This window comes from Bradyrhizobium manausense (assembly GCF_018130615.1).
Taxonomy (GTDB): domain Bacteria; phylum Pseudomonadota; class Alphaproteobacteria; order Rhizobiales; family Xanthobacteraceae; genus Bradyrhizobium; species Bradyrhizobium manausense_A.
The window spans coordinates 1-54,547 of record NZ_JAFCKB010000002.1; the positions used below are offsets into that span (position 1 = coordinate 1).

Here is a 54,547-nt window from a genome sequence, read left to right on the forward strand (position 1 = left end):
AACAAAGCGCGGTAGCGCATCGTGACAACCCCACTGTCACTGAAATTATCGTGTCTCACTTCAGGGGTGCAGTCCAGTGCACTAATTATCCATCTCGTCCACCGACGGCTTGGGCCCGCGCTTGGCTGGCTTGAAGACACGACCGGTCTGGCGTTCGATGCGGGCGAGAAAGCGGTTGTCGCCAAGCGGCCGGCCGATGCTCTCTGCGGAGCGCAGTGCGTCGAACAGATCGGCTTCGGGTTCGGTTGCCAGCAGGTCGGAAAACTCGGGGAAACGATCGCGGATCGGCGCCAGCGCCGTCACGCCGTCATCCTTGCCGCGCAAATGCGCGCGCGTGCTCGACCAGCGCCAATCCTGTGCCCGCTGCACCAGGCGCGCCCGCACCGGGTTGAGCGACACGTAGCGCAGCGCCGCCGCCAGATGCCGTTCATCCATCACGACGGCACCGAAGCGGCCCTGCCAGAAATGTCCGGTACGCTTGCGTCGCGCCTGGATGGTGCCGGCATAGCTGCGATGAACGCGCGCAAGCGCGTGACGCAGCCCGTCGGGGTCGGACGGCACCAGAATGAGGTGCACGTGGTTGGGCATCAGGCACCAGGCCCACACCTCGACGCCGGCGGCTTTGCAATTTGCCGCGAGCATGTCGCGATACAGCGCGTAGTCGCCGTCCTCGAAGAACGTGCGGGCGCGACCGTTGCCGCGCTGGGTGACATGGTGGGGGTGGCCGGGAATGACGACACGAGCAAGACGAGCCATGCCGCATCATGACCGTGAAAGCGGCGAGTGTCAATTTAGTGCACTGTCACCGTAATTTGAGCGATCCTCATTTGATGCTGAACCAGATACTTCGTGATTGCAGGCCAATTGAAGCGATAGTCCGGTACCGTCACCGCAATTGTCGTGTCTCACTTCAGGGGTGCAGTCCAGCACTGTCACCGTAATACCGTCAATCTGGCGGGGAGCGGTGATCGCGAAGAGATGGGTTTCGCAAGGGCTCAGGTTATCCTACCGGCTATTCAGCGTCACCGAATGCAGCTAGTAATGCCACTCCAGCTTCTGCAACCGTCGGAATACTCGATCGCTCCCTTTCCGGGAGAGCAACGAAGCCATTCCTTGGACCAAGATTCCGGGTTGGAATGTAAACAATTCCGTTCGTCTCAAATCTCACATTTACATTTTTTGCAGATCTAACAAATGTATTCCACGATCGGACGCCCGCCGCCTTGAGGACAGGCTCCAATAGTCTGCTCCATTCCGTGGGCGCAGGATGCGGAATCCCCTTTCTCGATAGTCGCAAAGCTTCCAAGACAGCTTCTCCAAGCGCAAAAACATTGTTCGCATCAAGACCGAAGATGGGCTCACAAATTACCCCTACTCCGTCCGTGGTATCCGAAACCGGAGATATGATAACTCTGTTTCGCCTCAGATAGGCAGCGGCCTTTTTCAAGCTGACCTCACGGAAAGATAACTGGCTTCACTGTTACTCCGCTCACAGCTGCGGATTGTATCACTTGGCTTATGGCATTTTGCTGTGCTGGTGTCCCCGCAGATGGAATTGCTACGGTAAGGATTCTTGAGCGCGTAGGATGGGTTGAGCTCTTGCGAAACCCATCGCACTTGTTTTCGTGATAACGTCGCGCCATGACCGCGTACCGTCGCAACGTCGTTCCGGGTGGATGCTTCTTCTTCACCGTCAATCTGGCGGAGAGCGCTGATCGGGAAGAGATGGGTTTCGCAAGGGCTCAACCCATCCTACTCAGCTATGGGTGCTTCGTCTCTGATATTTCCCGCAGAATGGCCATCGCTTCATCGGCTCGATCTACGGGCACAAAGAGATGGTCGTGATGGAAGGCCGAAACCGCGTTCACGCTGATGCCGGCTTTGGCCAGGCGCGCGGTGATCGCCGCCAGAAATCCCACGGCATCGAGCGCGGAGTGGACGGTCAGGGTGATCAGGCGGGAGGGGAATTCGTAAGACAATCCTGCCGCTTCGGCGTCGTCACGCTGGATCACCAGCGTCATCCCTTCCTGCTCGCGGAACGTCAGCAGCGGATTGAGTGCTGCGGAAATGGGGGCGTTCGGCGGGATCGTGCAGAATACGAAAGTGCCGGGCTGGAGTTCCGGCTTCATGTTGCTCAGCAGCGCGTCGAGATCGCGTTCGCCTGTCACGGTGCCAGCCTCCAGATCGGTAAGATCGCTTGAGCCTCTGCGAAGCTGTCGACGCCAGCGGCCGTTGAAGCCGGAAGCAACATACCTTTGTATATCCCCGCTAATCCTTTTCATGCGCTGAATCTTACGCCAGTACAATTGAGCGGCGGCGGGAGATTCTGACAAGTTGAGTCCACTCGGGTCACTGCGAGGAAGCTCACATGAACGTCGTCATTCGAAAGCTCAACGGCTTGTGGCACCTCGTCGTCGGGTCTTGTCAGATCCGGACTCCGTTTCTGGAGACACAGGATCGGCAGTTGGTCGTTCAGTATGCCAGGCGCGCCTACCCGGGAGCGCGGATCTTCGAACGCGACTGACTTGGGCAGGCCGCCATCACTCCTGCGCCTTCTCCGGCCCGTCATACGCGATGCCGCGGATCACCGCGGCATTGCCGAATTTCTTGCGCAGGCTGTCGACCGCGCGCTCGGCATGCGCGGCGCGGCGGTCGAGCATGTCGGTGTCGTCGGCGGGGGAGCCGTCGCGCAGCGCGCTGACGCCGGCGCCCATCAGGCGGAAGGCGGTGCCGTCGATCTCCCTGGCCAGCATCTCGCGGCAGATCGAGAAGATCTTGGCGGCAAGCTGGGTCGGGGCTGCGATCGACTGCGAGCGGGTGCGCTGGCGGAAATCGGCGGTCTTCAGCTTCAGCGTGACGGTCGAGCCCGCGAGTTCGCTGCTCTTGAGCCGCGACGAGGTCTTCTCGCACAGCCGCCAAAGGATCTTTTCCAGCGATGCGAAATCGCGAATGTCGGTCTCGAAGGTGGTTTCGCTCGAAATCGTCTTGGCGCCGCGGTCGGCTTCGACGCGGCGGTCGTCGATGCCGCGCGCCAGCCGCCACAGCCGGCGGCCGTCGCTCGGAAACTGCCGCATCAACTCGATCTCGTCGGCCTTTTGCAGGTCGGCGATGATGCGGAAGCCGCGCTGCACCAGCCGTTCCTGTGTCGCTGGCCCCACGCCGAAGATGAAGCCGACCGGCTTTTCCGCCAGCATGGTGCGCGCTTCCTCCTGGTCGAGCGCCGCAAAGCCGCGCGGCTTGTCGAGATCGGAGGCGATCTTCGCCAAAAACTTGTTGCAGGACAGGCCGACCGACACGGTGATGCCGATGTCGCGCTCGATATTGCGGGCAAAGCGCGCCAGCACCTTTGCCGGGATCATGCCGTGCACACGCTCGGTGCCGGAGAGGTCGAGGAAAGCCTCGTCGATCGAGAGCGGCTCGACCAGCGGCGTCAGCGCCTGCATGGCCTGCCGCACCTCGCGCCCGACTCGGACATACTTCGCCATGTCGGGCCGGATCACGGTCGCGTGCGGGCAGGCTTCGAGCGCCCTATACATCGGCATCGCCGAGCGGACACCATAGGTGCGGGCGATGTAGCAGGCGGCCGAGACCACGCCACGCTTGCCGCCGCCGATGATGACGGGCTTGTCGGCGATCCCAGGATTGTCGCGCTTCTCGACCGTCGCATAGAAAGCGTCGCAGTCGATATGGGCGATGGTGAGCCCAGCGAGCGCACGGTGGCGGACAAGGCGGGGGGAGCCGCAGGCGGAACAGCGCCGCCCGCCCAAATCTTGTACGCTGACGTCCAGATCGGCCAGACAATCCCGGCAGAAGCAGCGGAGCCCGGCCGGATCGGGGGTGGTCACGGCACGTCGCGCTCCCAGGTCCGGTCGCCAAGCGCGTCGCCCAGCACCTGCCGCGCCGCGGCAACGTTGGTCGGATGCAGCTCCGAAGCCTTGGCGAAGGCCTTCACGGTGTCGTCATCGCGCAGCACGAAATCGAGCACGCTAAGCAGGAAATTGGGGTCCGAGGCGGCGTTCCGGAGCGTCTCCGGGCCGACCCCTGTCTCAGCCAGGAACAGGCCCAGCCGCTCGGGCTCGCCGGCCACGAAGGAGAGCGCCTGAATCGCAACGATTTCAGCGACTTCGCGGGGGTTGTGAACAGGCTTTTTCACGGGCCCGGTTTGCCTTTCCGTTAACTTTCGGTGTCTACTTTGGACTATGCCCGAGTCTTGCACGTGAGTCTTGGGACTGAGTCTCGGCGTTGAGTCTTGCGGCCCCAGGCAAGCAACCGGAAACCACGTCGCGGAAAGTGGCCCCTCGGGCTTAACGAAACTCAAGCGAATCTGAGGCTAGTTTAAATCCAGTTTTCGAAGCGCCGGAAAGCGGCGCCTGAGGCGTCACATGCACCGGTCTTCAGGACCAAACAGGAGGGCGGGATGGCTAAGACCGTCCTGATCGTGGAAGACAACGAGCTCAACATGAAGCTCTTCCGCGACCTGTTGGAGGCGCACGGTTACCAGACCTCCGGCACCAGCAACGGCTACGAGGCGCTCGACCTCGTGCGCAAGATGCGGCCCGACCTGGTGCTGATGGATATCCAATTGCCGCAGGTCTCCGGCCTCGAGGTGACGCGCTGGATCAAGGACGATCCGGAACTGCGCGCCATTCCCGTCGTCGCGGTCACGGCGTTCGCGATGAAGGGCGACGAAGAGCGCATCCGCGAGGGCGGCTGCGAGGCCTATTTGTCCAAGCCGATTTCGGTCGGCAAATTCATTGAGACGGTCCGGCGTTTTATCGGATAGGAAGTGAGTGCAAAGTGTCCGCGCGTATCCTGGTGGTCGATGACGTTCCTGCCAACGTCAAGCTGTTAGAGGCCCGCCTTTCCGCCGAATATTTCGACGTGATGACTGCCTCGAACGGCACCGAGGCGCTGGTGCTGGCCCGCCGCGCCGAATGCGACATCATCCTGCTCGACGTGATGATGCCCGACATGGACGGTTTCGAAGTCTGCCGCCGGCTGAAGACCGACCCGGCGACGCACCACATTCCCGTCGTGATGGTCACCGCGCTCGACAGTCCCTCCGACCGCAACCGTGGCCTGGAGGCCGGTGCCGACGATTTCCTGACAAAGCCGGTCTCCGACGTCGTGCTGATCGCACGCGTGCGCTCGCTGACGCGGCTGAAGATGATGACCGATGAGCTGCGCATGCGCGCCATCACCTCGCTCGAGATCGGCATGCAGGCACCGGAGCGGACCGCGGTGGCCGATACCGGCAAGGGCGGCCGCATCCTCCTGGTCGACGACCGCGAGTCCTCCTATGAGCGGCTGGCGACGATCCTCGCCGCCGAGCACACGGTCGACGTCGAGCCCAACCCGACCGAAGCGCTGTTTCACGCCGCCGAGGGCAATTACGATCTCCTGATCGTCTCGCTCGACCTGAACAATTTCGACGGCTTGCGGCTCTGCAGCCAGGCGCGCTCGCTGGAGCGCACCCGGCACGTGCCGATCCTGGCGATTGCGGAGGCCGAAAATTCCACGCGGCTGCTGCGCGGCCTCGAGATCGGCGTCAACGACTATCTGCTGCGCCCGATCGACAAGACCGAGCTGCTGGCGCGCGCCCGCACGCAAATTCGCCGCCGCCGCTACACCGACCATCTGCGCGACAATGTGCAGAACTCGATCGAGATGGCGATCACCGACGCGCTCACCGGCCTGCACAATCGCCGCTACATGGAGAGCCATCTGGCAACGCTCGCCGAGCAGGCCTCGACCCGCGGCAAGCCGCTCGCGCTGATGATCCTCGACATCGACTATTTCAAGTCGATCAACGACAATTACGGCCACGACGCCGGCGACGACGTCTTGCGCGAGTTCGCCGTGCGCGTGCGCAAGTCGATCCGCGGCATCGATCTGGCCTGCCGTTACGGCGGCGAGGAGTTCGTGATCGTGATGCCGGAGACCGATCTGCATGTCGCAGGCATGGTCGCCGAACGCCTGCGCCGCTCGATCGCAGGCGAACCGTTCGCCGTCCACAAGGGCACCAAGCGCATCGAGGTTACGATCTCGATCGGGCTGACCACCCTGGAGCAGAAGGGCGAGGCAGTGGCCGACGTCCTCAAGCGCGCCGACACGGCGCTGTACCGCGCCAAGCACGACGGGCGAAATCGGGTGGTGTCGCAGGCGGCGTGAGGCCCGGCTACAGGCCGCCAACTCAGCTGTCGTCCTGGCGAAGGCCGGGACCCATAACCCCAGGGAGGGGTTTTGGAGCGAGCTGATCACTCCGAGCCTTTGCCAAACAACTTCCTGTGGCTATGGATCCCGGATCTGCGCTCCGCTTCGCTGCGCTTGTCCGGGATGACAGTTATGATTGCGGTGAGCGCTTGTCCTTCACCGGCTTCGCTGCAACACCACCCACATCCACGCCCGCATTCCGCAACAGCACCTTCGCCGCTTCCTTCGCCGCGCGGGCCATCGCGGGATCATCACGCACGAGGTCCTGCGCGATCGAGCCGTCGACCAGGAGCACGAGCTGCGTTGCCAGCGCGTCGGCATCGGCAACGCCGAGCTCGGTCAGCCGCTCACGAAACCAGACGCGGCGGCTTTCCTTGAAGGCGATGGCGATCTTCTTCACCGCGCGGTCGGTCGGCCCCAGCTCGGCCACCGCATTCACGAACGGGCAGCCGCGAAAATCCTTGGCCGCAAAGCGCCGCTCCAGCGAATCGAAGGTGCCGAGAATCTGCTCGGCCGGCGGCTTGTCGGAGGGGCGGGCGTGGACGAAACGGCGCTCCAGATACGCCGCGATCAGCGCATCCTTCGAAGGGAAGTGGTTGTAGAGCGTGCGCTTGGAGATGCCGATCTCGGCCGCGATGGTGTCAACGCCGATGGCGCGAATGCCTTGCAGATAAAACAGCTTGTCGGCGGTCTCGAGGATCCGCTCTTTCATCGTCTGTGGGGCGGGCGGGGGAGCCATGCGGCGACAAACATCCTCTTCGCTTGACAGCGCCCGCTACCTATAGCCTAAGTACACAGGTCTGTGTAACCAAAATCAACCGATATTGCAGATGCCGGCGCGCGCCGAGCGCCCATGAGGGAGAACAAAAATGCCCCTGTTGCAGGTCCTGCGCCCGACCTTGCCGATCCTGATCGGCGCCTCGATCATGCTGACGCTGAGCATGGGGCTGCGGCAGAGCCTCGGCATTTTCATGCAGCCACTGACGCATGACATTCATCTCTCAATCTCGGATTTCACGCTGGCGCTGGCCGTGCAAAACCTCGCCTGGGGCTTCCTGCAGCCGCTCGCCGGCGCAATGACAGTGCGCTACGGCTTCCGCCCGATCATGATTGTCGGCGCGCTGATGTATATCGTCGGCCTCATTCTGATGGCGACGGCGGGCGGCCTCGTCAGCATCATGATCGGCGCGGGCGTGCTGATCGGCGCCTCGCTCGCCTGCACCGCGGCGGCGATCGCGATGTCGGTGGCGGCGCGCGCGGTCCCGGCGACAGTGCGCTCCACCGTGCTCGGCATCGTCTCCGGCGCAGGCTCGCTCGGTGCGTTGTTGTCCGCACCGATCGGGCAGATGCTGAACGAGGGCTTTGGCTGGCGCATCGGGCTTGCCGGCTTCGTCGTGATGTCGGTGCTGATGATCCCCGCTGCCTGGTATGCCGGCCGCGTCGACGCCATCCCGCTGCCGAAGCCGGCCGCGGATGACATCGGCGATGCCACGGCGGCGTCCGTGACGAAGGCGGCGTTCGGCAACGCTTCCTTTGTGGTGATGACCTGCGCCTATCTCGTCTGCGGCATGCAGCTCGTGTTCCTCACCACGCATCTGCCATCCTATCTCGCCATCTGCGGCCTCGATCCGATGCTGAGCGCGCAGACGCTCGGCATGATCGGCGGCTTCAACGTGCTGGGCTCGCTGTTCTTCGGCTGGGCCGGCCAGCGCTGGAACAAGCTGGCGCTGCTCGGCACGATCTACATCCTGCGCTCGCTCGCGCTCGCCTGGTATTTCACGCTGCCGGCAACGCCGTTCTCGACGCTCTTGTTCGGCGCCATCATGGGCTTTCTCTGGATGGGCGTCGGCCCGCTGGTCGCGGGCGCCGTCGCCGAGATGTTCGGCCTGCGCTGGCAGGCCATGATCCAGGGCCTCGCCTTCATGAGCCACCAGATCGGCAGCTTCCTCGGCGCCTACGGTGGAGGGGTGATCTATGACGCGCTCGGCTCCTACACCATGGCCTGGCGCATCGGCGTCGCGCTGGGTCTCGCCGGCGGCATCATCCAGGTCGCGTTTGCCTTGATCCGGCCGGCACAGCCGCCGGCGCCGGTGCTGCGGACGGCGTAGCCGGGACGGGATCATGCAGGTGTGAGGATGACCGGTCGCTGACGATTCAAAGTCGAAGCGATCGGCAATCGCGATGGCGACGATGTCCCTGCAAGCTGTATTCGGGTGCGACTTCGCATGAAGCGAAGGTCATGATTGCATGACATGTAAGAGGTGCTGACACACAAAACACCCGACGCGACGTGAACCTGCGCTCTCGCTTCGAGACGAAAATTGATGGGGGCTCCCACCATGCAATTTCAAATCACGTCTCATTAGCAGAGGAGTAGGCAATGTTTATTCAGCGACACCTGCTTTCGTGTTCCGTGACTGTCTTCGCTGCACTGCTTGCCGGTCCCGCCATGGCGGACTGTGGATCTCTACCCAATCTATCGCAGCTTCGAACTGCTCTGGTCGGTTCTATTACACCGGCAAATGGTCTGAACGGCGGGCTTGGCTTTCACATGTGGGGCACCATCGTCGACCGCGATGGTACGGTTTGTGCGGTTGCATTCTCCGGCAGCCAATTCACCGCTCAATGGCTTGGGAGCCGCGTGATTTCCGCGCAGAAGGCAAATACTGCGAATGATTTCAGCCTCGGCCATAACGCCACGCCCGGCGGCAGCCTGTTCCCAGCCGGCCTTGCATTGTCGACGGCCAATCTGTTCTCGGCCGTTCAACCTGGCGGCAGCCTCTACGGACTGCAGCACAGCAACCCGGTGGACACTGGCGTTGCCTATGGCAATCAATCGTTCTTCGGGGGCGTCACGCCAGCAAGCTTCGGTCCGGCACCGGTCAACAGCCTGGCGTTCGGTACCAACCTTGATCCGATGGTCGGCAAGCGAATTGGTGGTGTGAACGTATTCGGCGGCGGCCTGGCACTCTACAAGGCCGGACAGAGGGTGGGTGGCCTGGGTGTCAGCGGCGACACCTCGTGCACCGATCATATGGTGGCGTGGCGGACTCGCAATGCGCTCGGGTTCGACGAGTTTCAGGGAGTTCAGGGAGTCGCCGATGCGGGCCACCCTGACAATATCATCTTCGACATCACGGCGAATGCCGACGGCACCGGCGGGACCGGACAGGCTCCGAATGGTCAAGGCGGCGTCGGCCAAAGCGCTGGCGGCTTCGGCCATCCCAAATGCCTCAACAATCCGACCCCTTCAGCCGTGGCAGGTCTCCCGGCTGTGAAATGACGCCGATGCGCTCGGAGAAAGGTGCGTTATTTCTCCGAGCGCATTGCTGCTCAAGCCTCGTCAATTGTCTGTTTGCAGAGATCAAACAGCCAGATCCTCTGTTCAAGGAAGCAGGCATGGGTCAGCAGGAATGCGGCGCACGGGCAGGAACGCAGCCTGATCCTGCCTCGTCCGCCACGCGGCGAGCTGCTGCTCAAGCTCGGCGCGAACGTCGACCACCACGCTGGCCCAGTCGCCTCGCTTGGGTTGCCTGAACAGCCGCATGGATCGATACCACGGACTGTCGCCGCGATTGAGCAGCCAGCGCCAGTCCGGGTTGAAGGGCACCATCGTCCAGACCGGAGCGCCGAGCGCGCCGGCGAGGTGGGCGGCGCTGGTGTCGACCGAGATCACGAGATCGAGACAGCAGATCAGCGCAGCCGTCTCGCTGAAATCCGTCAGATGTTGTGTGAGGTCGACGATGTCACGGCGTTCGCCGAGGAAGGCGCGGTCCTGATCGCGGGCGCCTTTCTGCAAGGAGACGAACTGGACATCGAGGTCCAGCAGAGGCGCAAGCGTGCTCAGCCCCATCGAGCGGTTGTGGTCGTTCTTGTGATCGGGATTGCCGGCCCAGACCAGGCCGACACGGAAGCGATCGTGAGGACCAAGCCGGTCGTCCCACGCCGTCACGCGCCCCGCTGGCGGCGCGGGGAGGTAGCCTTGCGCGAGCGGGACAGTATCGAGCTGTGTCCTGAACGCTAACGGCAGGGTGCCGAGAGGGCAGTGCAGGTCGAACGCCGGCGTGGACGATCGGCCGACGCACTCCGCGACGCCGGTGATGCCGCCCAAAAGCTGCTGGATCGGAGGCTCGACCTCCAGGATGACCTTGGCTCCGAGCGCGGCCACCATGGGCGCATAGCGGGCGAACTGGATCGCATCGCCCAGTCCCTCATCGGAGTGCAGCAGGATGGTTTTGCCGCTAAGCGGCTGATCGCCACGCCAAAGGGCTTGCGAAAAGTTGCGATCGACCAGACCGACGGATGGTAGTCGCCAACGCGCCTCGCGCGCCAGCCAACCGCGCTCGAAGTCGCCGGTCAGGAGCTGAAGCGTCGCCAGATAGAACAGCGTCTGCGCATCGTTGGGAACGGCCGCGAGCGACCTGTGAAGCGTGGCGAATGCTTCATCCAGCAATTGCAGATGCAACTGGACCACGGCCTTGTTGTTGAGCACGGCATGAAAATCCGGGCGCAGCGCCAGGGCCCGATCGAAGCAGGCAAAGGCCTGCTCCAGCCGGCCAAACCGCCAATGCAGCAGGCCGAGATTGTTGTGCGTCTCCGCAAGGCTCGGATCCAGCGCGATGGATTTTTCGTAGTCGGCCTGCGCGTCCTCGAAGCGGTTCGCGGCCGAGAGGCAAACGGCGCGCATCTGATACAGGGCAGCCGAAGGATTCAGCGTCTCGGCGATATCGAAGCAATTTATGGCGTCCGCATGCCGGCCGAGCTCGAGCAGCAGCATGCCGCAATTTTGCGCGGCCTCCCAATAGTGCGGATTGAGTGTCAGGGCTTGCTGCAAGTGCAGCGCAGCCTCGTTCCTGTGCCCGAGCTGCCAGAGCAGATTGCCGAGGTGATTCCAGAGGCCGGCATCTTCAGGCCTGAGGCTCAAGGCGTGGCTGTAGTGTTGTCGTGCGTCCCCAAGTCGACCCTGCCGTTCCAGCACCGTGGCGAGGCTGAGGAGATACTCGGCCTTCGGTGCCAGCCGGACGGCGCGGCCGATCCATTCCACGGCGGCGTCGGGCTGCTGCGCGTGAAAGCAAAGCACGCCCAACAGGTGAAGAGCATCCGGGTGCTGTTCATCCAGCGTCAGTGCCTGCCGGCAATACAGCTCGGCCTCGGCAATTCGTCCCGATTGAAAATGCGCAAAGCCCGCCTGGCAGAGCGCAGCCGGCGAGGTCTTTCCGGATTGTTTGGCCGCCGCGGCCCGGCGCTCTCTGCGATTCATGGATGGTTAGAGCGGTGAAAGTCGTATCCACCCCGCAATTGCAGGCTGCGAGGTCATTCAGTCTAACCACGCCAGGATTTCGCGAGGCTGATGGCTCCGTATCGCCCAGGCTGCCGCGCGTATCGGACCGGGAGAGGGGCAGTGCTCTCTACCCACACTCCGTCATTGCGAGCGCAGCGAAGCGATCCAGACTGTTGCCGCGGTGGGATTCTGAATTGTTTCGCTGCGCTCGCAATGACGGTGTGGAGAGAGAATGGCGCCTCAACTCAAACGAAAACGGGGCCCGAAAGGGCCCCGCAAAACTCTTCAACGCTTCGCCGATCTTACTTGATCTTGGCTTCCTTGAATTCGACGTGCTTGCGCGCGACCGGATCGTACTTCTTCTTGACCAGCTTGTCGGTCATGGTGCGCGAATTCTTCTTGGCGACGTAGTAGAAGCCGGTGTCGGCCGAGGACACGAGCTTGACCTTGATGGTGACCGCTTTGGCCATGTTCAGAACCTCAGGAATGAAGGGAATCTGGAGCCGGCCAAACGGCCCGCGTTGGCCGGCAACCTAGCCAGAAACCGCCTGATGTCAAGGTTTCGAAGCGTTTTCGAGCGAAGTGGGCACCGGTTCGCGTCAAGAAAACGCGTCAAAAACAATAACCTAGAGCCCCGATCGGGGCTCTAGGGCGGAAAACCACTCAAATCGGGCCCATTAGGCCTCGAAGAAGCGGTTTTTCGGTCGGGGAAGGCCCAGATTCTCCCTCAAAGTGGCCCCTTCATACTCTTTCCGGAAAATCCCCCGCCGCTGCAGCTCCGGGACGACCTTGTCGACGAAATCGTCGAGGCCTGCGGGCAGGAACGGGAACATGATGTTGAAGCCGTCCGAGCCGCGCCCGACCAGCCATTCCTCCATCTGGTCGGCGATGGTTTTGGCGGTGCCGACGAAGGACAGCCCGCCGTAACCGCCGACGCGCTGGGCGAGCTGGCGCACGGTGAGCTTGTCGCGCCTGGCAAGATCGACCATGCGCTGCCGGCCGCTCTTGCTGGCGTTGGTCTCCGGAATCTCCGGCAGCTGGCCATCCGGATCGAAGCCGGAGGCGTCGGTGCCGAGGATGACCGAGAGCGAGGCGATGGCGCTGTCGTAATGCACGCGGCTGTCGAGCAGGGCGCGCTTCTCCTTGGCCTCGTCGACGCTGTCGCCGACCACGACGAAGGCACCGGGGAGGATCTTGAGGTGTTCGGGATCGCGGCCGATCTTCTCCATGCGGCCCTTGATGTCGGCGTAGAGCTTTTGCCCATCGGCGAGGCTGCCGCCGCCGGTGAAGACGGCTTCCGCGGTCTCGGCCGCGAGCTGCTTGCCGTCTTCGGACGCGCCGGCCTGCACGATCACCGGCCAGCCCTGCACGGGACGGGCGATGTTGAGGGGGCCGCGCACCCTCAGATACTTGCCGTTGTGGTCGAGCACATGCATCTTCGACGGCTCGAAGAACAAGCCGCTCTCGACGTCGCGCACGAAGGCGTCGTCGGCAAAGGAATCCCACAGGCCGGTGACGACGTCGTAGAATTCGCGGGCGCGCTTGTAGCGCTCGGCGTGCTCCATGTGGTCGTCGAGACCGAAATTCAGCGCCGCATCCGGGTTCGAGGTGGTGACGATGTTCCAGCCCGCACGGCCGCCGCTGAGATGGTCGAGCGAGGCGAAGCGGCGGGCGACGTGATAGGGCTCGTCGAACGTCGTCGAGCCGGTTGCGATCAGGCCGATGCGCTCGGTGACCGCGGAGAGGGCAGACAGCAGCGTGAACGGCTCGAACGAGGTCACGGTGTGGCTGCGCTTGAGCGCATTGGCCGGCATGTTCAGCACAGCGAGGTGATCCGCCATGAAGAAGGCATCGAACTTGCCGGCCTCGAGCTTCTGGATCAGCTGCTTGATGTGGCCAAAGTTGAAATTGGCGTCGGGCCATGCCCCGGGATAGCGCCAGGCGCCGGTGTGGATGCTGATCGGGCGCATGAATGCGCCAAGCTTGAGTTGCCGTTGTGCCATCGCGCCCTGGTCCGTTCTTGATGTCGTTCGGAAAGACATAGGGACGCGGGGGAGCTCTGCCATTGGTGGAGGCGGGAAGAATCTTTTGTTTTTTGATGCGTCCTCAGCACGTTCTCGTCATTGCGGGGGGCCGAGGAGCGGCGAGCCCGCAATCCATAACCACGATCGTGAGTATGGATTCGGGGCTCGCGCTAAGAGGCGCGCCCCGGGATGACGGTGGAGGGAGCGGGCCCCCATCGAACCAATCCACCGGTAGGCCCGACCAAGCCATGACCTCCTGAGGAGACTTCAATGGCAGGCGCAATGACCGTAGACGGCGGCATCGTCCGGATCGATCGACCGATGCCGTGGGTCGGCCGGCTGCTGTCGCTGCCGCTGCTGGCGGCGAGCGGCTATCTGTTGTGGAATGTCGCGCTCGGCCTGCGCCAGGATTTTTCCGGTTTCGGCAGGCTGGCCGACGATCTCGTGCCGGTGCTGGTATTCACGGGCCTCGGGCTGCTCATCGGCATTCCCGGCGTGATCCTGCTCACCTTCCGCTATTTCGTCGTGCTCAACGAGACGCTGCGCCAGATCGTCATCACCAGGCAGTTCGGGCCGCTGAACATTCGCAAGCAGCGCGATCTTGCCGACTATCACTTCATCAGCATCACCGACGATTACGATCCCGAGCTGACGACCTACGACGTCAATCTCTGCGGCAGCAAGGGCACCGAGCCGATCACACTTCAGAGCTTTACCAAGCGGGAGGAGGCGGACAAGCTCGCCTGCGAGATCGGACGCGTCTTGAAACTGCCGGCGCGTGACTATATCGGCACCGAGCCCAACGCGGATTGAGATTTTTTTGACGCGTTGTCTTAACGCGAACCGGTACCACCATTCGCGGAAGGGGGCGCGAGTTACCTCGCGCCCCCGCCCTTGTGGAAGGTGTCTCCCTTTGATTTAGTTCAATTTCTCGAGCATCCTGCGATACAACTGCATCGCCGAGACCTGGTGCATGTTTTCTTCAGTTCTCATTCTGTCGGCAACAGTGGACTTGTCGCCGCCACCGGACTTGTCGCCGCCAGACGCCGCATCGAGCTCCTCGGCAGACAATTCGTGCAGCTCCAGAGCTTCGCACTTTGCATTGATTGAATTCTTGGTCATCACATCTCTCCTTTGATTTATTCGGCACGCTCATCCGATGCCGGATGCACATTTGGCATCACCGCTCTCGTCGGTATGTGACGGCCCTCACGAGATGTCTGATTTGGCTGGGGCGCTCGCTGGGGATCACGCCCCCAGCACGTCCTTCTGCATCTTGCCGCCGTAGAAATGGAAGAACGGCACCGGCGCGTCGTGGCGAAGCGGGCCGGTGGCAAGGCGCATGTCGAGCTCGTTGAGCACGTTGCGCGTCATCGGATGCAGGTCGGCGAGCGGCTTTGAGCCGAGCTCGACCCAGACCAGCTCGACCAGCTCCGCATCGGCATGGATCACGCCCTCGACATGATGGGTGATCGCTGACGCATCTGCCGTGAAGAAGCGCGTGTCGAAGCGCTTGACGCGGCCGGGCGGGGTGATCGCGCGCGCAATCAGGAACAGGCTGGAGGGATCGGGCAGGAGGCCTGCATCCGCGAACGGCTTCCAGGGGCCTTCGAGCTTCGCCTTGCCCTCACTCTTGCGTCCGAGGCAGAGGCCGGTTTCCTCGCAGGCCTCGCGGATCGCGGCAATCGCCAGCGATTTGGCACGCGAGGCCGGCGTCTTCGGGCTGCCCTTGGCGAGATTGGCCTCTAGCTCCGCGGTGATGGGGGCCGCGACCGGCACGCGATAATCGTCCTTGTCGACGCGTCCGCCGGGGAAGACGAACTTGCCGGGCATGAACACCACCTTGTCGTGGCGCTTGCCGACCAGCACTTTTGGAACGGCGCTGCTGCGATCGACCAGGATCAGTGTCGCCGCATCCCGCGGACGAAAATACGGATGGTGATCGGCTTCCTTTTCCTCGTGGACTTTTGCCTTTTCGGCTGTGTGCGCCGTATCGCTCATATCCTCACCAAGACTGTTCTTGCTTATTGTGCTTACACAGGCGGAATACCATCCGGCGGGTTCTCGTCAAACCCGTGCATGCGCAGAGCCCATTGCAAGCCGACCACAGCTCCTTTTACCGGCTGCAATAGTCCGAGGGACGCGAAGAAGGTGAAGGGCAGGTAGGCGGCGAAGCTGAGCCAGATCGGCGTGGTGTAGTTGGTCTCGATCCAGAGGATCGAGGGGACCACGATGTGGCCGACGATGACGATCACGAGATAGGCGGGCAGATCGTCGGCGCGATGCGGCGTGAAGTCGAGGTCGCAGACCGCGCAATTGTCCGCCGTCTTCAGGAAGGCGCGAAACAGCTTGCCCTGGCCGCAGCGCGGGCAGCGGCCGCGAAAACCGCGCTTCATCGCGGCCCAGACGTCGCGCTTCTCGACGAGGCCTGTCTCGCGCGTCCAGATCTTTGGGGCCGTGCTCATCGTCACCATGCCTTGCCCTTCTTGCCTTTGCCCTTGTTTTTTCCTTTGCCCTTCTTCGCTTTGCCAGGCTTTTGCTTTGGCGGTTTGCGTTTTCTCTCCGGGCTGCGTCCGGGATGGGCCTTGAGCGAAGGGCGGCGCTGCGGACCGGGTTGCCTGCGGTCGCGCGGCGCGGTCTCGCTGGATGACGACAGCAGCTCGAAACGCAACGCGCCTGCGATCGGAGCCGCTTCGATCAGACGGACGTCAACGACGTCGCCGAGCTGGTACATGGTGCGGCTGCGGGTGCCGACGAGAGCGTGGCGGCTCTCGTCATAGTTGAAATATTCCGTTCCGAGGGATCGGATCGGGATCAATCCATCGGCGCCGGTCTCGCTGAGCTTGACGAACAGGCCCGCGCGGGTGACGCCGGAGACGCGGCCCTGAAAGCTCGCGCCGATGCGGTCGGCGAGGTGATGAGCGATCAGGCGGTCGACGGTCTCGCGCTCGGCCTTCATCGCGCGCCGCTCGGTCAGCGAAATATGGGCGGCGACTTCGCCAAGGGTCTCCGGCGTTTCGCTGTCGGGCAGGGCGCCTTCGCCGAGCCCGAGTGCGCGGACCAGTGCACGGTGCACGACGAGGTCGGCATAACGGCGGATCGGCGAGGTGAAATGCGCGTAGCGGCGCAGGTTCAGGCCGAAATGACCGTAATTCTCCGAGGAATATTCGGCCTGTGCCTGGGCGCGCAGCACCACCTCGCTCACCAGCGGGTAATAGTCGTGGCCTTCGAGCTGGGCCAGCACGCGGTTGAACAAGGTGGGGCGCAGCGCGCCAGACTTGGTGAAGGGAACGTCGAGCGTCTCCAGGAATTCCGAGAGCGCGTGGACTTTCTCCAGCGTCGGCTCGTCATGCACGCGGTAGATCAGCGGCAGCGATTTCTTCTCCAGCATCTCGGCGGCCGCGACGTTGGCGAGGATCATGAACTCCTCGATCAGCTTGTGCGCATCGAGCCTTTCAGGGACGACGACGCGATCGACCGTGCCGTCGCTCTTCAAGAGGATCTTGCGCTCGGGCAGATCGAGATTGAGCGGATCGCGCTCGTCGCGCGCGCGCTTGGCGCAGGCATAGGCGGCGTAGAGCGGCTTCAGGATCGGATCGAGCAGGGGACCGGTGGTGTCGTCAGGCCGTCCGTCGATCGCGGCCTGCGCCTGCGCGTAGCTGAGCTTGGCCGCCGAGCGCATCAGGATGCGATGGAACGTATGCGAGTGCTTGCGGCCGTCGGGGCCGAGCACCATCCGCACTACGAGTGCGCCGCGCGGTTCGCCCGGCACCAGCGAGCAGAGATTGTTGGAGATGCGCTCGGGCAGCATCGGCACGACGCGGTCGGGGAAATAGACCGAGTTGCCGCGGTCGAGCGCGGCGCGGTCGAGCGCGGTGCCCGGCCGGACGTAAAAACTCACATCCGCAATGGCGACATCGACGATGAAGCCGCCTCTGTTGTTCGGATCGGGATCGGCTTGCGCATGCACCGCGTCGTCGTGATCCTTGGCGTCAGGCGGATCGATGGTGACGAGCGGCACGTCGCGCCAGTCTTCACGTCCCTTCAGATTCGCCGGCTCCGCCGCTTCCGCCTCGCGCTCTGCGGCAGAGGAGAATTGCAGGGGGATGTCGTGCGCGTAGATCGCGATCAGGCTGATCGCCTTCTCCGACTTGACCGAGCCGAGCTTCTCCTTGACCCGGCCGGACGCCAGCCCAAAGCTGCGGGTGCGAACGATGTCGACGCTGACGAGATCGCCGTCCTGCGCGCCCTTCGTGTCGGCCGCGGCGATGTTCAGCTCGCGGTCGGCGGATTTCTTGTCGACCGGGACCAGCCGTCCGCCGCCTTCGGGAAGGCTGCGGAAGACGCCGAGGATGCGACTCTTGGTCTTGTCGAAGACCTTGATGATGTGGCCGCGATAGGCCGGGCCTTCGTTCTCCTCCGAGCGCTCGACCCGCAGCAGCGCGCGGTCGCCGACGCCGGCGGCGGTGCCGGGCCTCGGCCGGCGCGGGATCTCGATGAGGATCTTTGGCGGCTCGCCGCTCTCGACCTCGTCCCATTCGCTGGGGGAGGCGATCAGCTCGCCATCAGCGTCGCGGCCAGTAATGTCGGCGACCAGCGTCGGCGGCAGGCTGTCCGGCTCCGAGACCGTGTGGCGTTTCTTCTTGATGGTGCCGTCGTCTGCGAGCTCGCGCAGGAGGCGCTTGAGCTCGATGCGGTCGGCGTTCTTCAGGCCGAACTCGCGCGCGATGTCGCGGGTTCCGACCTTTCCTGGATGTGCCTTGATGAAGGCGACGATGGCTTGCCTGTCGGGAAAGCCACGGTCATTCTTGCGTTTCACTTAACCTCTAATTGGTGCCGGCACTCTTCTTGGCCGGAGCTTTGGCTGCGCCACCTGACTTGGTCGCCGACGTCTTGACTGCTGAAGTCTTGGCCGTCGACGCCACGCCCGCGCGCGCCTTGCTGGTGGATTCTGATTTGGTCTTGGCCGCTTTCTTCGCGGCCGGCTTCTTCTTCGGCGCGGCGTCGTCGCCATCCGCGGCCTTTGCAGTTTTCTTGGCCTTGGCCGGCTTCGCCGCCTTCTTCGGCTTCTTGCCGCCGCCCTTGGCCGCGCGCTCATCGATCAGCGCGATTGCCTGTGCAATCGTGACCGAGTCCTTCTCGAACTCGGCCGGGATGGTGGCATTGACGCCGCCTGCGGTGACATAGGCACCATAACGGCCGCTCTTCACGGTGACGGTGCCGAGCGTCGGATGATCGCCGAGCGCCTTGCCGGGATCGGCACCGAAGCGGCGGCTCGGGCCCTTCGCAACCTTCTCGGCAATCAGCGTCACGGCGCGGTTGAGGCCGATGTCGAAGACCTCGTCGCCGGCTTCCAGGCTGGCATAGGTCTTCTCGTGCTTCACGAACGGCCCGAAGCGGCCGAGGCCGGCGGTGATCGGCTGGCCGGTCTCCGGATGCTTGCCGATCTCGCGCGGCAGCGACAGCAGCTTGAGCGCAAGCTCGAGCTCGATATCGCCGGGTGAGGTGCCCTTCGGGATGCCCGCGCGCTTCGGCTTCTCGCCTTCCTCATAGTCTTTCTGCTCGCCGAGCTGGATATAGGGGCCGAAGCGGCCGGCCTTGACCCAGACATCGCGACCGGTCTCGGGATCCTGGCCGAGCGAACGGTCGGCGGTGGTCTCGCTGTCGGCGGCGAGCTGACGGGTGTAGCGGCACTCCGGATAGTTCGAGCAGCCGACGAAGGCGCCGAACTTGCCGGCCTTGAGATTCAGCCGGCCGTTGCCGCAGCTCGGGCACTGCCTGATGTCGCCGCCATCCGCGCGCGGCGGATAGATGTGCTGCCCCAGCATCTCGTCGAGCACGTCCAGGACCTGCGCGACGCGCAGATCCTTGATCTCGTCGACGGCGCCGATGAAGCCGGTCCAGAAATCCTTCAGCACCTGCTGCCAGGAAATCTCGTTGTTGGAGATGCGGTCGAGCTGCTCCTCCAGATTGGCCGTGAAATCGTATTCGACGTAGCGATTGAAGAAGCTTTCGAGGAACGCGACCACGACGCGGCCCTTGTCCTCGCCGTGAAGGCGCTTCTTCTCCAGCTTGACGTAGCCGCGGTCCTTCAGCACCTGGAGGATCGAGGCATAGGTCGAGGGCCGGCCGATGCCGAGCTCTTCCATGCGCTTGACGAGCGAGGCTTCCGAGAAGCGCGGCGGCGGCTCGGTGAAATGCTGGGTGACGGAGAGCGAGTCGCGCTTGATCGCCTCGCCCTGGCTCATCGCGGGCAGGCGGCGGGAATCCTCGTCTTCCTCGTCGTCGCGACCTTCCTGGTAGAGGGTCAGGAAACCGTCGAACTTGACGACCTGGCCGGTCGCGCGCAGCTCCAGCGTGCGGCCGCCGGCCTTCGCCGTAATGTCGACGGTGGTGCGCTCGAGCTCGGCCGATTCCATCTGGCTCGCGATGGTACGCTTCCAGATCAGCTCATAGAGCCGCGCCTGGTCGGCATCGAGCTTGCGGCTCATGCTGTCAGGGCGGCGTGACATGTCGGTCGGGCGGATGGCTTCGTGCGCTTCCTGGGCGTTCTTGGCCTTGGCCTGGTACTGGCGCGGGGCATCCGGCACGTAGGCGTTGCCGTAATCCTCGCCGATCACCTTGCGCGCCTGGGTGATCGCCTCGGGGGCGATCTGCACACCGTCGGTACGCATATAAGTAATGAGTCCGGTGGTCTCGCCGCCGATGTCGATGCCTTCATAGAGGCGCTGCGCGATCCGCATCGTGTGCGCCGGCGCAAAGCCGTATTTGCGGCTGGCTTCCTGCTGCAAGGTCGATGTCGTGAAGGGCGCCTGCGGATTGCGGCGCGCCGGCTTGGCATCGACCGCCGTGACCGCGTAGGTCGCAAGCTCCAGGGCCTTCTTGAAGTCTTCGGCCTCAGCGCCGGTTCCGATGTCGAGCCGCTGGATCTTCTTGCCGTCGGCACCGACGAGGCGCGCCTCGAAGGCATCGCCGCGCGGCGTCAGCAGCGTCGCGACCAGCGACCAATATTCGCGCGGCACAAACTTCTCGATCTCGAGCTCGCGGTCGCAGACCAGACGCAGCGCCACTGACTGCACGCGGCCGGCCGAGCGCGCGCCCGGCAGCTTGCGCCACAGCACGGGGGAGAGGGTGAAGCCGACCAGATAGTCCAGTGCACGGCGCGCCATATAGGCGTCGACCAGCGCACCGTCGATCTCGCGCGGATGCTTCATCGCGTCCGTGACGGCCTGCTTGGTGATGGCGTTGAACACCACGCGCTCGATCTTCTGATCCTTCAGCGCGCGCTTCTCCTTCATCACCTCCAGCACGTGCCAGGAGATGGCCTCGCCCTCGCGATCAGGGTCGGTCGCCAGAATCAGGCGGTCGGCGCCCTTCAAGGATTTGGCGATATCGTTGAGCCGACCGGCCGCCTTGGGGTCGACCTCCCAGATCATCTTGAAATTGGCCTCGGGATCGACGGAACCGTTCTTTGCCGGCAAGTCGCGGACATGGCCGAACGAGGCCAGAACCTCATAGGACGAGCCCAAATACTTGTTGATCGTCTTGGCTTTCGCCGGCGACTCCACAATGACGATATTCATGTAGTTCCAGTAACTTACGGGAAAATCTTGGGCCGATTTCTTCTAGATTCGGGTCGGCCGTTTCGTCCCGAACATGGGTGGTGAGGCGGGTCCTGTCAAATCGAAGGGTGTTGAAAGCCCGCGGAATGGGAAAAGTTTCATATCGAGAAAGTTGCGAAATACCACCTTGGAGTTGTGGCCGGTGTGGGCGTAATGTTTCCGCGGGGCATGGATTCGGGTGGGGCTGGTGGCAAAGCCAGGGAAGAAACGGGCGCGCGCCGCAATAGGCGTGCGGGGAGGCTCGCGTAACGAGGAACCGGGGGAGGGCGGGGTCGATGAAGCCGTGGCCTTCATCGCCGAGCAGGCGGGCGCATTGCGCAAGCTTGCCGAGCGGCACAAGCTCGATGTGCTGCATTATCTCTTAGGAATGACCAAGCTCGAAGCCGACGAACACCTGCGGCTGCGCAGCAAGCGCAAGCTGTCGTGAGGGGTGGGCGAGAATAGGGCCGCCGTAATGACAGGCGCGCTAGCCGTTGCGTCCAGCCAACTTCGCCAATCGCTGGCCGAGATATTCTGCGGTGCTGACGTCGCTCTGAGGCAAGTCGCTGTCGACCAAATGTGTCGCCAAGCCAAGCTGGCTGCCCAGGCGATTGCGGCCACTTGGATCCTCTCCACCCGGAATATCCAACCCGCACCAGAGCATCCCGTGCTGAGCAGCCAGGATCGTAAGGTAGCTCAAAGTGTGGAGCTGATCGCCAGCTGCGCAGGCGCCCGTCGTAAATCCGGCTGCGATCTTGTTGACCCATCGCTGCTGGCTCCATCGATCACTTGAAGCGTCTGCGAAGGCTTTGAACTGAGCAGATGGTCCGCCCATGTAAGTCGGGGTCCCAAATGCAACAGCGCCGGCGCGGTCAATCGTCTCCAATAACCTCTCGTTCTGGAATCGGCCTGACACGATGTCGTCGCCTAAAATGCGACAGAGCGCGACCTCCACCATGCGATCCGCTCCGCGCGCGACCGCATGGGCCAGCTTCTCGGTGGTGCCGGAGATCGAAAAATAGACGATGGCGAGCAACGGCATGGCGGCAACACTTTGGTTGTTGAGCCATCTTTGACGCCGTCTGTACTTTCTACAAGTCCCTCACATGTCACGCCGACCGCCGCCGCGACGCTGGCCGCGGCTTCAGCATTGTGTCGGCGGGGCTAAGCAGGCGACCGTCTTCCGCACGCATTTCGAGCTTCTTGACCGGACGGCCTTTCGCGCGATCCACCAGGATGGTCGCGATCTGCTCGGGGTGCTCATCGAACTCCTCGCTCCATTGCCGGAGCGCCACCAGGATCGGGTAGACGCCGCGGCCCTTCGGCGTCAGCACATATTCCTGGTAGGCGCTGCCGTCGGAGGCGGGGGCCAGCGCCAGGATGCCGTGGTCGACCATCGAGCGCAGCCGCACGGACAGGATGTTCTTGGCCATGCCGAGCTTGCTCTGAAACTCGCCGAAGCGGCGCAGGCCGAACAGCGCCTCGCGGATGATCAGGAGCGACCACCAGTCGCCGATCGCCTCCAGCGATCGCGCGATTGGGCAGCCGTCGCCCTCAAAGCTCGTTCGTTTCACCATCGTCCTGGTCCTGTCGCGTTCGCCCGGTTTCGGCGCCGATCACGCGCTTGTGTGGTTGCATCATAAAACCATGTGCCCTAGATGGCAACATAGTTTCATAATGCAACCACTGGAGACGAGCATGAGGCTTCGAGGCAAGACGGCGCTGATTACCGGCGGCAACAGCGGCATTGGACTGGCGACCGCAAGGCTGTTCGTGGCCGAGGGGGCGAAGGTGATCATCACAGGGCGCAACAAGGAGACGCTGGAGGCCGCCGCGAAGGAGCTTGGTCCGAATGCGATCGCATTCGCCGCGGACGCGACTGACATTGCCGCGACGGAAGCTGCGATCAAGAAGGGCACCGAGAAGTTCGGCAAGCTCGACATCGTTTTTGCCAATGCCGGCATCCCCGGCAGCACACCGCTCGGCTCGGCAACGCTTGAGACCTTCGAGAAGGTGATCAGCACCAATCTCACCGGCGTGTTCTTCACCGTGCAGTCCGCGCTGCCTTATCTCAACGACAATTCCTCGATCATCCTCAACGGCTCGGTGATCTCCGTGCTCGGCATTCCCGGTTACTCGGCTTATGGCGCGGCGAAGGCCGGCGTGCGGGCGATGGCGCGGATCATGGCGTCGGAACTGTCGCCGCGCGGCATCCGCGTCAACGTGGTCGCGCCCGGCGCGATCCGCACGCCGATCTGGGGCGCTGCGATCGCGACGCCCGAAGCGGAGAAGGCGTTCGAGAAGCGCATCGGACTGTCGACGCCGCTCGGCCGGATTGGTGAACCCGATCACATTTCGAAGACGGTGTTGTTCCTCGCCTCCGACGATGCCGGGCACATCCAGGGACAGGAGATCTTCGTCGACGGCGGCGCGGTGGCCTCGCCGAGTGGCGCGCCGATCTATCGCGGTTGATCAAGTGATCTGAAAATTGAATCGGCCGGCGCTGAAGGAAGCAGTTGCGCCGGCCGGTTCCCGCATCCTGCGAGCTGTATTTTTCGAACCTTGCGTGGCGCGTTGAACCTTCGCGCGCGTTGCAAAGACACTTCTACGGGCAGGGGGTCAAAAGACTCGTTTTCAAAAAGGAGTCCGTTATGCCGAAAGCAGCCCGCATTGTTTCACCGATTTCAGCACCGCGTATTTACACCGAACGCTCCGCAGTTCCCGCCAAGCACTCCGACATATCCGAGTTCATCGGGGTCGCCATCTTCTCCGGCATCGGCCTGCTCATGTCGCTCGTTGCCGTGATCCTGGGCATCCAGGGCTCCTGGTTTTAGCTTTGTCGGTCTTTCAGCCGCCGCCGGAATCCGGCAGCGGCTGTCGTCGAGCCTTAAGCTGCGCGCAGGCTGATGGCGGCCTGAAGTGCGCCCGCGAGCGCCTTCTCGCGATGCTCCGGGCCGACCTGAATGCCGTCGGCGACGATGAATTCCGGATTCGTGATGCCCATGAAGGCGAACACGCCGCGCAAATAGGTTTCGAGGTGTTCGAGCGAGGCGGCCGGCGTGCCCGGGCCGTAATAGCCGCCGCGCGAAATCGCGAAGATCACGCGCTTGCCGCCAACAAGGCCCTCCGGGCCGTTCGCGCCATATTTGAATGTCTTCCCCGCCGCCATCACGCGATCAATCCAGGCCTTGAGCTGGCTCGGGATCGTGAAATTGTACATGGGCGCGCCAATCACGACGGTGTCGGCTTCGAGGAACTCGTTCAGCACGGCTGCGCTCGCCGCGAGATCGGATGCGAGTTCCGCAGGCGCCGGCGCACCCTGGGCGGCCGCAAGGTGCGAGCCGGACAGATGGGCGAGCGGCGTCTGGGTCAGGTCGCGATAGACGAGCTCGAGCGACGGGGTAGCCTGGCGCAGGCGCGCGACGATGGCAGCGGAAACCTGCCTGGAGACGGAGTGGGGGCCGAGCACGCTGGAGTCGATATGGAGGAGTTTCATTGGGGTCACCTATGGTATAGATTTGTAACCCGCACTACATGAGTGACTGTCGAAAGCCCCGCAAGAACGCACTTTTTTGAGCCATGAGCACATTTTTGAAACCTGCGCACACCGATTTGCCTGCCGCGCCAAGGCAAAATCAAAGGCAGAATCAAAGGCCAAACCAAGGGCCAGATCCGATGCCGGATCCCAATCATGCGGACTGCCGCGGGGTGGCATCCGTGCTGTCCCGCGTCGGCGACAAATGGAGCGTGTTCGTCATCATGATGCTCAGCGACGGGCCAAAGCGCTTCAATGAGCTGAAGCGCATGATCAACGGCATCTCGCAGCGGATGCTGACCCTGACGCTACGCGGCCTCGAGCGCGATGGTCTCGTCACGCGCACGATCTTTCCGACCATTCCGCCGCGCGTGGACTATGAGCTGACCGATCTCGGGCGCGGGTTGTCGCAGCCGGTCGAGGCGCTCGGCAAATGGGCGAAGGAGCATCTGGTGCAGATCGAGGCGGCGCGCACCCACTTCGATCAGCGTAATGCGTAGCGCTTTCGAGCGAAGTGGAGACCGGTTCGCGCCAAGAAAACGCGTCAAAACGGTTAGATCAGCGACACCAATCCGCCGCCGTGACGCTCGAGCTTTCCGGCAAGCTCGAGCTCCAGCAGCACCGTGCGCACGATCGCAGGCGAGGCGCCGGACATTCGCAGGAGATCGTCGATCGAGATGGGAGCAGGGCCGAGCAGGCCCGTGATCTGGTCGCGATCATGCCCTTGCGGATCGTTCTCGAACGGCTCGCTGTCGGGCTCGCTCATCGGATGCATCAGCGGCCGCTCCATGATCGGCGCGACGGCATTGATGATGTCGGACGCTTCGGTGACGAGCGTTGCGCCCTGCTTGATCAGGTCGTTGGTGCCGGCCGCGCGCGGATCGAGCGGCGAGCCGGGGACCGCGAACACCTCGCGGCCCTGTTCGGCCGCCATGCGTGCGGTGATCAGCGATCCCGAGCGGTGCGCGGCCTCCACCACGACCACGCCGAGCGCGGCGCCGGAGATCAGCCGGTTGCGGCGAGGGAAGTCGCGGGCGCGCGGCTCGTGGCCGAGCGGCATCTCCGAGATCGCCGCGCCCGCGTGATTGAGGATCGCGGCGAGCAAATCGCCGTGTTCGGGCGGATAGATGCAGTCGTGACCGCCGGCGAGCACCGCGACCGTGCCGCTTTCGACGCTGGTGCGATGCGCCGCCTGGTCGACGCCACGGGCGAGCCCCGAGATGATGATGAAGCCGGCTTCGCCGAGTTCGCGTGCGAGCAGGCCGGCGAACTTCAAGCCGGCGCCGGAGGCATTGCGCGAGCCGACGATGGCGATCATCGGACGCATCAGCGTTGCGTTGTCACCGCGCACGGCGAGCAGCGGCGGGGCATCGTCGATCATCGCCAGCCGTGCCGGATAGCCGTCCTCGCCGGGCGCAAGCCAGGCAATGCCGAACCTGCGGCTCGCGGCGAGCTCGGCCTTCGCCTCGTCCGCGCTGCAGATGCGGCCGGATCGCGCCGCACCACCACGGCGTGCCAGATCAGGCAGCCGCTCCAGCGCGGCGCGTGCCGTGCCGAAATGATCGACCAGCGAGCGGAAAGTGCGCGGCCCGACATTGTCGGAGCGGATCAGCCGCAGGCGGTCGATCCGCTCTGGCTCGGTCAGCTCCACACTGGGATTGATGGCGTCCACGGCGTCTCCTTGCGGGGACAGCATGGAACAACCTGAGGGCGTGGGCAACAGCGGCGTGCGCTTGCGCGGCCTCGTCCCGATGCTAAAAGCGATGCCAATAAGCAGGATTTTGTCATGATCTCACTCGCCAACCTCCAGCGCCGCATCGAGAGCGGGGAGCTTTCGCCTGATGCCGCCATCGCTCAGTCGCTTGCGGCGATCGAGACGAAGGACAAGGACGTTCGTGCCTTCGTCCGCTACGATAAGTCCGCGAAGGCGCAAGCTTCTGGGCCGCTGCGCGGCATCGCGGTCGGCATCAAGGACATCATCGATACCGCCGATTTTCCGACCGAGATGGGGTCGGAGATCTATCGCGGCTGGCAGCCGCGCTCGGACGCGCCTGTCGTGATGATGCTGAGGCGGGCCGGCGCTACTATCATCGGCAAGACCACGACCACCGCGTTCGCCTCGCGCGATCCGACGGCGACGCTCAATCCGCATAATCCCGGTCATACGCCAGGCGGCTCGTCCTCGGGCTCGGCCGCAGCCGTCGGTGCCGGCATGATCCCGCTGGCGCTGGGCACCCAGACCGGCGGCTCGGTGATCCGGCCGGCCGCTTATTGCGGCGCTGCCGCGATCAAACCGTCGTTCCGCATGCTGCCGACGGTCGGCGTGAAGTGCTATTCGTGGGCGCTCGACACGGTCGGCCTGTTCGGATCGCGTGCGGAGGATCTTGCGCGCGTGCTGTTGGGAATGACCGGCCGCACCGAATTCTCCGGCATCGCTCCGGCGAAGTCGCCGCGCATCGGCGTGGTCAGGCAGGAATTTGCCGAGGCCGCAGAGCCGGCGGCTGAGGAGGGCTTGCAAGCCGCGATCAAGGCGGCCGAGAAGGCCGGTGCCAGCGTGCAGACCATCGATCTGTCCGAGGCGGTAAAGGAAGCGTGGCGTATCCATCCGATCATCCAGGACTTTGAGGCGCATCGTGCGCTCGCCTGGGAGTTTGATCAGCATCACGACGAGATCGCGCCGATGCTGCGCGCCAGCCTCGATGAGACCGTCGGACTGACGCCGAAGGAATACGACGATGCACGCCGGATCGCCCGCCGCGGCCGTCGCGAACTCGGCGAATTGTTCGAGGGCATCGACGTGCTGCTGACCTATTCGGCGCCGGGCACCGCGCCGGCCAAGGAGCTCGCCTCGACCGGTTCGCCCCGCTACAACCGGCTGTGGACGCTGATGGGCAATCCTTGCGTCAACGTGCCCGTGATGAAGGTCGGTGGCCTGCCGATCGGCGTGCAGGTGATCGCGCGCTTCGGCAACGATCCGGGCGCGCTCGCCGCCGCATGGTTCCTGGAGAATGCGCTGGCGAAATCAGGCTAGCGTGGGCTCGGTCGAGAGCGTGCGCACCGGCTGCGAGGCGCCGGCGCTCGCGCCTTGCCCGAGCCAACGTGCGGCGGCCTCGCGGCCGCTCCGGTGCAGTGTGCGAATGAAGCCGCGGCCGAGATCGGTCGATGAGCGCTGCGCAAGTCCGTCAACGGAGTCCTCGGCCGCGATCCGGGAGAGCCGCAGCGAAGGTGCCGCGGAGGCCTGCGCCCACGCGATCGCTGCGATCTCGGCGTTGAGCGCGGCATTGGCGGCGATCTGATCGAGCCGGCGATCGATTGCGGCAAGCGTGATCGGCACGTAATTGTCGCGCGTGGGCGTGACCTGGACCAGCAGCAGATCGGCGGTTGTCGATTGCTGCGCCAGCTTGATCAGCGGCGGATTGCCGCCAAAGCCGCCATCCCAATAGGCCTCGCCGTCGATCTCGACGGCGCAGTGAACCAGCGGCGGGCAGGTCGAGGCCAGCGCGACGTCGGCGGTGAGAGCCTCATTGCCAAAAATCTGCTGCTGGCCGTCGCGGATCCGCGTCGCCGCGATCAGCAGCTTCGGGCATTTCGCGTCGTGCAGCGCCGCAAAATTGATGTCGCGCAATAGCGCCTGGCGCAGCGGATCGAGATCGAATGGATCGAATTGGCCGGAGCGCAGCGTCGGCCCGAACGCGACCGAGCTTCCCGCCGGCGAGAAACCGCCGATCAGCATCAGCGAGCGGAACGAGGCCTCGTGCATCAGCCGGAGCCAGAACCGGTTCAGCCGGCTGCGTGCGCCTTCGCGGCCGCCTTCGGCCAAGCCGCCGGCCAAGAGCAGCGCGTTGATGGCGCCGGCGCTGGCGCCGCTGATGGTGTCGAATTCAATGGATGGCTCTTCGAGCAGCCGTTCCAGCACGCCCCAGGTGAAGGCGGCGAAGCTGCCGCCGCCCTGGAGCGCCAGCGAGAGCTTCCGCGGCGGCCATTCGGCACGCGACGGCGCGGGCGCAACAATGTTTACACACTCGACCGCTGCGGGAGCTTGCAATACGGGAGCAGGTGGGGGAGCGGGGACAGGCTTCGGCGCGGGAGGCGGCGAGGGTGAATCGGACCAGATGTTGGTCGAAGAGAGCAACCGACTTGCCGCAGTGCTCTGCGAGCCGTCGTCGTCATGCGTGCCGTCAATCTTCCCGCTCATTCTGAGCTACCGCGTAACGCCATGTCCGCTGTCAGGATGACAGGCATGGAACCCGTTCGCTACTACTGGCCGCGAAGGGCTTCCGAGTTGCGAACAGGAATTGGCATATAATGCGGAAACCCTGCGGCGATATCCGTACTTTTTCCGGACTTACGCCTTCTCGCCGATGCGGCCTTCTTTCCCCGATTGCAGCCGCTTGATGTTCTCGCGATGCATGTAGAACAGTAGCAGGGTCAGCACCGCAAACAGCGACGTCAGTTTGGGCTCGCTGAACCACCACAAGAACAGCGGCGTAACGAAAGCCGCCACCAGTGCCGAGAGCGAGGAATAGCGGGTGGTGAAAGCGGTCGCGAGCCAGACCAGACAAAATACGAGCGCACCCGCTGGAATCAGGCCGAGCAGGATGCCGATATAGACCGCGACGCCCTTGCCGCCCCGAAATTTGAGCCAGACGGGGAAGAGATGGCCGAGAAAGGCGCCGAGCCCGGCCAGGAGCGCCGCATCGAGACCGGCGAGGCGAAACGCGATCACCACGGCCGCGGTGCCCTTGAGTGCGTCGAGCAGCAGGGTCGCCGCAGCGAGGCCCTTGCGCCCGGTACGCAGCACGTTGGTGGCGCCGATATTGCCGGAGCCGATCGAGCGCAGATCCTGCGTGCCGGCGAGCCTGGTCAGCACCAGCCCGAATGGAATCGAGCCGAGCAGATAGCCGATGACGAAGGCCACCGGCAGGAATGCATCAAGCCCCATGCTGAGAACTCCGCATGTCAGACATGCTCGAACACCGTTCGTCCGCCGACGATGGTCCTGATAGCGCGACCTGTAAAGCGGGCCTCGTCAAACGGGGTGTTCTTGCAGGGCGATTTGAGATCGGCGGGATCGACCACCCAGGGCACATCGGGGTCGATGACGATGACGTCGGCCGGTGCTCCGTTGCGCAGGGTTCCGCCGGGCAGACCCAGAATCTCCGCCGGGCGGGTCGACATCGCCCGGATCAGCGTCTTGAGGTCCATCTCGTCATTATGGACCAGCCGCAGGCCCGCCGGCAGCATGGTCTCGAGGCCGATCGCGCCGGGAGCGGCCTCCGCGAACGGCAGGCGCTTGACCTCGACGTCTTGGGGGTTGTGGTCGGACATGATGACGTCGACGAGGCCGGAGGCGACGGCCGCGACCATCGCGCGGCGATCGTCCTCGGTGCGGAGCGGTGGCGACAGCTTCAGGAACGAGCGGTAGGGCCCGATATCGTTCTCGTTCAGCGCCAGATGGTTGATCGAGACCGAGGCGCTGATGGCGAGGCCCGCGTCGCGGGCACGCTTCAAGATTTCGAGCGACTCGATACACGACAGCGCGGCGGCGTGATAACGGCCGCCGGTCAGCGCGACGAGGCGCATGTCGCGTTCGAGGATCACAGCCTCGGCGGCCTTCGGGATGCCCATCAGGCCGAGCCGAGAGGCGAACTCGCCCTCGTTCATCACGCCTTCGCCCACGAGATCGGGATCCTCGGTGTGGTGCACGATCAGCGCGTCGAAATCGCGGGCGTAGGTCAGCGCGCGGCGCATCACCTGCGAATTGGTCACGCTGCGGTCGCCGTCGCTGAACGCAATCGCGCCTGCGGCCTTGAGCAGGCCGAACTCGGTCATCTCCTCGCCGTGCATGCCCTTGGTGAGCGCCGCCATCGGCTGGATGTTGACAATGGCGGTGTCGCGGGCGCGGCGCATCACGAAGTCGACGGTCGCGGAATTGTCGATCACCGGCAAGGTGTCGGGCTGGCAAATGATGGTGGTGATGCCGCCGGTCGCAGCCGCCTGGCTTGCCGAAGCAAAGGTCTCGCGATGGCTGAAGCCGGGCTCGCCGACAAAGGCGCGCATGTCGATCAGGCCGGGCGCCACGATCTTGCCGGAGCAGTTGACGACGTCGGTGCCTTCGGGGACGCCGGCCGCACCGATGCCGCGACGGGTCTCGCGGATGACGCCATCGGCAATCAGGACGTCGCCGGGGCCGTCGAAATCCCTGGAGGGATCGACGACGCGGGCGTTGGCGAGCAGGATCGGGCGGCGGTCGGTCAGCATGGGCATCACGCGTTCGGCAGGTTACGGGCGAGCGCTTCGAGCACCGCCATGCGCACGGCCACGCCCATCTCCACCTGTTCGCGGATCAGGGACTGCGCGCCGTCGGCGACCGCGGTGTCGATCTCGACGCCGCGGTTCATGGGGCCTGGATGCATCACCAGCGCGTCGGGCTTGGCGTAGCCTAGCTTCTTCTGGTCGAGCCCGAAATAGTGGAAATATTCGGAGGTCGACGGCACGAAGGAGCCGTTCATGCGCTCGCGCTGCAGCCGCAGCATCATGACGATGTCAGCGCCGTTGAGCCCCTCGCGCATGTCGCGCGCGACCTCGACGCCCATCCGTTCGATGCCCGGCGGCAGCAGCGTGGAGGGGCCGACGACGCGGACGCGGGCGCCCATGGTGTTGAGCAGGATGATGTTGGAGCGGGCGACACGCGAATGCAGCACGTCGCCGCAGATCGCGACCACCAGCCCCTCGATCCGACCCTTGTTGCGGCGGATGGTGAGCGCGTCGAGCAGCGCCTGCGTCGGATGCTCATGTGCGCCGTCGCCGGCATTGATCACGGAACCGTCGACCTTGCGGGCCAGCAGTTCCACGGCGCCGGAGGCGTGATGGCGCATCACCAGGATGTCCGGATGCATCGCGTTCAGCGTCATCGCGGTGTCGATCAGCGTCTCGCCCTTCTTGATGGACGAGGAGGCGACCGACATGTTCATGACGTCGGCGCCAAGGCGCTTTCCGGCGAGCTCGAACGAGGACTGGGTCCGGGTCGAGGCTTCGAAGAAGAGGTTTACTTGCGTCCGTCCGCGCAGGACGGTGCGCTTCTTGTCAACCTGGCGGTTGAGCTCGACATATTCTTCGGACAGGTCGAGGAGGCCGGTGATGTCGGCCGCGGAAAGGCCCTCGATGCCCAGCAAATGCCGGTGGCCGAGGACGAAGGTCGATTTGGATGTCATTAAAAGCAGAGCTATAGGCGGGGATGGCGGGGTGGGCAAGGGCCAATCGGCGGGAGGCGAGTTATCCCCTGATCTGTCTCCCGCACAGTCATTCCGGGATGGCGCGCAAGCGCCAGACCCGGAATCTCGAGATTCCGGGTTCGACGCTTCGCATCGCCCCGGAATGACAGGGGAGAACGAATGCACTTAGTCCGGACATTTTTGATTTCATTTCTCGCGATCGCCTCAATCTCATCCGCCCGCGCGCAGTCGCTCCCCGGCGATTTCGTCTATCTGCGTGATATCGATCCAACCATCATCCAGGACATCCGCTACGCCACGGCGAACAATTTCGTTGGCCGTCCGCTCGCCGGTTACAACGCAGGCGAATGCGTGGTGAAGCGCGATGTGGGGATGCGGCTGAAGGCGGTCCAGCAGGAGCTGACGGCGCAGAACCTGTCGCTCAAAATGTTCGACTGCTACCGGCCGGCGCGCGCCTCGCTCGACATGGTGAAGTGGTCACAGAACGGCCGCGAGACACCAGCCGATCGGCGCTACAATCCGAGGATCCCGAAGACCGAGCTGTTTCGCCTCGGCTACATAGCAAGCCGCTCGCAGCATTCCACGGGGGCTGCGCTCGACCTCACGCTGGTCGATCTCAAGGCCGACAATTCGGCCAGAATCGACCCCTCAAAAAACTATGCCGACTGCACGGCACCGGTCGGGGCGCGGCTGCCCGAGGGTAGCGTCGACATGGGGACCGGCTATGATTGCACGGATGTGAAAGGGCATACCGCAGCACCGTCGATCAATGGGGATCAGCGCGCCTGGCGCAAGCGGCTGGTGGCTACGATGGCGAAGCAAGGCTTTGTGAACTATTCGAAGGAGTGGTGGCATTTTTCCCTGCCGGGGGTGGGCGGAGCGGCCTATGATTTCCCGATCCAGCCGCGGCGGAACTGATTCCGCGCCGAGGAACAGATGACCCAGCCGAGCTTCGCGACCCACGAGGTCTTCAACCAGTCGCCACCGTTCGAAGACGTCGACCTGTTCGCCATGGATCGGCCGCTGGTCGACGCTGTGAAGGCCAATGGCGGCGCCGCGGCGGAGCGGGGGCTGTCCGAGTTCGGCAAGCATTGGGGCTCGGCCGCGATGGCCGATCGCGGGCGCGTGGCGAACGAGAACTCGCCGAAGCTCCGCACCTTCGATGCCAAGGGCAATCGCCGCGACCAAGTCGAGTTTCATCCTGCCTATCACGAGCTGATGGCGCACAGCGCGCATGCCGGCGTGCACAATTCGACGTGGACCGCGGACGGAAGGCCTGCGGGCGATGCTGCCGAAGTCATTCGTGCGGCAAAGTTCTACATGGCCTCGCAGGTCGAGACCGGCCATCTCTGCCCCATCACAATGACGCGCGCCTCCGTCGCGGCGCTAGCGACGCAGCCGGATCTGCTCGGCAAAGTGATGCCGGTGCTGTCGACCAGAAGCTATGATCCCAGCTTCACGCCGTGGTGGGACAAGCGCGGCATGACGCTCGGCATGGGCATGACCGAGAAGCAGGGCGGCACCGACGTGCGCGCCAACATGACGCGCGCGGTGCGCGACGGAGATGCCTATCGCATCACCGGCCACAAATGGTTCATGTCGGCGCCGATGTGCGATGCGTTCCTCGTCCTGGCGCAGGCAGATAGCGGGCTGACCTGCTTCTTCATGCCGCGCTTTGCGCCTGACGGATCGGTCAATGCGATCCAGTTCCAGCGGCTGAAGGACAAGCTCGGCAACCGCTCCAATGCCTCCTCGGAAGTCGAGTTCGTCGGCGCTTATGCGGAAGCCGTCGGCGAAGAGGGGAAGGGCATCCGCACCATCATCCAGATGGTGCAGTTGACGCGGCAGGATTGCGCGATTGCGTCGGTCGGCCTGATGCGCTCGGGCCTTGCGCATGCGCTGCATCATGCCCGTCACCGCAGCGTATTCCAGAAGCATCTCGCCGATCAGCCCTTGATGCAGGCCGTGCTGTCGGACATGGCGCTGCATGTCGAGGCGAGCACGGCACTGGTGATGCGGCTCTGCCGCGCCTTCGACCACACGCCGCACGACGCGACGGAGGCCGCCTACATGCGGCTGCTGACGCCGGCGATCAAATACTGGACCTGCAAGAGCGCGCCGCCGTTTCTCTATGAAGCAATGGAGTGCCTCGGCGGCAATGGCTATGTCGAGGACGGCATCCTGGCGCGCCATTACCGGGAGGCGCCGGTCAATGCGATCTGGGAAGGCTCGGGTAACGTGATGTGCCTCGACGTGCTCCGCGCGCTCTCGCGCGAGCCGGAGGCCGCGATGACGGTGCTGCAATCGCTTGCGGCCGAGTCGAAGGGTCTGTCGGGGGCCGGCGAGGCGGTCGCCTTCATCGGCAAGACGTTTCGTCGCCCTGATGGCGAGCGCGTCGCGCGGCTCGCGGTCGAGAAGCTGGCGCTGTTAGCCGCTGCCGCCGCACTCAATGGCGTCTCGCCTCACAACGCTGAACTGTTCGCAGCGACGCGCCTCGCCGCCAATCATGCCAGCATGTACGGTGCGGTCGAGCTCGAGAGCGGCGACGTGCGCGCGCTGCTCGAGCGGGTGCTGGCGTGAGTTTTTACTCCGTCATTCCGGGGCGCTCGAAGGGCGGGCTACGGTGCGCTCTCGCGCACCTGGGAATCTCGAGATTCCGGCTTCGGTCCTTCGGCCGCCCCGGAATGACGGTGTTTTCCTAACCAAGGCCTTCTGATGGATTCCCTCAATCCCGACCATCCGCCGCTGATCGTGACACCTGCGCCGTCGCGCGTCTGGAAGTTCTGGGGCACGGCGCTGTGGGGCCTGCTCGTCTTCGTCGCGATGTTCGTCGGGCAGGTCGGGGCGATCCTGCTGCTCATTGTCCTGCGCGGGGTGCCGCTCGACATGGCTTCGATCCAGTCGGTCGGCCGCGAGCCGCAGGCGCTGGCACTGTCGGTCATCATGGGCCTGCCGGCGACGCTCGTGGCTGTGTGGCTCGCCATCCGCATCAAGAAGGCCTCTTTTGTCGACTATCTTGCGCTGCGCTGGCCGTCCTGGCGGCAGTTCTTGCTGGGCGCTGTCGGGCTCATCCTGGTCGTGATGGCCTGGGAGGTGGCGTCGCGATCCCTCGGCCGCGAGGCGACGCCGGGCTTCATGACCGACCTCTTGAAGTCGGGCCGCGACAAGGGCGCGGCGCTGATGCTGTTGTTCGCGTTCAGCGTGGCCGCGCCGATGTCGGAAGAGGTGCTCGCGCGCGGATTCCTGTTCCGCGGTTGGTCGGCAAGCTTCCTGCGCGTGCCCGGCGCGATCATCCTGTCGTCACTGGTTTGGACGGCGGTGCATCTGCAATACGATTTTTACTTTCTCGCCGAGGTCTTCTCGATCGGTCTGTGGTTCGGCTACATGCGTCACCGCGCCAACTCACTGTGGCTCACCATCATGTTGCATGCACTGAACAACATGACCGCGGTGGTGCTGACGATGTGGTTGGGGGGCTGACGCAGGGGCGGTTACCCCGCGTTCCGTCATTGGGAGCGCCGCGAAGCAATCCAGAATCCCTGCGTCGAGGCAGTCTGGATTGCTTCGTCACAAGAGCTCCTCACAATGACGTTGGTTGGCGGTGCGCCTCATACTTCGGGCCACGATGATTGCCGAGAAAATCATTCTTTCGTATGTTCGGTAGAGATTTAGCCCGCATTCGCCGCGAAGTTGTCGCGAGGAGCCTATATGTCGGACCTCCAAAGTGCAGATCCCTCGGCGGCGGGCGCGCGGCTCAGAACCTGGGATTTTTGGGAGACGACACTGGTCGCCCTGCTTGCGTACGGTGCATTTGTCCTGACAGGCTGGATGGCGTTTCATTTCATTCTGGCTGCGAGCCTGGGACCGAAGGCTTTTACTCCAGCAGAATTCCAGACGTTAGCGTCACAGGGACGTTGGTATGGGGTCTTCCTTGTTTCGGGAACGCCCGCGGCGATTGGAGTGCTTTGGATTGCGATCCGGATGACGGGGAGAGAGTTCGGTGAATATCTCGCTCTGAATTGGCCAGCCGGAGGCGAAATCGTCCGAGCTCTCGCCATCACGACGATCTTCATGTCGATAGAAGGATTCGTGCTATCGAAGATGGGCGCGGGCGGATATCGATCCGACCCCACGCTCATCGTAGGAGGCGTCGGCGGATTGCTCGTGTGGCTCATTGGTGCCTGTATTGCCGGACCTCTTATGGAAGAGCTTGTGGTTCGCGGCTTCCTGTTTCGCGGCTGGTCGGAGTCTTTTCTCGGACCGGTCGGCGCCATCGTCCTTACGTCGGCTGTGTGGTCATTAAATCATACGCAGTACGATTGGTTTGGACGCGCGATTATTTTCGCCTTCGGACTTGTGCTGGGTCATCTTCGATGGACGAGCAAGTCCACATGGACAACGATTGTGGCTCATTCGGCCTGCAATACCTTCCTCTCCTTTACGTTGGGGCGCTACGTCTAGCGCTCACGCCACCAGCGCGATGGCGACCGGCATCGTGATCGCCGCCAAAATCGTTTGCAGCGTGATGATCTGTGCCAGTAGTGGCGCGTCACCCCCCATCTGTCGCGCGAGCACATAGGCGCTCGGCGAGGTCGGCACCGCCGCGCAGATCGCGACGATCGCGAGGTTGGTGCCGGATAGCCCGAACCAGGTGGCGAGCGCCAGCGCGAGCACCGGCATCAGTGCCAGCTTGAACGCCACGCCGATCGTCGCGCCCACGCTCGGACGGAGCAGGCCCTTGAGCTGGAGGCCGGCGCCGGTGACGAGCAGGCCGATGGCGAGCGAGGAGCGGCCGAGCGCGTCGGCGACCTCGTGCCAGATCTTTGGCAGCGGCAGGTGAATGACGTTGATGACGAGACCAATGACGCAGGCCCAGATCAGGGGATTGCGGATCACGGTCATGGCGATCGCGCGTGCGGACTGCTTCTCCGGGGAAGCGTAATGCGCGAGCACGGCGACGCTGAATACGTTGACCAGCGGAATGATCGCGACCATCGCGACCGAGGCCAGCGCCAGCCCGACATCGCCGTACAGATTGGCGGAGACGGAGAGCGCGACATAAGTCTGCCAGCGCGTCGCGCCCTGGAAGATCGAGGTGAAGGCGGGGCCGTCGATGTCGAGCCGCGCCAGCGCCGGACGGAGCGCAAGGCAGAGCAGCGACATCGCCAGCGCCGACAGCAGCAGCGCGCCGCCGACGCCGGCGACGGGCACTTTTGAGAGGTCCGCCTTCACCAGCGTCTGGATCAGCAGCATCGGAAACAGCACGAAATAGGTCAGCCGCTCCAGCCCGTGCCATTGCGTGTCGAGCCGCATCAGGCTGTGCCGGAGCACCACGCCGAGCACGATGAGGATGAAGACCGGCAGCAGCGCCGCGATCACCACGGCCATGGATCAGCCGTTCCCCGATGTCGCGCGAAGATTTGCGAGGCGGTCGAGCGCTCCTTGCAGGATGAAGATCGCAGCGTGCTCGTCGATAACCTCGGCGCGCTTGGCACGGCTGACATCCATGCCGATCAGCTCGCGTTCGACCGCTGCGGTCGAGAGCCGCTCGTCCCAGAGGCCAATGGGGAGCGTCGTCAGGTTGGCGAGATTGCGGGCGAAGGCCCGGGTGGATTGCGCGCGCGGGCCCTCGCTGCCGTCCATGTTGATGGGAAGACCGAGCACGAAGCCGACCACCTTGCGCTCGGTGGCGATGGCGAGCAGGCGGGCTGCGTCCTGCTTGAACTGCTTGCGCTGGATGGTCTCGACACCGGTCGCTAACCGGCGGTCCGGATTGGACACGGCAACGCCGATGGTCTTGGTGCCGAGATCAAGGCCGATCAACCCGCCGCGTTCGGGCCAGTGGGTTGCAGCATCGACGAGGGGCAGGATAAGAGCCGGCATGGACTAGCGCATATCATGCGCCGCGCCGCGGAGTGAACCCTCAACGATGGATGCACTGACACTATTCGGCCTGTTTGCCGTGACGGCGATGCTGGTCTGCTATGCCCTTGAGGATCGCAGCCACTGGTTCGTACTGCTGTTCGCCGCCTCCTGCGGGCTCGGCTCGGCCTACGGCTTCCTGCAGGGGGCCTGGCCGTTCGGTCTTGTCGAGGCGATCTGGGCCGTCGTTGCGCTGCGGCGGTGGTGGATCAGGCCGCGATGATTTCGTCATCCCTGGTCAGGCAGGACAGGAAGCCTTGAAGTGCGCTGGATTGATGGCCGGCGCGGCGCTGGATGAACAGCGTCTCGACGCGGGCATGTGAGGGGCTCAGCGCGTGCACCGTCACACTGCCGGTCATCGCGCTGCGCTCGACCACGGTGCGCGGCAACAGCGTCACGCCCATGTCGGCGGCGACGCAGCCGATCATGCCGTCGAGCGTGCCGAGCTCGAAGCGCGTGGCCGAGGGCCAGCCGAACTCGACCAAAATCTGCTCGAGCCGCTGGCGATAGGTGCAGCCGGTGCGGAAGACGAGCGCGGTCGGGCCTGACTCCGGTGTGCCGGCGCGCAGCTCGGCGAGCGAGGCCCAGCGCCGCGCGCTGACCAGCACCAGCTCTTCGCGGAATGCGCTGGTCGCGGTCAGATCGGCATGCGCGATCGGGCCGGCGACGAAGGCGCCATCGAGCGTGCCTTCGAGCACGCCGGCGACGAGATCGGCGGTCGGCGACGTGCGCAGGCTGAGGCGCACGGCCGGGAAGCGGCGGTGGAAATCGGCGAGCAGCGGCGGCAACCGCACCGCAGCCGTGGTCTCCATCGAGCCGATCGAAAGCGGACCCTTCGGCTCGCCATCGTCGCGCGCGGCGAGCACGGCTTCGCGCGACAGCGCGGCCATCCGCTGTGCGTAGGGCAGGAGGCGCTTGCCGGCGCCGGTCAGCGCCATGCCGCGGCTGTGACGCTCGAACAGGGGTGTGCCGATCTCGGCCTCCAGGGCCTTGATGCGCTGGGTGACGTTGGATTGCACCGTGTTGAGCTCTTCGGCAGCGCGGGTGATGCCGCCGGTGCGGGCGACCGCGGCAAAGGTCTGGATATCGCTCAGTTCCATGGCGTCGTTTCGCTTTTGTGATGGCAGCGTTCGCAACAATTCATTTTTCCAGAATGCTAGTTGCGCCTAATGTTCCTGTCCAGAGCGGGAGACCCCATGCCGATCACCACGCCGCTGACGGAGCTTCTCCGGATCAGGCATCCGATCCTGTCAGCACCCATGGACACGATCGCCGGCAGCCGGCTGACCCGCGCCGTCAGCGAGGCCGGCGGATTTGGCATCTTGGGCGGTGGCTATGGCGACCGTGCCCGTCTGCAGGCTGAGGCTGCGGAGCTGAGTGGCTTTGCGCCTTTCGGGATCGGCTTCATCACCTGGAGCCTGGCAAAACAGCCCGAGCTTCTCGACATCGCGCTCGATGCGCGGCCGCAGGCGGTCATGCTGTCGTTCGGCGATCCCGCGCCGTTCGCGCCGCGCATCAAAGCGAGCGGCGCGCGGCTGATCTGCCAAGTGCAGAGCGAGGACATGGCGAAACAGGCGCTCGATGCCGGCGCGGAGATCTTGATCGCGCAGGGGACTGAGGCGGGCGGTCACGGCGCGTCGCGCACCACGGTCGATATCGTGCCAGCCATTGTTGATCTTTCCGCCGGGCGGGTGCCTGTTGTCGCGGCCGGCGGCATCGCCGACGGCCGGGGTCTCGCGGCCATGATGATGCTCGGCGCATCCGGCGTGCTGATCGGCACGCGGTTCTATGCGAGCGTCGAGGCCAATGGCGCCGCCGCGGCCAAGGAGCGCATTCGCACGGCCGATGGCAATGGCACTGTGCGCGGCGTCGTTCCCGACTGGTCGCGAAAACTGTTCTGGCCGGCTCCGTTCACTGCACGAACGCTGGTCAACGACCATATCAAGAGCTGGACCGGCCGCGAGATCGAGCTGATGCAACGCGCAGACGACGTCGCCAAGGCCTATGCCGCGGCAAAAATGGCGGGTGATTTCGAAATCGCGGCCGTCTTTGCCGGAGAAGCCGTCGGCCTGATCCATGATATTCCACCGGCGGCCGAGATCGTCGAACGGATTGCGTCCGAGGCCGGGCAGCTTCTGGCCGGCCGGCGCAACTCCAGTGTTTCTTTCTCTTCTCCCCTTGTGGGAGAAGGTGGCGCGTAGCGCCGGATGAGGGGTTCTATCCGCGGAGAGAAAAGTCAAATTTGAGAGGTCTGCGTCCGCGGAAGCAAACCCCTCACCCGTCTCGCCGCTATCGCGGCGATCCACCCTCTCCCACAAGGGGAGAGGGCAAGAACGAGAGACACACCATGTGGCCTGACCGTCGACTGATCGATCTCTTCAAGACCGAATTCCCGATCGTGCTGGCACCGATGGCCGGCGTGATGGACGCGGAGCTGGTGATCGCGGCCGCGCAAGGCGGTGCGCTCGGCTCGCTGCCTTGTGCCATGCTGTCCGGCGACAAGATCCGCGAGCAGGTCAAGATGATCCGCCAGCGCGTGGCGGCGCCGGTCAATCTGAACTTCTTCTGCCACACGCCGGTCGAGCTCACGGCTGCCGCCGAAGCGCGCTGGAAGCAGCGCCTTGCAGGCTATTACGGGGAGCATGACCTCGATCCGGCGGCGCCGATCAACGCCGCCAACCGGGCGCCGTTCGATGCAGCGACCTGCGCCGTCGTCGAGGAACTGAAGCCGGAGGTCGTCAGCTTCCATTTCGGTCTGCCCGAGAAGGGTCTGCTCGACCGCATCAGGGCGGCCGGGTGTCTGGTGATCGCCTCGGCGACGACGGTGAAAGAGGCGGTCTGGCTCGACCAGCGCGGCGTCGACGCCGTCATCGCGCAAGGCGCCGAGGCGGGAGGTCATCGCGGCATGTTCCTGACCGACAAGATCGCCGAGCAGCCCGGCACGTTTGCGCTGGTGCCGCAGATCGTCGACGCAGTGAAGGTGCCGGTCATTGCCGCCGGCGGCATTGGCGACGGACGCGGCATTGCGGCGGCCTTCACGCTCGGCGCATCCGGCGTGCAGATCGGCAGTGCCTATCTGCGCTGCCCCGAATCCACGCACACGGCGGCTGGACGGGCGGCGCTTGCGGAGGGGCGGGACGACTCCACCGTGATCACCAATGTCATGACCGGGCGGCCCGCGCGGGGTATCCAGAACCGCGTCATCCGCGAAGCGGGCCCGATCTCTCCTGATGCTCCGCCATTTCCCCATGCCGCAACGGCCCTGGCGCCGCTGAAGGCGGCCGCGGAGAAGCAGGGCAAAGTGGACTTCACCAATCTCTGGGCCGGGCAGGCCATTGGCTTGGGCCGGGAGCTTCCTGCCGCCGAATTGACCCGGGATCTCGCCAAATCAGCCCTGGCACGCCTCCGCCAGATGGCTGGCTAGTTCCCGGCGCCGGTTGCGGCGCAAAACCGGCCTCTGCTATACGGCACATAGGTTTTGCCGTGAGAGGCCTTATATAATGTCCGTCGACGCCGCTACCGTCCGCCGCATCGCGCATCTGGCGCGCATTGCGGTTTCCGAGGACGAGGTTCCGCATCTGCAGGGCGAGCTCAACGCCATGCTCGCCTTTGTCGAGCAGCTCTCGGAAGTGAATGTCGAGGGCGTGGAGCCCATGACCTCGGTCACTCCGATGCAGATGAAGAAGCGGCAAGACGTGGTCACTGACGGCGAGATCGCCGACGATATCGTTGCCAACGCGCCTGCGACCGAAGGTCACTTCTTCCTGGTGCCCAAGGTCGTCGAATAATTGCATAGCGTTTTCGAGCGAAGTGGAAGCCGGTGAAGAAAACGCGTCAAACTAAGAGTCTCTGGACCAAGTCCGATGTGCATGCTTTGCGACGATGAGAAGGCCTATCAGGCCTACATGAATTACCTCGACAAGATGGAACGGCAGGGCAAGGCTGCTGATCCCAATGTCGCCGTCAATGCCGTGCTCGATGAGCTCGAGGCCGCCGCGAATGCGGCCGCCAAGAAAGACGACCCGGCCAACGACAAGACCCTGTCTCCGTTCTTCTGCAGCCCGATCAATAAATGACCGATTTGACATCGCTGACGCTCGCCGAGGCCCGCAAGGGTCTCGCCGACAAGACTTTCACGTCACTCGAGCTGACCGACGCGCATCTTTCCGCGATCGAGAAGGCGCGCGTGCTCAACGCCTTTATCCTTGAGACGCCTGACCAGGCGCGTGACATGGCGAAGGCCGTGGACGAGAAGATCGCTCGCGGCGACGCCGGCCCGCTCGCGGGCATCCCGCTCGGCATCAAGGATCTGTTCGCGACCAAGGGCGTGCGCACCACGGCGTGCTCAAAAATCCTCGGCAATTTCGTGCCGACCTACGAGTCCACCATCACGTCGCAGCTCTGGCGCGACGGCGCCGTGATGCTCGGCAAGCTCAACAATGACGAGTTCGCGATGGGCTCGGCGAACGAGACCTCGTGCTTCGGCCCCGTCGGCAATCCCTGGCGGCGCGAAGGAAGCAACACCACGCTGGTGCCGGGCGGTTCGTCCGGCGGTTCGGCGTCGGCGGTGGCGGCGCTGCTCTGCATGGGCGCGACGGCGACCGACACCGGCGGCTCGATCCGCCAGCCGGCGGCATTCACCGCGACCGTCGGCATCAAGCCGACCTATGGCCGCTGCTCGCGCTGGGGCATCGTCGCCTTTGCCTCCTCGCTCGATCAAGCCGGTCCGATCGCGCGCAGCGTGCGCGACAGCGCCATGCTGCTGCGCTCGATGGCCGGCCACGATCCGAAGGACACGACCTCGGTCGACATTGCCGTGCCGGATTACGAGGCTGCGATCGGCAAGTCCGTGAAGGGCATGAAGATCGGTATCCCCAAGGAGTATCGTCTCGACGGCATGCCGGCCGAGATCGAGAAGCTCTGGAGCGAGGGCGCCGCCTGGCTGAAAGCGGCCGGCGCCGAACTGGTCGAGGTGTCGCTGCCGCACACCAAATACGCGCTGCCGGCCTATTACATCGTGGCACCGGCGGAAGCGTCCTCCAACCTCGCGCGCTATGACGGCGTTCGCTACGGCCTGCGCGAGCAAGGCAAGAACATCGTCGAGCAGTACGAAAACACCCGCGCCGAAGGCTTTGGCGCCGAGGTGCGCCGCCGCGTCATGATCGGCACCTATGTGCTCTCGGCCGGCTATTACGACGCCTACTATCTGCGCGCTCAGAAGGTGCGCACGCTGATCAAGAAGGACTTTGAGGATTGCTTCGCCAAGGGCGTCAACGCGATCCTGACGCCGGCAACGCCGTCGGCGGCCTTTGGCATCGGCGAGAAGGGCGGCGCGGACCCCGTCGAGATGTATCTCAACGATATCTTCACGGTGACCGTGAACATGGCGGGCCTGCCGGGCATCGCGGTGCCCGCCGGCAAGGACGCGCAGGGCCTGCCGCTCGGCCTGCAACTGATCGGCCGTCCGTTCGAGGAGGAGACGCTGTTCTCGCTCGGCGAGGTGATCGAGCAGGCCGCCGGCCGCTTCACCCCCGCGAGGTGGTGGTGAATGTCGCTGATTTCATCGCGAGCCTCGACGGCGCGGCGCCTGCGCCGAGCCTGAACGCGCCGCTCGCCGGTCTCTGGTGGGCTGCGAAGGGTGATTGGGACCAGGCCCACAAGATCGTTCAGGACGACCAGGGGCGCGACGCCGCCTGGGTGCACGCTTATCTGCACCGCGTCGAAGGCGACCTCGGCAATGCCGGCTATTGGTACCGCCAGGCCGGCCAGGTGGCGGCAAAGGATTCATTGGAAGCGGAGTGGGAGCGGATCGCTGCCACGCTGCTCGCCCGGTGAGACCGCGCCAGCGGCGAAGACGTCTCGCCGGACGCTATTATCGCAGCGTTCCCTTCGGCAGCAGGTATTCGTGAACATGCGGGCAGACATTGCCGAGGTTACACCGTTCTGCCTTGATGAGCGGCTCGAGCTGGGCGATCAGCGCCTTGGCGTCGAACACTTTGGGCGGTGCCGCCACGACGGGCGCGGGGAGGAAGTGCACGTCGGCCTCGAGCCCGGGCTTTGGCGAGGCCGCTCCGCCGCCGGTGTAGATGAAGACACCGCCGCCGCGCGCAAGCCTGACCGGCTCATCCGGCCGCATGGCGAGATCGTCGTCCCGGATCCTGAAATCGGCGGCTTCCTGTGGCGAGACGGGAATATGGGTGCGCAGCGACGGCACGGCAACAGCGAGGCGAGGGCGACGATCGTCCGCCGGCGGCCGCCGCATCACGAATTGAATGTCCGACAGGATTTCAAATCCGGCAAAACCCTTTTCGACCGCCAGCTGGGCCGAGCGATAGAGCCAATAGACCTGAACGCTCTCGCGGGTGGTGTAACCATTGCCCTGGAAGGTCACGCGGTAGACGTCCGGCCTCAGCTCCTTGACGTCGGACCCTCCGGTGAAGCCTGATTGCTGATAAGGCGTCGAGCATGACACAAGAATGGCAGCTGCAGCCGCCAGCATCGAAACGCGAAAAAACATGCATTGCCCCCTGCGCAACCTTTATGGTGCATCAGGGGTTTGCGTCAATGCCTGAGTGCGCGGCGCCGGCGGCATTGCGCAGGCGAGATGGCGGAGGTGCAGGCTGTGCTGCCGTCCGCACGCCGCCTTCTCTGGCTTGACTGGCGCAACCCGTTGCGCGAAGCCCAGCCATCCCCGATATGATCTGATCTGGACCCCGAGACCGATGAACGCACCAGCCGCATCCCACAAGCTTCTCAAAGGCGCCACCGGTGACTGGGAGATGGTCATCGGCATGGAGATCCATGCCCAGGTGACGTCGAAGTCGAAATTGTTCTCCGGCGCTTCCACGGAGTTCGGCGGCGAGCCGAACAGCCACGTGTCGCTGGTGGACGCCGCGATGCCGGGCATGTTGCCCGTGATCAACGAGGAATGCGTCAGGCAGGCTGTCCGGACCGGGCTTGGCCTCAACGCAAAGATCAACCTGCGCTCGGTGTTCGACCGGAAAAACTATTTCTATCCAGACCTGCCGCAGGGCTACCAGATCAGCCAGTACAAATCGCCCGTGGTGGGCGAAGGCGAAGTGGTGGTCGAGCTCGACGGCGGTCGCAGCGTCTCCATCGGCATCGAGCGGCTGCATCTCGAGCAGGACGCCGGCAAGTTGCTGCACGATCGATCTCCGACCATGTCCAATGTGGATCTCAACCGCTCCGGCGTGGCGCTGATGGAGATCGTCTCCAAGCCCGACATCCGCGATGCCGAGCAGGCCAAGGCCTACGTGACCAAGCTTCGTTCGATCCTGCGCTATCTCGGCACCTGCGACGGCGACATGGAGAAGGGGAGCTTGCGCGCCGACGTCAACGTCTCCGTGCGCAAGCCGGGTGCGCCGCTCGGCACGCGCTGCGAGATCAAGAACATGAACTCGATCAACTTCATCGGCCAGGCGATCGAGTACGAAGCGCGACGCCAGATCGAAATCCTCGAGGAGGGCGGCCAGATCGACCAGGAGACGCGGCTCTACGATCCCAACAAGGGCGAGACGCGCTCGATGCGCTCGAAGGAAGAGGCACATGACTACCGCTACTTCCCCGATCCGGATTTGCTGCCGCTGGAGTTCAGCCAGACCTTCGTCGACGAGCTGAAGGCGAAGCTGCCGGAGCTGCCGGATCAGAAGAAGACACGCTTTGTCGCAGATTTCGGCCTGTCGGCTTACGATGCGAGCGTGCTGGTCGCCGAGCGCGAGAGTGCGGTGTTCTACGAGACGGTGCTCGACAAGCTCGCCAACCGCGCCCGCGACGGCAAGATGGCGGCGAACTGGGTGATCAACGAGCTGTTCGGCCGTCTCAACAAGGAAGGCCGGGATATTACGGGCTCTCCGGTCTCATCCGAGCAGCTCGCTGCGATCATCGACCTGATCGGCGAGGGCACGATCTCCGGCAAGATCGCCAAAGATCTGTTCGAGATCGTCTGGCAGGAGGGCGGCGACCCTCGTGCGCTGGTCGAAAGCCGCGGCATGAAGCAGGTCACGGATCTCTCGGCGATCGAAAAGGTTGTCGACGACATCATCGCGGCCAATCCGGACAAGGCTGCGCAGGTGAAGGACAAGCCGCAGTCGCTCGGCTGGTTCGTTGGCCAGGTGATGAAGTCATCCGGCGGCAAGGCGAACCCGCAGGCCGTCAATGATCTACTCAAGTCCAAGCTCGGCATCTGACGTTATACGTTTGAAGGAGGTGACGGACACGCTTCGTCACCTCGCGCGACGTCGAGACGAGACGCGCGCACGCATCGCCGACATCCAACTTCATCCCGTTGAGGCCACGGTGCAGATGCGAATCGCGGTCGCGCGATTCGCGCAAAACGGCGACTTGCACACGCTCTGACGAGCGCCTCCGCCGTTAAGCATGAAAATAATTTCGTTGCCAAAATTCGCGACTCAGAGTCCGCGACTCTGCCCGGCGACACCATCGCGCGCGTTGCAGCGCGCATCATCGCGCCGATCAGGCGTGATGCACGCGCGCAGAATAATACTTGCTGCATAGCGTTTTCCTGCAATCGCTACGCTTGCCGACGTCGATGCTGCGAGATGCATTTGCAATCGCCGACGCGTGTCTCTCGGTGTCGGCAAATCAAGCGCGGCTGGCGCACGCGCGCTGCGTCGTCAACACTTCCTTAAGTGAGAAGATGTTTTTTTCGTCGTGTTGGTGTATTCGGAATGAGTGTGCACTCGATCCCCGAATGCATGCAGCGATTAAAGCCATCTCACACATCGGAGGGCAACATGGCCAAGAAAGCGAAGAAGGCGAAGAAGGTAAAGAAGGCGAAGAGCGCAGTGAAGAAGACTGCGAAGAAGACCCGCAAGGTCGCGAAGAAGAAGTAACTTCGCTTCTGAAGTTGCCGGCTCCTTGTAGCTGGCACGTCATCAGCGCCTCCTAGAGGTTCTGGTCGACGATAGAGGGTGTCGGCGAGACATCAGGTCAACGGTCGGATCGTCAACTTCGCGAGCTTGCTCGTCAAAGTCCGGTCCGGCAGAAGAAACAAAGTTTTCTTCGATCGGTGCGGGTCTCCTTCAAAAGAGCTCCGCAATTCCACAGCGGCCTTCGGGCCATTTGGAATCTGGTCCTGACGTGTTCGCCGACGCCCTCGTTCCCTGAGGCCGGGGTATTGCCGGCATTCCTTTCCCGACATTGTTGATCTGACCGCGGCATAGCCGCTTTGCCGTGCTTGGCTGCGAGGCCTTGGAGCAGGCGAGGGCTACGGCGTGATCGCGCGCCATCAGCGCGGCGCTTCTCCGCGCGCGGTGTCAGCGATTGGCGCCTCTGGAATATTGAGCACCCGCTGCAGCGCGCAACTCGCGCACAGACGGGCGACGACAGCCGGAGGAGGCGCCGCAGGACACGCGCCACCGCGCGCGATGGTTATCGATGTCCCAAAATCCCAGAGTAAACCAAATCTGACGAATTGCAGAAGTCCCTGCAAATCGGGGACTTCTTGAATTTCCGGCGCGAGTGGCGCAGCCCCGCGTTTACGTCTGCTTCATCGCGATACTTAAACTGCCATTCAAATTTGCCCGCCATCATCGCCTCCAACAAGCCGGCAAACGGCATTCGGGCAAGAAGAGTCGAAAGAAGACTCGGGGATGAGTTGAGCAACGCGTGACCCGGAAGGATCACGCAAATCAGAGTTGGACGGGAGCCGCGCTCGGGGGAACGAGGCGGCACAAAGAAAAAGGGGATGCGTTATGTTTCAGGGGACTTTCGATCTCGATACGGCAACGCCGATCGATTCGAGCACGCTGTCGGACGTTCTGTTCGAGCGCGGGATCTATTGGGCGAGCGGCCGCTCGGGCCTGGTCGACCTCGTCGCCGCGCACAAATGGTTCAACCTCGCCGCCCTGAAGGGCCGCAAGGACGCCGTCGCGCTGCGCCAGGAAGTGGCCGGCCAGATGTCGGAGTCCGAGATCTCGGTCGCGCAGCGTGAGGCGAGGGCGTGGGTGTCCGCTCATTGATCTGGGAACCGCAGCCGTCCCGTGCTTTCGCGGGACTATTGGGTTGCGCTGAATCAAGTTCCCGCGTCGTGCCGCCGATTAGACCCGCACGGCATGAGCGATCCCGACAAGACTGACGCTGGACCGGGCCGATGGCTACCGATTCAGATCGCGCCCGATGATTGCGATCTGGAACTCGGCCGGCCGCACAAGACCGGTATTCTGCCGCTGACCTTTCCATGCCGCCGCAAGGCCGGCGTCTGGTTCAATGTCTGGGCGGACGAGGCCGTGCTGATATCGCCCTCGCACTGGCGGATCTGGCGGTCGCGCATCTAGGTGCACGCACACTTATATAAGAGGAGACGCGAATCGGGCTGAGCTCAGCCGCGCGGATCCTTGCGCCAGGCTTTTGCAGCCGCGCCACAATCGTCTTCAGAGGAAGGAACGCGCAGACCTTGATTCTGCCGCTGGGTGGCGGAGAGAGAGGGATTCGAACCCTCGATACAGCTTGAGACCGTATGACGCTTTAGCAAAGCGTTGCCTTCAGCCACTCGGCCACCTCTCCGGTGCGAGCCTTATGCATCTAATTGCTTGGGTGGGTCAATTTGGAAGCGTGTGTTTTCGTTCAAATATTCCCAACGATTTCTAGCGGCCGGGATGCCCGTCCTGATTCCCCGATCTCTCGAGCCGCTTCGGCCTCATAGAGTGTCTATTCCACGCGCGAGGCGGAGCCGGATTGCGCGGGTCCCTCCCGGGATCACCGAACGTTACCGAGCATTACACATCCCGCTGAGTCTTCGTGCCGATTCCTCGATTCGAGCGTTCCAGAACCGTGCGGGTGCGTAAGTCGGCTCGCCAGTCGTGCAGGCCGGGAACTTTGGACGAAATGGAACCCGTAAAAAAAGATAAATAATAACAATTGGTTACGGGAGCCATCCGATCACATCCGCGTGTTATTTGTGCAACACCCTTCGGAAAACAGACTTCATGGGCCCGTTTCGGAGCGTTCTCTTGTTGTGTGTGCAAGGACGTTCGGTAATTGTGAACGGGCGACGGAGGGGGGCATCCCAAGGTCGTCCCGTTTAGGTCTTTCGCTTAAGTCCCTCGCGTTCATGCGGGTGTGTCCGAAGACGCGAAGGTGGCCAAGGCGGTGATTTAGAGGGGGTTGGGGAATTGGCCGTTCGGGTCAGTGACCTTCCCTGAAGAGCAACTTGGAGGTTTAACATGAAGTTGGTTAAGAGCCTTTTGCTCGGCTCAGCGGCGGGTCTGATCGCCGTGGGCGGAGCACAAGCAGCCGATCTCCCCGTGAAGGCCAAGGCGGTCGAATACGTGAAGATCTGCTCCCTGTACGGTGCGGGTTTCTACTACATCCCGGGCACCGACACCTGCATCAAGCTGAGCGGTTATGCCCGCGCTGACGCAGTTCTCGGCGGCGCGAATGACTATGGCTTCAACAACAGCCAGGCCACCGCGAACGGCGGGTCGAACAACCGTTTGACCAACTACTACTACACCCGCGCTCGTATGGACCTCAACGTCGATACCCGCACGGCGACCGAATACGGTGTTGTCCGCACCTATGCTGACATGATCTTCAGCTACGACACCGGCAACATCACCGGCAGCAGCCCGGCGACGTTCGCTGCTGGCGGCGCCACCCTCGGCCTGTACCATGCGTTCATCCAGTTCGCTGGCTTCACCATGGGCCGCACGGTCTCGATCTTCGACGCTCCGTGGCAGTCCTACAACGCAGGCGGTCCCGATACCGTTCCGGGCGGCTCCAACCACGTGACCGGTGTCAACCAGTTCGCCTATACCGCTGACTTCGGTCAGGGCATCACCGGCTCGCTGGCCTTGGAAAGCCCGGACACCCAGTCCAACGGTCAGGGCAACCTCTGGAACGTGAACGGCTTCGCGGCGTCCGGCTCGGTTAGCGCCACTACGGGCCTTCCGACCATCACCTCCGCCACCACGGCTGCCGCTGCTGCCCTCATCCAGGGCCAGTACGGTGTCAACGCTTGGGGTGGAACGCGCTCCCCCGACATCGTCGGCGCTCTCCGTGTCGACCAGGCCTGGGGTCTCGGCCAGATCTCGGTTGCCGCGCATGACCTGCATCCCGGCTACTACGGCACGACTGAACCCACCGGTCATCCTTCCGACAAGTGGGGTTGGGCTGTGCAGGGCGCCTTGTCGATCAAGAACATCCCGACTGGTGCGGGTGACTCGATCAACTTGAACGCCGTCTACACCGATGGCATGTCCCGTGAGAACTTCCAGGTCCTGTTCCCGCAGCAGTTCGCGATGTTCAGCGGCTCGGGCGTCGGCGCTTACCAGAGCATTGGTTTCGCTGGCATTGCTGACGGCGTCTTCGGCGCTGGCGGCAGCATCGAGACCGTCAAGACCTGGGGCGTCCGCGGTGGCTACACCCACAACTGGAACCCCTACTGGTCGAGCGGCCTCTACGGTGGCTATGCTCAGCTGAGCTACACCAGCAACGCCAAGGCTCTGATCTGCGGTAACTTCACTGCCGCTTTCGGTACCGCCACCGCGACCTGTAACCCGGACTTCGCTTTCGGTGTTATCGGCGTGAACACCAACTGGACCCCGGTCAAGAACCTGGCGTTCACGGCGGACCTGAGCTGGACGCGCCTGGATCAGAAGTACTCCGGCACGATCACTGCTCCGGCCACCGCGATCTGGGCCAAGCCGGGCGCTGTGTATGAGCTGAAGGATCAGAACTCGCTGACCCTGCTGCTCCGCGCTAACCGCACGTTCTAAGATCGATCTGTCGACAGAGCCCCCGGCGGGAAACCGCCGGGGGCTTTTGTTTTTTGGGTTGGCATTTGGGGCGGTATACCGGCGGCCTCCTCAGACGACCGTTATCGGATGTGCTCGCGTAAGCACCACCGACCAGAACCTTGATGTTCAAGAGAACGCATTGCGCGCGGCAGGCTGCGACCTGATCCGCTCTGAGAAGCGCTTTTCCTTCAGAGAGCCCTTGGCCGCCCGATTACCGCAACGACACTTGGTGGCACGCGCGGCACGCGTTAGCGCTTCACGCAACTCGCCACGTACTGGCTCAATCCGCCGGTAACGCCGCGGAAAAGCCCCATCTTCCGGCCTTCGTCTGCGCAGCGTTCGCGTTTAGCCGACATGTCGACCTTTTTTTGCGCTGTTTGTGCCAATGCCGCTGAACTGACGGGAGCCAGGAGCAAAACCGTTAGTGCAATCGTTTTAAACATAGGTGCCTCCGATGGAAAAAAGGGTCGTGATGGAAAAAACTGTTCGCATCCAGCCCTAACGACAAGACAAAAGCAATGTCAGGCTTGCCGGTCTGCGGAAGGATCCGGCTGGCGGGCGTCAACGTATTCGGCTGGGCGTTTTCGCTGAGTTCGGAGGCGAGTTTCTTCCGTCCGAGAGAGCGTGGCTCTATTCGACGCTGCCGGCGCCGCGGCGCAAATCGGCCTCGATCTGCAGCCGCGTGCCGCCGCCGAAGCGGGCGCGGTAGACCTGAAGATTCTCCATGATCCGCTGCACGTAATTGCGCGTCTCGGAGAAGGGAATCAGCTCCACCCAGTCGACCGCGTCGACCTTGGCGTCGCGCGGGTCGCCGTAGCGGTCGATCCACTTCTTCACACTGCCGCGCCCCGCATTGTAGGCGGCGAAGGTCATGATGTAGGAGCCGCGATAGTCCTCGAGCAGACCGCCGAGCTCGGCCGCGCCGAGCGTGGCGTTGTAGGACGAATCGTTCTTGAGCCGCGACAGGTCGTAGGTCGCGCCATGCCGTTTGCAGACGTAGCGCGCGGCGTCCGGCGTCACCTGCATCAACCCATAGGCCTGCGCCGGCGAGACCACGGAGGGGTTGAATGCGCTTTCCTGTCGCGCGATCGCGTAGACGATGCTGCGTTCGACCTCGGGGCCGATCTGCGTGAATTGCGGAATGCCGTTGACGGGATAGGCGTAGAAATCGAACGGCAGCCCGCGATTGAGAGCGGCCTTGCCGACCAGCAGCATGCCGCGGGCGTCGCTGTAGCGCTGGGTCAGCTCGCCGAGGCCGGTCAGCGCCTCGGGATCGCCGTTCTCGCCCATGTCGGCAAGCATCGGCACCGCCATCTCGCGTTCGTCGAGCTCATAGAGCAATTGCGCTGCGCGCACGATCTCCAGCCGTTCGGCGCCGCGGCCGCGCGGCTGGCTGCTCAGCTCGATCTGCGGCAAGCCCAGTTTTGCGCGCGCGAGCTGGCCATAATAGCTGGTGGATTGCTCGGCCGCGCGGGCATAGGCGTTGCGCGCCTCCTGCTGGCGACCGGCGGCTTCGGCCGCACGCCCTTGCCAGTAACCGGCACGCGCCAGCGTGGTCGGATTGACGCTGCCGACGCCGATGCGGGCAAAGTGCTGGGCGGCCGCCGCGGGATCGTTGAGGAAGCGCAGCGCGATCCAGCCCGCCGTGAACTCCTGCTCGGTCTTGTAGATGTCGCGCGTGGGGAGGGCTGCGTCGCGCGCGATCAGATAGGCGCTGCGGAAGTCCTCGGTGTCGATCATCTTGCGCGCGAGCAGGCGCCGCTCGATCCACCATTCGTCGAGATTGTAGAGCCGGTTCGGGTCCTTCGGTGCGGACAGCATAAGCTGGGCCGCTTCGGCAAACTTCTCCTCGCGACGCAGCAGCTGGATCTTGCTGAAGATGAAGCCGGGATCGCTGTGCAGCTCGCGCGGCACTTCTTCCAGCAACGCGCGTGTGTTGGGCGCCTTCTTGAAGGAGGCGATGCGGGCCTTGGCGAGTGCGACGTAGCCGGCGCCGAGTCTTTTCGCCGCACGCAGCGCCGCCTCGTGCTCGCTGCCATAGAGTAGCGTGTCCATTCGCGCCTTCTGGTCGCCCGGCGTCAGCAGGGCGCCGAACTGATCGAGCGCGTTGTTCTCGGTGTCCTCCGACATCGGATCGCTGCGCCAGGCCTCGCGCACCAGCCGTTCGGCATTGGCGCGGTCGCCGCGCGCCAGCATCGCCTTGGCGAGCACGAAGCGGCCCTTGGCCGAAACGGGGGATTCGTTCTCGAACCACGACCAGCCGACGGAATCGTCGCGCCGGTCGTCCCACATCGCAGCCTCGAGGCGCCGGCGCAGGAAGGTCTGCGACGGCCAGCTTGGATTGACGGAGAGGAAGGCGCGGTAGCGCTCGACGCTCGCGCCGTTGTCCTCGCTGCGCAGGATGATCCATTCGGCGAGCTTTCGCGCGACCGGATCGGAAATCGAATCGGCGTAACTGGTGGCGTCGCCTGGCTTGCGCTTGCGCACGAGCTCGATGACGTTCTCGAGCGTGTCCTTGTCGGCCTGCGACGTCGAGGAGGTCGCCGCGACCGCGGCTGGCGTGACCGGCTTGCGCGGTGCGGCGTGCTGGCGAGTTGCGGGCGCCAGCACGGGGGCTGCGACGGGGCGTGCAGAGGCGGGGGCGGGCGCCGGGGCCGTGGGCCTGACGGTGGCCGTGACCGCTGGCGCGGTGTGTACGGCCGGGGCATTGGCTGCCGGTCGCGCTTTTGGCGTGGAAGCGGCTGCCGCGGGCTTGGGCTTGTCCTTCGCTGCGTCCTTGCCGGCAGGTTTCTTCGCAGTGTCCTTGTTCGCAGCGTCCTTGGCCGGGGCGGCAGCTGCTCCCTTGCTCGCGCCCTTGGCGGTTTCCTTGCCAGGGCTCTTCGCCGTGTCCTTGGCCGTGTCCTTGGCGGATCCCTTGGTGCCGTCCTTCGCAGGCGGTTTGGGTGACGGCTTCGCGGTTCCCTTGGTCGCCTGCTTGGCCGGTTCCTTCGCGGCGTCGTCGGTTGTCTCATTGGATTTGGCCAAGGCGACGCAGCCGATCGACAGGCCGGCCATCAGGCATAGGGCCAGACCGGCGGATCGCCATGCAGTACCAGGAAAGGAGGTCACGGAGGTTCGTCGCCCCGAATCAGTCAATTGGCCCAAGACCTATCTGTACAAGATCTGGCTGTATTTGATTGAATATGCGGACAAAATACCAACAGCCGCTTACCGCCGCCGGGTTTGCACCACCACAGCGGCAAAATCGCGGCCTAAACGGTGCGTCAGTCGGCAGCAGGTCTTTTACCGGCCGGACAGACCCGATAAGAATGGGGCTTGCTTTAAATTCGCGCCGCGTACGGAGGAAGTCCATGGCAGCCAAGACGAAATTCCGGGGGTCGTTCACCGCCTTGGTCACGCCGTTCAAGAACGGCGCGCTGGACGAGGCGGCGTTCCGGTCGCTGGTCAACTGGCAGATCTCCGAGGGCACCAACGGCCTGGTCCCGGTCGGCACCACCGGCGAGAGCCCGACGCTCAGCCATGACGAGCACAAGAAGGTCGTCGAATGGTGCATCGAGGAGGCCAAGGGCCGCGTGCCCGTGATCGCCGGCGCCGGCTCCAATTCGACCAAGGAGGCGGTCGAGCTCGCCCAGCACGCCGAGAAGGCGGGCGCTAATGCCGTGCTGGTGGTCACGCCCTACTACAACAAGCCGACCCAGGAAGGCATGTACCAGCACTTCAAGGCGATCAACGATGCGATCGGCATTCCGATCATCATCTACAACATTCCGCCGCGCTCGGTGATCGACATGTCGGTCGACACCATGAAGCGGCTGTGGGAGCTGAAGAACATCGCCGGCGTCAAGGACGCCACCGCCAGCATGGTGCGCGTCTCGCAGCAGCGCGCCGCGATGGGCGAGGACTTCAACCAGCTTTCTGGTGAGGACGCCACCATCATCGGCTACATGGCGCATGGTG

55 protein-coding genes, 1 tRNA gene and 1 pseudogene (1 of these 57 cut by a window edge) are annotated in these 54,547 nt (G+C 63.9%); 28 read left to right on the plus strand and 29 right to left on the minus strand.

Features of this window, described 5'->3' with window-relative positions:
* Nucleotides 1–81: 81 nt before the first annotated feature.
* The 3 genes from JQ587_RS03645 to JQ587_RS03650 all read right to left on the minus strand — a co-directional run bounded on the left by JQ587_RS03645 (nt 82) and on the right by JQ587_RS03650 (nt 2,168).
* The gene (locus JQ587_RS03645; protein WP_212424435.1) at nt 82–756 is read right to left on the minus strand and encodes a transposase; all 675 of its coding nucleotides are present in this window, start codon (nt 754–756) and stop codon (nt 82–84) included.
* Between the two features lie 698 nt (nt 757–1,454).
* Nucleotides 1,455–1,691, minus strand: coding sequence for an endonuclease toxin domain-containing protein (locus JQ587_RS37245; RefSeq protein WP_491524937.1), 237 nt, complete (start codon nt 1,689–1,691; stop codon nt 1,455–1,457).
* Nucleotides 1,692–1,760: 69 nt separating this feature from the next.
* Nucleotides 1,761–2,168, minus strand: coding sequence for an ACT domain-containing protein (locus JQ587_RS03650; protein ID WP_212424436.1), 408 nt, complete (start codon nt 2,166–2,168; stop codon nt 1,761–1,763).
* Nucleotides 2,169–2,368: 200 nt separating this feature from the next.
* On the opposite strand from JQ587_RS03650, the gene JQ587_RS03655 reads away from it, so the two are divergent.
* Complete coding sequence (locus JQ587_RS03655) at nt 2,369–2,524, plus strand: hypothetical protein (protein WP_212424437.1); 156 nt, start codon at nt 2,369–2,371, stop codon at nt 2,522–2,524.
* A 16-nt stretch (nt 2,525–2,540) separates the two neighbouring features.
* Here the strand turns inward: JQ587_RS03655 and JQ587_RS03660 are convergent, their stop codons facing one another.
* Entirely contained in the window at nt 2,541–3,845 is a 1,305-nt protein-coding gene (locus JQ587_RS03660; RefSeq protein ID WP_212424438.1) for a DNA polymerase IV, read from the minus strand.
* Nucleotides 3,842–4,153 (minus strand): DUF3572 domain-containing protein, encoded by a 312-nt coding sequence (locus JQ587_RS03665; protein WP_128951365.1) that lies wholly within the window; start codon nt 4,151–4,153, stop codon nt 3,842–3,844. The genes JQ587_RS03660 and JQ587_RS03665 overlap by 4 nt, the downstream gene beginning before the upstream one ends.
* 264 nt (nt 4,154–4,417) lie before the next feature.
* Between JQ587_RS03665 and JQ587_RS03670 the strand changes: the two genes are divergently transcribed.
* Both JQ587_RS03670 and JQ587_RS03675 read left to right on the plus strand, forming a co-directional pair.
* Nucleotides 4,418–4,783: a response regulator gene (locus JQ587_RS03670; RefSeq protein WP_008566616.1), complete on the plus strand. Its 366-nt coding sequence runs from the start codon at nt 4,418–4,420 to the stop codon at nt 4,781–4,783.
* A gap of 14 nt (nt 4,784–4,797) precedes the next feature.
* Complete coding sequence (locus tag JQ587_RS03675; RefSeq protein WP_212424439.1) at nt 4,798–6,171, plus strand: PleD family two-component system response regulator; 1,374 nt, start codon at nt 4,798–4,800, stop codon at nt 6,169–6,171.
* A gap of 172 nt (nt 6,172–6,343) precedes the next feature.
* Here JQ587_RS03675 and JQ587_RS03680 read toward each other — a convergent pair whose 3' ends face one another.
* Nucleotides 6,344–6,952 carry a TetR/AcrR family transcriptional regulator gene (locus tag JQ587_RS03680; protein ID WP_212424440.1) on the minus strand — a complete coding sequence of 203 codons (609 nt, stop codon included), beginning with the start codon at nt 6,950–6,952 and terminating at the stop codon, nt 6,344–6,346.
* 130 nt (nt 6,953–7,082) lie between these two features.
* Between JQ587_RS03680 and JQ587_RS03685 the strand changes: the two genes are divergently transcribed.
* Together JQ587_RS03685 and JQ587_RS03690 are read left to right on the plus strand one after the other, a co-directional pair.
* Nucleotides 7,083–8,321 (plus strand): MFS transporter, encoded by a 1,239-nt coding sequence (locus tag JQ587_RS03685; RefSeq protein ID WP_212424441.1) that lies wholly within the window; start codon nt 7,083–7,085, stop codon nt 8,319–8,321.
* Between the two features lie 272 nt (nt 8,322–8,593).
* Complete coding sequence (locus JQ587_RS03690) at nt 8,594–9,496, plus strand: GlcG/HbpS family heme-binding protein (RefSeq protein WP_249149014.1); 903 nt, start codon at nt 8,594–8,596, stop codon at nt 9,494–9,496.
* Nucleotides 9,497–9,598: 102 nt separating this feature from the next.
* Here JQ587_RS03690 and JQ587_RS03695 read toward each other — a convergent pair whose 3' ends face one another.
* The 3 genes from JQ587_RS03695 to JQ587_RS03705 form a co-directional block, all read right to left on the minus strand.
* Complete coding sequence (locus JQ587_RS03695; RefSeq protein ID WP_212424442.1) at nt 9,599–11,473, minus strand: tetratricopeptide repeat protein; 1,875 nt, start codon at nt 11,471–11,473, stop codon at nt 9,599–9,601.
* A gap of 323 nt (nt 11,474–11,796) precedes the next feature.
* The gene (rpmG, locus tag JQ587_RS03700; RefSeq protein WP_057756569.1) at nt 11,797–11,964 is read right to left on the minus strand and encodes a 50S ribosomal protein L33; all 168 of its coding nucleotides are present in this window, start codon (nt 11,962–11,964) and stop codon (nt 11,797–11,799) included.
* 207 nt (nt 11,965–12,171) lie between these two features.
* Complete coding sequence (locus JQ587_RS03705; RefSeq protein ID WP_212424443.1) at nt 12,172–13,497, minus strand: LLM class flavin-dependent oxidoreductase; 1,326 nt, start codon at nt 13,495–13,497, stop codon at nt 12,172–12,174.
* A 291-nt stretch (nt 13,498–13,788) separates the two neighbouring features.
* Here JQ587_RS03705 and JQ587_RS03710 point away from each other — a divergent pair, with 291 nt between their 5' ends.
* On the plus strand, nt 13,789–14,331 hold the full coding sequence (locus tag JQ587_RS03710) for a hypothetical protein (protein ID WP_212301095.1): 543 nt from the start codon (nt 13,789–13,791) through the stop codon (nt 14,329–14,331).
* A gap of 105 nt (nt 14,332–14,436) precedes the next feature.
* Here the strand turns inward: JQ587_RS03710 and JQ587_RS03715 are convergent, their stop codons facing one another.
* The 5 genes from JQ587_RS03715 to topA form a co-directional block, all read right to left on the minus strand.
* Nucleotides 14,437–14,640: a hypothetical protein gene (locus JQ587_RS03715; protein ID WP_212424444.1), complete on the minus strand. Its 204-nt coding sequence runs from the start codon at nt 14,638–14,640 to the stop codon at nt 14,437–14,439.
* 126 nt (nt 14,641–14,766) lie between these two features.
* Entirely contained in the window at nt 14,767–15,519 is a 753-nt protein-coding gene (locus JQ587_RS03720; protein ID WP_212424445.1) for an NUDIX hydrolase, read from the minus strand.
* A 32-nt stretch (nt 15,520–15,551) separates the two neighbouring features.
* Nucleotides 15,552–15,992, minus strand: coding sequence for a DUF983 domain-containing protein (locus JQ587_RS03725; RefSeq protein ID WP_212301092.1), 441 nt, complete (start codon nt 15,990–15,992; stop codon nt 15,552–15,554).
* Nucleotides 15,986–18,337 (minus strand): ribonuclease R, encoded by a 2,352-nt coding sequence (gene rnr, locus JQ587_RS03730; protein WP_212424446.1) that lies wholly within the window; start codon nt 18,335–18,337, stop codon nt 15,986–15,988. Before rnr ends, JQ587_RS03725 begins: the two co-directional genes overlap by 7 nt.
* Nucleotides 18,338–18,344: 7 nt before the next feature.
* Nucleotides 18,345–21,101, minus strand: coding sequence for a type I DNA topoisomerase (gene topA / locus JQ587_RS03735; protein WP_212424447.1), 2,757 nt, complete (start codon nt 21,099–21,101; stop codon nt 18,345–18,347).
* A 322-nt stretch (nt 21,102–21,423) separates the two neighbouring features.
* On the opposite strand from topA, the gene JQ587_RS36605 reads away from it, so the two are divergent.
* Nucleotides 21,424–21,567, plus strand: coding sequence for a hypothetical protein (locus JQ587_RS36605; RefSeq protein WP_249154206.1), 144 nt, complete (start codon nt 21,424–21,426; stop codon nt 21,565–21,567).
* A gap of 39 nt (nt 21,568–21,606) precedes the next feature.
* On the opposite strand, the gene JQ587_RS03745 is transcribed toward JQ587_RS36605, so the two are convergent.
* Both JQ587_RS03745 and JQ587_RS03750 read right to left on the minus strand, forming a co-directional pair.
* Nucleotides 21,607–22,161 (minus strand): flavodoxin family protein, encoded by a 555-nt coding sequence (locus JQ587_RS03745; RefSeq protein WP_212424448.1) that lies wholly within the window; start codon nt 22,159–22,161, stop codon nt 21,607–21,609.
* Between the two features lie 67 nt (nt 22,162–22,228).
* Nucleotides 22,229–22,696 carry a winged helix-turn-helix transcriptional regulator gene (locus tag JQ587_RS03750; RefSeq protein ID WP_212301088.1) on the minus strand — a complete coding sequence of 156 codons (468 nt, stop codon included), beginning with the start codon at nt 22,694–22,696 and terminating at the stop codon, nt 22,229–22,231.
* Between the two features lie 121 nt (nt 22,697–22,817).
* On the opposite strand from JQ587_RS03750, the gene JQ587_RS03755 reads away from it, so the two are divergent.
* A complete protein-coding gene (locus JQ587_RS03755; protein ID WP_212424449.1) occupies nt 22,818–23,591 on the plus strand; it encodes an SDR family NAD(P)-dependent oxidoreductase in 774 nt (257 codons plus the stop codon).
* Between the two features lie 179 nt (nt 23,592–23,770).
* On the plus strand, nt 23,771–23,953 hold the full coding sequence (locus JQ587_RS03760) for a hypothetical protein (RefSeq protein WP_212301086.1): 183 nt from the start codon (nt 23,771–23,773) through the stop codon (nt 23,951–23,953).
* A 53-nt stretch (nt 23,954–24,006) separates the two neighbouring features.
* Here JQ587_RS03760 and JQ587_RS03765 read toward each other — a convergent pair whose 3' ends face one another.
* Nucleotides 24,007–24,615, minus strand: a complete 609-nt coding sequence (locus JQ587_RS03765; RefSeq protein ID WP_212301085.1) for an FMN-dependent NADH-azoreductase — start codon at nt 24,613–24,615, stop codon at nt 24,007–24,009.
* Between the two features lie 83 nt (nt 24,616–24,698).
* Here JQ587_RS03765 and JQ587_RS03770 point away from each other — a divergent pair, with 83 nt between their 5' ends.
* The gene (locus JQ587_RS03770) at nt 24,699–25,154 is read left to right on the plus strand and encodes a winged helix-turn-helix transcriptional regulator (RefSeq protein WP_212424450.1); all 456 of its coding nucleotides are present in this window, start codon (nt 24,699–24,701) and stop codon (nt 25,152–25,154) included.
* Between the two features lie 53 nt (nt 25,155–25,207).
* Here the strand turns inward: JQ587_RS03770 and dprA are convergent, their stop codons facing one another.
* The gene (gene dprA, locus JQ587_RS03775) at nt 25,208–26,350 is read right to left on the minus strand and encodes a DNA-processing protein DprA (protein WP_212424451.1); all 1,143 of its coding nucleotides are present in this window, start codon (nt 26,348–26,350) and stop codon (nt 25,208–25,210) included.
* A 90-nt stretch (nt 26,351–26,440) separates the two neighbouring features.
* Here dprA and JQ587_RS03780 point away from each other — a divergent pair, with 90 nt between their 5' ends.
* The gene (locus JQ587_RS03780; protein ID WP_212424452.1) at nt 26,441–27,685 is read left to right on the plus strand and encodes an amidase; all 1,245 of its coding nucleotides are present in this window, start codon (nt 26,441–26,443) and stop codon (nt 27,683–27,685) included.
* Here JQ587_RS03780 and JQ587_RS03785 read toward each other — a convergent pair.
* From JQ587_RS03785 to JQ587_RS03800, 4 genes are all read right to left on the minus strand, one after another.
* Nucleotides 27,677–28,849: a patatin-like phospholipase family protein gene (locus JQ587_RS03785; RefSeq protein ID WP_212424453.1), complete on the minus strand. Its 1,173-nt coding sequence runs from the start codon at nt 28,847–28,849 to the stop codon at nt 27,677–27,679. The two genes, JQ587_RS03780 and JQ587_RS03785, sit on opposite strands and share 9 nt — an antisense overlap.
* Before the next feature lie 150 nt (nt 28,850–28,999).
* Nucleotides 29,000–29,596, minus strand: coding sequence for a glycerol-3-phosphate 1-O-acyltransferase PlsY (gene plsY, locus JQ587_RS03790; protein WP_212424454.1), 597 nt, complete (start codon nt 29,594–29,596; stop codon nt 29,000–29,002).
* Nucleotides 29,597–29,613: 17 nt separating this feature from the next.
* On the minus strand, nt 29,614–30,915 hold the full coding sequence (locus JQ587_RS03795; protein ID WP_212424737.1) for a dihydroorotase: 1,302 nt from the start codon (nt 30,913–30,915) through the stop codon (nt 29,614–29,616).
* Between the two features lie 5 nt (nt 30,916–30,920).
* Nucleotides 30,921–31,868 (minus strand): aspartate carbamoyltransferase catalytic subunit, encoded by a 948-nt coding sequence (locus JQ587_RS03800; RefSeq protein ID WP_212301079.1) that lies wholly within the window; start codon nt 31,866–31,868, stop codon nt 30,921–30,923.
* Between the two features lie 180 nt (nt 31,869–32,048).
* Here JQ587_RS03800 and JQ587_RS03805 point away from each other — a divergent pair, with 180 nt between their 5' ends.
* From JQ587_RS03805 to JQ587_RS03820, 4 genes are all read left to right on the plus strand, one after another.
* A complete protein-coding gene (locus JQ587_RS03805) occupies nt 32,049–32,807 on the plus strand; it encodes a M15 family metallopeptidase (RefSeq protein ID WP_212424455.1) in 759 nt (252 codons plus the stop codon).
* A gap of 18 nt (nt 32,808–32,825) precedes the next feature.
* Nucleotides 32,826–34,469, plus strand: a complete 1,644-nt coding sequence (locus JQ587_RS03810) for an acyl-CoA dehydrogenase family protein (RefSeq protein WP_212424456.1) — start codon at nt 32,826–32,828, stop codon at nt 34,467–34,469.
* 135 nt (nt 34,470–34,604) lie between these two features.
* Nucleotides 34,605–35,369 carry a CPBP family intramembrane glutamic endopeptidase gene (locus JQ587_RS03815; RefSeq protein ID WP_212424457.1) on the plus strand — a complete coding sequence of 255 codons (765 nt, stop codon included), beginning with the start codon at nt 34,605–34,607 and terminating at the stop codon, nt 35,367–35,369.
* Between the two features lie 228 nt (nt 35,370–35,597).
* The gene (locus JQ587_RS03820) at nt 35,598–36,350 is read left to right on the plus strand and encodes a CPBP family intramembrane glutamic endopeptidase (RefSeq protein ID WP_249154167.1); all 753 of its coding nucleotides are present in this window, start codon (nt 35,598–35,600) and stop codon (nt 36,348–36,350) included.
* Nucleotides 36,351–36,353: 3 nt separating this feature from the next.
* Here the strand turns inward: JQ587_RS03820 and JQ587_RS03825 are convergent, their stop codons facing one another.
* Both JQ587_RS03825 and ruvX read right to left on the minus strand, forming a co-directional pair.
* Nucleotides 36,354–37,277: an AEC family transporter gene (locus JQ587_RS03825; protein ID WP_212301075.1), complete on the minus strand. Its 924-nt coding sequence runs from the start codon at nt 37,275–37,277 to the stop codon at nt 36,354–36,356.
* A gap of 3 nt (nt 37,278–37,280) precedes the next feature.
* On the minus strand, nt 37,281–37,772 hold the full coding sequence (gene ruvX / locus JQ587_RS03830) for a Holliday junction resolvase RuvX (RefSeq protein ID WP_188101863.1): 492 nt from the start codon (nt 37,770–37,772) through the stop codon (nt 37,281–37,283).
* A 46-nt stretch (nt 37,773–37,818) separates the two neighbouring features.
* Between ruvX and JQ587_RS03835 the strand changes: the two genes are divergently transcribed.
* The gene (locus tag JQ587_RS03835; RefSeq protein WP_212424458.1) at nt 37,819–38,034 is read left to right on the plus strand and encodes a hypothetical protein; all 216 of its coding nucleotides are present in this window, start codon (nt 37,819–37,821) and stop codon (nt 38,032–38,034) included.
* Here the strand turns inward: JQ587_RS03835 and JQ587_RS03840 are convergent.
* Nucleotides 38,021–38,911 (minus strand): LysR family transcriptional regulator, encoded by an 891-nt coding sequence (locus tag JQ587_RS03840; protein ID WP_212301073.1) that lies wholly within the window; start codon nt 38,909–38,911, stop codon nt 38,021–38,023. The genes JQ587_RS03835 and JQ587_RS03840 overlap by 14 nt on opposite strands.
* 96 nt (nt 38,912–39,007) lie before the next feature.
* Between JQ587_RS03840 and JQ587_RS03845 the strand changes: the two genes are divergently transcribed.
* From JQ587_RS03845 to JQ587_RS03870, 6 genes are all read left to right on the plus strand, one after another.
* The gene (locus JQ587_RS03845) at nt 39,008–40,012 is read left to right on the plus strand and encodes an NAD(P)H-dependent flavin oxidoreductase (RefSeq protein ID WP_212424459.1); all 1,005 of its coding nucleotides are present in this window, start codon (nt 39,008–39,010) and stop codon (nt 40,010–40,012) included.
* Nucleotides 40,013–40,158: 146 nt separating this feature from the next.
* The gene (locus tag JQ587_RS03850; protein ID WP_212424460.1) at nt 40,159–41,235 is read left to right on the plus strand and encodes an NAD(P)H-dependent flavin oxidoreductase; all 1,077 of its coding nucleotides are present in this window, start codon (nt 40,159–40,161) and stop codon (nt 41,233–41,235) included.
* Nucleotides 41,236–41,311: 76 nt separating this feature from the next.
* Nucleotides 41,312–41,599: an Asp-tRNA(Asn)/Glu-tRNA(Gln) amidotransferase subunit GatC gene (gene gatC, locus JQ587_RS03855; RefSeq protein ID WP_212301070.1), complete on the plus strand. Its 288-nt coding sequence runs from the start codon at nt 41,312–41,314 to the stop codon at nt 41,597–41,599.
* A gap of 75 nt (nt 41,600–41,674) precedes the next feature.
* Complete coding sequence (locus tag JQ587_RS03860; RefSeq protein WP_212301069.1) at nt 41,675–41,887, plus strand: hypothetical protein; 213 nt, start codon at nt 41,675–41,677, stop codon at nt 41,885–41,887.
* Nucleotides 41,884–43,359, plus strand: a complete 1,476-nt coding sequence (gatA, locus tag JQ587_RS03865; RefSeq protein ID WP_212301068.1) for an Asp-tRNA(Asn)/Glu-tRNA(Gln) amidotransferase subunit GatA — start codon at nt 41,884–41,886, stop codon at nt 43,357–43,359. The genes JQ587_RS03860 and gatA overlap by 4 nt, the downstream gene beginning before the upstream one ends.
* Nucleotides 43,350–43,646 (plus strand): hypothetical protein, encoded by a 297-nt coding sequence (locus tag JQ587_RS03870; RefSeq protein ID WP_212424461.1) that lies wholly within the window; start codon nt 43,350–43,352, stop codon nt 43,644–43,646. The genes gatA and JQ587_RS03870 overlap by 10 nt, the downstream gene beginning before the upstream one ends.
* Nucleotides 43,647–43,683: 37 nt before the next feature.
* Here JQ587_RS03870 and JQ587_RS03875 read toward each other — a convergent pair whose 3' ends face one another.
* Complete coding sequence (locus JQ587_RS03875) at nt 43,684–44,328, minus strand: CC0125/CC1285 family lipoprotein (protein WP_212424462.1); 645 nt, start codon at nt 44,326–44,328, stop codon at nt 43,684–43,686.
* Between the two features lie 205 nt (nt 44,329–44,533).
* On the opposite strand from JQ587_RS03875, the gene gatB reads away from it, so the two are divergent.
* The 3 genes from gatB to JQ587_RS03890 all read left to right on the plus strand — a co-directional run bounded on the left by gatB (nt 44,534) and on the right by JQ587_RS03890 (nt 48,127).
* The gene (gene gatB / locus JQ587_RS03880) at nt 44,534–46,018 is read left to right on the plus strand and encodes an Asp-tRNA(Asn)/Glu-tRNA(Gln) amidotransferase subunit GatB (protein WP_212424463.1); all 1,485 of its coding nucleotides are present in this window, start codon (nt 44,534–44,536) and stop codon (nt 46,016–46,018) included.
* Between the two features lie 1,527 nt (nt 46,019–47,545).
* Entirely contained in the window at nt 47,546–47,812 is a 267-nt protein-coding gene (locus tag JQ587_RS03885; RefSeq protein ID WP_212301065.1) for a hypothetical protein, read from the plus strand.
* A gap of 93 nt (nt 47,813–47,905) precedes the next feature.
* Nucleotides 47,906–48,127: a hypothetical protein gene (locus tag JQ587_RS03890; protein ID WP_212301064.1), complete on the plus strand. Its 222-nt coding sequence runs from the start codon at nt 47,906–47,908 to the stop codon at nt 48,125–48,127.
* A gap of 136 nt (nt 48,128–48,263) precedes the next feature.
* On the opposite strand, the gene JQ587_RS03895 is transcribed toward JQ587_RS03890, so the two are convergent.
* Nucleotides 48,264–48,356 (minus strand) — tRNA-Ser (locus tag JQ587_RS03895).
* A 659-nt stretch (nt 48,357–49,015) separates the two neighbouring features.
* Between JQ587_RS03895 and JQ587_RS03900 the strand changes: the two genes are divergently transcribed.
* Both JQ587_RS03900 and JQ587_RS37005 read left to right on the plus strand, forming a co-directional pair.
* Nucleotides 49,016–50,569, plus strand: coding sequence for a porin (locus JQ587_RS03900; RefSeq protein WP_212301063.1), 1,554 nt, complete (start codon nt 49,016–49,018; stop codon nt 50,567–50,569).
* Nucleotides 50,570–50,627: 58 nt separating this feature from the next.
* Nucleotides 50,628–50,771: pseudogene (locus JQ587_RS37005) on the plus strand (recombinase family protein); the annotation flags it as partial.
* A gap of 67 nt (nt 50,772–50,838) precedes the next feature.
* Here the strand turns inward: JQ587_RS37005 and JQ587_RS03905 are convergent.
* Together JQ587_RS03905 and JQ587_RS03910 are read right to left on the minus strand one after the other, a co-directional pair.
* On the minus strand, nt 50,839–51,033 hold the full coding sequence (locus JQ587_RS03905) for a hypothetical protein (RefSeq protein WP_212424464.1): 195 nt from the start codon (nt 51,031–51,033) through the stop codon (nt 50,839–50,841).
* Nucleotides 51,034–51,220: 187 nt separating this feature from the next.
* Nucleotides 51,221–53,644, minus strand: coding sequence for a transglycosylase SLT domain-containing protein (locus tag JQ587_RS03910; RefSeq protein ID WP_212424738.1), 2,424 nt, complete (start codon nt 53,642–53,644; stop codon nt 51,221–51,223).
* Between the two features lie 296 nt (nt 53,645–53,940).
* Between JQ587_RS03910 and dapA the strand changes: the two genes are divergently transcribed.
* A protein-coding gene (gene dapA, locus JQ587_RS03915) for a 4-hydroxy-tetrahydrodipicolinate synthase (RefSeq protein WP_212301062.1) crosses the window boundary here: on the plus strand, nt 53,941–54,547 show its 5' portion. 284 nt of this gene lie beyond the right edge of the window; the window shows 607 of its 891 coding nt (coding positions 1–607); its start codon is at nt 53,941–53,943; its stop codon lies off the right edge, out of view.

What these genes read in the sequence shown, in the direction of transcription:
- JQ587_RS03715 (WP_212424444.1), bottom strand. Translation starts at nt 14,640, where the DNA reads ATGACCAAGAATTCAATCAATGCAAAGTGCGAAGCTCTGGAGCTGCAC.
- JQ587_RS03695 (WP_212424442.1), bottom strand. Translation starts at nt 11,473, where the DNA reads ATGAATCGCAGAGAGCGCCGGGCCGCGGCGGCCAAACAATCCGGAAAG.
- gatA (WP_212301068.1), top strand. Translation starts at nt 41,884, where the DNA reads ATGACCGATTTGACATCGCTGACGCTCGCCGAGGCCCGCAAGGGTCTC.
- JQ587_RS03655 (WP_212424437.1), top strand. Translation starts at nt 2,369, where the DNA reads ATGAACGTCGTCATTCGAAAGCTCAACGGCTTGTGGCACCTCGTCGTC.
- JQ587_RS03745 (WP_212424448.1), bottom strand. Translation starts at nt 22,161, where the DNA reads ATGCCGTTGCTCGCCATCGTCTATTTTTCGATCTCCGGCACCACCGAG.
- JQ587_RS03835 (WP_212424458.1), top strand. Translation starts at nt 37,819, where the DNA reads ATGGATGCACTGACACTATTCGGCCTGTTTGCCGTGACGGCGATGCTG.
- topA (WP_212424447.1), bottom strand. Translation starts at nt 21,101, where the DNA reads ATGAATATCGTCATTGTGGAGTCGCCGGCGAAAGCCAAGACGATCAAC.
- JQ587_RS03770 (WP_212424450.1), top strand. Translation starts at nt 24,699, where the DNA reads ATGAGCACATTTTTGAAACCTGCGCACACCGATTTGCCTGCCGCGCCA.
- JQ587_RS03890 (WP_212301064.1), top strand. Translation starts at nt 47,906, where the DNA reads ATGAGCGATCCCGACAAGACTGACGCTGGACCGGGCCGATGGCTACCG.
- rpmG (WP_057756569.1), bottom strand. Translation starts at nt 11,964, where the DNA reads ATGGCCAAAGCGGTCACCATCAAGGTCAAGCTCGTGTCCTCGGCCGAC.
- JQ587_RS03685 (WP_212424441.1), top strand. Translation starts at nt 7,083, where the DNA reads ATGCCCCTGTTGCAGGTCCTGCGCCCGACCTTGCCGATCCTGATCGGC.
- JQ587_RS03875 (WP_212424462.1), bottom strand. Translation starts at nt 44,328, where the DNA reads ATGTTTTTTCGCGTTTCGATGCTGGCGGCTGCAGCTGCCATTCTTGTG.
- JQ587_RS03760 (WP_212301086.1), top strand. Translation starts at nt 23,771, where the DNA reads ATGCCGAAAGCAGCCCGCATTGTTTCACCGATTTCAGCACCGCGTATT.
- JQ587_RS03840 (WP_212301073.1), bottom strand. Translation starts at nt 38,911, where the DNA reads ATGGAACTGAGCGATATCCAGACCTTTGCCGCGGTCGCCCGCACCGGC.
- JQ587_RS03885 (WP_212301065.1), top strand. Translation starts at nt 47,546, where the DNA reads ATGTTTCAGGGGACTTTCGATCTCGATACGGCAACGCCGATCGATTCG.
- JQ587_RS03680 (WP_212424440.1), bottom strand. Translation starts at nt 6,952, where the DNA reads ATGGCTCCCCCGCCCGCCCCACAGACGATGAAAGAGCGGATCCTCGAG.
- JQ587_RS03820 (WP_249154167.1), top strand. Translation starts at nt 35,598, where the DNA reads ATGTCGGACCTCCAAAGTGCAGATCCCTCGGCGGCGGGCGCGCGGCTC.
- JQ587_RS03785 (WP_212424453.1), bottom strand. Translation starts at nt 28,849, where the DNA reads ATGAGCGGGAAGATTGACGGCACGCATGACGACGACGGCTCGCAGAGC.
- JQ587_RS03780 (WP_212424452.1), top strand. Translation starts at nt 26,441, where the DNA reads ATGATCTCACTCGCCAACCTCCAGCGCCGCATCGAGAGCGGGGAGCTT.
- JQ587_RS03800 (WP_212301079.1), bottom strand. Translation starts at nt 31,868, where the DNA reads ATGACATCCAAATCGACCTTCGTCCTCGGCCACCGGCATTTGCTGGGC.
- JQ587_RS03705 (WP_212424443.1), bottom strand. Translation starts at nt 13,497, where the DNA reads ATGGCACAACGGCAACTCAAGCTTGGCGCATTCATGCGCCCGATCAGC.
- JQ587_RS03645 (WP_212424435.1), bottom strand. Translation starts at nt 756, where the DNA reads ATGGCTCGTCTTGCTCGTGTCGTCATTCCCGGCCACCCCCACCATGTC.
- gatC (WP_212301070.1), top strand. Translation starts at nt 41,312, where the DNA reads ATGTCCGTCGACGCCGCTACCGTCCGCCGCATCGCGCATCTGGCGCGC.
- JQ587_RS03690 (WP_249149014.1), top strand. Translation starts at nt 8,594, where the DNA reads ATGTTTATTCAGCGACACCTGCTTTCGTGTTCCGTGACTGTCTTCGCT.
- JQ587_RS03900 (WP_212301063.1), top strand. Translation starts at nt 49,016, where the DNA reads ATGAAGTTGGTTAAGAGCCTTTTGCTCGGCTCAGCGGCGGGTCTGATC.
- JQ587_RS03815 (WP_212424457.1), top strand. Translation starts at nt 34,605, where the DNA reads ATGGATTCCCTCAATCCCGACCATCCGCCGCTGATCGTGACACCTGCG.
- dprA (WP_212424451.1), bottom strand. Translation starts at nt 26,350, where the DNA reads ATGCTGTCCCCGCAAGGAGACGCCGTGGACGCCATCAATCCCAGTGTG.
- JQ587_RS03850 (WP_212424460.1), top strand. Translation starts at nt 40,159, where the DNA reads ATGTGGCCTGACCGTCGACTGATCGATCTCTTCAAGACCGAATTCCCG.
- JQ587_RS03795 (WP_212424737.1), bottom strand. Translation starts at nt 30,915, where the DNA reads ATGCTGACCGACCGCCGCCCGATCCTGCTCGCCAACGCCCGCGTCGTC.
- plsY (WP_212424454.1), bottom strand. Translation starts at nt 29,596, where the DNA reads ATGGGGCTTGATGCATTCCTGCCGGTGGCCTTCGTCATCGGCTATCTG.
- JQ587_RS03710 (WP_212301095.1), top strand. Translation starts at nt 13,789, where the DNA reads ATGGCAGGCGCAATGACCGTAGACGGCGGCATCGTCCGGATCGATCGA.
- JQ587_RS03860 (WP_212301069.1), top strand. Translation starts at nt 41,675, where the DNA reads ATGTGCATGCTTTGCGACGATGAGAAGGCCTATCAGGCCTACATGAAT.
- JQ587_RS03725 (WP_212301092.1), bottom strand. Translation starts at nt 15,992, where the DNA reads ATGGTGACGATGAGCACGGCCCCAAAGATCTGGACGCGCGAGACAGGC.
- ruvX (WP_188101863.1), bottom strand. Translation starts at nt 37,772, where the DNA reads ATGCCGGCTCTTATCCTGCCCCTCGTCGATGCTGCAACCCACTGGCCC.
- JQ587_RS03845 (WP_212424459.1), top strand. Translation starts at nt 39,008, where the DNA reads ATGCCGATCACCACGCCGCTGACGGAGCTTCTCCGGATCAGGCATCCG.
- JQ587_RS03910 (WP_212424738.1), bottom strand. Translation starts at nt 53,644, where the DNA reads ATGGCCGGCCTGTCGATCGGCTGCGTCGCCTTGGCCAAATCCAATGAG.
- JQ587_RS03750 (WP_212301088.1), bottom strand. Translation starts at nt 22,696, where the DNA reads ATGGTGAAACGAACGAGCTTTGAGGGCGACGGCTGCCCAATCGCGCGA.
- JQ587_RS03720 (WP_212424445.1), bottom strand. Translation starts at nt 15,519, where the DNA reads ATGAGCGATACGGCGCACACAGCCGAAAAGGCAAAAGTCCACGAGGAA.
- JQ587_RS03810 (WP_212424456.1), top strand. Translation starts at nt 32,826, where the DNA reads ATGACCCAGCCGAGCTTCGCGACCCACGAGGTCTTCAACCAGTCGCCA.
- JQ587_RS03825 (WP_212301075.1), bottom strand. Translation starts at nt 37,277, where the DNA reads ATGGCCGTGGTGATCGCGGCGCTGCTGCCGGTCTTCATCCTCATCGTG.
- gatB (WP_212424463.1), top strand. Translation starts at nt 44,534, where the DNA reads ATGAACGCACCAGCCGCATCCCACAAGCTTCTCAAAGGCGCCACCGGT.
- JQ587_RS03765 (WP_212301085.1), bottom strand. Translation starts at nt 24,615, where the DNA reads ATGAAACTCCTCCATATCGACTCCAGCGTGCTCGGCCCCCACTCCGTC.
- JQ587_RS03805 (WP_212424455.1), top strand. Translation starts at nt 32,049, where the DNA reads ATGCACTTAGTCCGGACATTTTTGATTTCATTTCTCGCGATCGCCTCA.
- JQ587_RS03670 (WP_008566616.1), top strand. Translation starts at nt 4,418, where the DNA reads ATGGCTAAGACCGTCCTGATCGTGGAAGACAACGAGCTCAACATGAAG.
- JQ587_RS03905 (WP_212424464.1), bottom strand. Translation starts at nt 51,033, where the DNA reads ATGTTTAAAACGATTGCACTAACGGTTTTGCTCCTGGCTCCCGTCAGT.
- JQ587_RS03755 (WP_212424449.1), top strand. Translation starts at nt 22,818, where the DNA reads ATGAGGCTTCGAGGCAAGACGGCGCTGATTACCGGCGGCAACAGCGGC.